Here is a 55,472-nt window from a genome sequence, read left to right as displayed (position 1 = left end):
TGTCGCATTTCGATCTGGCGGCGATGTCGCCGTTCGGCGCGGACCGGGTGCATATCGAGGCGGAGGCGGCCAAGCTGGCCTATGATGCGCGCAATCGGTTTCTGGCCGACGCGGATCATATGACCCGGCTGGATCACCTGCAAAGCCCCGAGACGGCGGCGCGTCTGGCGGCGTTGATCGACCCCAAACGGGTCATGACCGCCCCGGCGGCGCTGGCCGAAGAGGTCCACCGCGAGACGATCTATATCACCGTCGTGGACCGCGACCGGATGGCGGTGTCGTTGATCTATTCGATCTTCAACAGCTTTGGCTCGGGGATTGCGTCGGACAAATTCGGCATCCTGTTCCAGAACCGTGGCGCGGGCTTTACCCTGCAAGAGGGGCATCCGAACGAGATGGCCGGCGGCAAGCGACCGATGCATACGATCATCCCGGCGATCCTGATGGAAAAGGGACGCGTGGCCATGCCCTTTGGGGTCATGGGCGGGCAGTATCAGCCCAATGGGCACGCGCGGGTGCTGACCAATATGATCGACTATGGGATGGACCCGCAGGCGGCCCTCGATGCGCCGCGGAGTTTTGCCGACAAAGGCAAGCTGAGGCTGGAGCGGGGCTATGATGAGGCGGTCTTTGCCGCGCTGGCCGAGAGGGGGCATGAGATCGAGGTGCCCGGCGCGCCGATCGGGGGCGCTCAGGCGATCATGATCCATGAGAATGGCGTTCTTGAGGGGGCTTCGGACCCGCGCAAGGATGGCTGTGCGATCGGGTATTGAGAAGACGCCCCGGCACCTGTCCACGCGTGGACAGGTGCCGGGGCATGTAAATTCAATAGGTTACAGAGACGTTTTCACGAAGCGTTAGGAATTAAGGCGCAAGAGATGGACGCGAGGCCCCGGATCAAGTCCGGGGCTGCGTCGGTCTGTGAGAACGGGGTGACCTTGGCAAGATTGCCTGGACCGTCAGCAGGCGCTCAGTAGGAATACTGCGCGTAGATCTTGGTCAGGTCGCCGTTCCAGTCGCCGTGGTAATGCTCCAGAAGTTCGTCGGAGGGCACCTTGCCGCTGTCGACGCTTTCCTTCAGCGCGTTCAGGAAGTGGGTCTCATCCGGCACAAGGCCCCCTGCCCCCGGACGGGCGCGGGCGACAAGCCCGGCCTCGCAGATCGTCAGCACTTCGCGGGCGAGGTCGTGCATGTTGATCTTGCCCACCTGCGCCTGAAGCCCGTCGCGGGTGGCCGCAAGGCGCAGCGCCTCGCGGGTGTCTGCGTCCCAGCCCTTGGCCAGATCCCAGACCGCATCCAGCGCGGACTGGTCGTACATCAGGCCCACCCAGAACGCGGGCAGCGCGCAAAGCCGCCGCCACGGGCCGCCATCCGCGCCGCGCATCTCGATGTATTTCTTCATCCGGGCGTCGGGGAAAGCGGTGGTCAGGTGATCGGCCCAGTCGGACAGGGTGGGCGTTTCGCCGGGCAGCGCGGGCAGCTCGCCTTCCATGAAATCGCGGAACGACATGCCCAGCGCGTCGACATAGACCCCGTCGCGGTAGACAAAATACATCGGCACATCCAGCGCGTAGTCGACCCAGCGTTCGAACCCAAAGCCGTCTTCGAACACAAAGGGCAGCATCCCGGTGCGCGCATCGTCGAGCGTTTCCCAGATCTGCATCCGCTTGGATTTGACGCCGACCGGCTTGCCCTCAAAGAACGGTGAATTGGCGAACAGCGCGGTAGCCACGGGCGACAGGGCAAGGGCAACACGCATCTTTTGCACCATGTCCGCCTCTGACGCGAAATCGAGGTTCACCTGAACGGTGCAGGTGCGGCGCATCATTTCCTTGCCCGTGGTGCCCACCTTATCCATGTAGGCATCCATCAGCTTATACCGGCCTTTGGGCATCAGCGGCATCTGGTCATGGGTCCAGATCGGCGCGGCCCCCAGCCCGATAAAGCCGACGCCGATTTCGTCAGCGATATCCTTGACTTGCAGGAGGTGCTCATTCACCTCATCGCAGGTCTGGTGGATGGTTTCCAAAGGCGCGCCGGACAGTTCCAGCGCCCCACCGGGCTCCAGCGAGACATTTGCGCCGTCCTTGGTCAGGCCGATGATGTGGCCACCTTCGGAGACCGGATCCCAGCCGTGGCGGTCGCGCAGCCCCTCAAGCACCGCGCGGATGGATCGGTCGCCGTCATAGGGCAGCGGTTTCAGCGTGTCCTTGCAGTAGCCGAATTTCTCATGCTCGGTGCCGATGCGCCAATCTTCCTTGGGCTTGCATCCCGAGGCCAGATATTCGGCCAGTTGCTCTTGGGAAGTGATCGGCCCGCCGCCGGATTGAGGGATGGACATGTCTTGCTCCGGATCTGGTGGCCTTTGTGGCCTATTCTGTTGTCGCCATTCGGCCAGAGTGTCAATGCAGGCGACGCGCCGCGTCGCGCACAGAGGCCGCGCGCCAGATGACAACGATGTGCGCCGCGCGCTCTTGCATCTGGCGCAGCATGTGTTCGGTGCGGATGCCCGGCAGGGTGGCGAAAGCGTCAAAAAGCTGGTCCGCGCCGGTGGCGGTCAGCGGGATTTCAAGGCGCGGCTGGCCCGGAGCCATCAGCAGCCAGACCGGCGGTCTGGAGGTCGGGTCAAGGCTGAGCGCCTCCAGCGCGTCCAGATCGACGATGCCGCCAGAGAGTGGGCCGAAATAGCTGATCCGGCGTTCGACGATCTGCACAACCCCCGGCCCGCCATCGCCGGTGCGAAAGCGCGCCCGCTGAATGCCGGTGACGGTGAGGGCCAGGCCAATCGCGACCACAAGGTAGCCGATCCAGTGCAGCAGGCCGCCGCCGGTGAAGAAGGCCCAGTAAAGGCCCAGAACGATCACGGCGAGGCCAATCAGCGCCTCTTGCCAGCGCTTGATCGCGGCGGCGGCGGCGGGGCGGATCATTGCGCTATGCCAAGCTCTGAGAAACTGAAATGCACATGGTATTTCATCAATCGAAGATTCGGGATCGCCCGCGCCGCAGCAATTGTGCGTCTATCGAATTCATGCGCCACGATAATTCCGGCCACTGATCGCGCCGGCTCTTCTTCCAGCAAGTCTCCCATATAGCCAAGGATTTGCGCAATGACTCGCGGGTCAGTCTGTCCCGCTTTCAACTCGACTACGACAAAGTCCTTTGCTTCATTTTCGCAAAGAATATCGATGTAGCCAGAGGCAACGGACCGCTCCACACCGTCATCGACAATGCTCAGGTCTTTGCCTAGCGACAAAATATCCCGACGAAGCGCAGCTTGCATGTCCCTTTCCAATGCCAGTTTGTGGCGCTCAGGTTGGGCGGTAGCGACTCGATCAGAGAATTCGACTTCTGTGTCGCCTTCGTCGTCGAGAGGAACCCCGTCGGTTTCTTCCAGAAACCGGCCATATCGCAGCGCGGCATTTTTGTAAGAGGCCAGATTGTTCCTGATATTGCCATTGAATTGAATTCGAGACGGGTTGGGGCGACCAAGGCGTTCATCTTCGGTCGAGTAAGTGAGCTCTCGAATCACTTCCTCAAACGTGTTGGAAGCAATCAGATCGTCAATGGGACCATAGCATTTTTCAACCTTACCGACGCGATGCAATTGCGCGCCTCGGGTATTTTCAGCATACCCTTGACGCTCCATCCAGATTTCAAAGTCGTTGCGCATCAAGCACTCCTGTCATGCAAAACTAGTCGACATTTCCAAATCTTAGATGGTCCAACCAGTACATTCCGCCACTGTCCTCTGGCGGGGCGGATCATTGCCAGTCTCCAAGCGTGGTTTGCCAGATCGTCAGGGCGGCGACGGCGGCGGTGTCGGCACGCAGGATGCGCGGGCCAAGGGCGACCGGGTGGGCAAAGGGCAGCGCGTGCAGTTTGCTGCGTTCCGCGTCGGAAAACCCGCCCTCGGGGCCGATCAGGATGGCCCATGGGCCGGGGGTCTGCGGCAGGGTGGCGGGTTCGCCCGCGCGGCCCTCATCGCAGAACATCAACTGGCGGTCTGCGGGCCAGTCGGCCAGCAGGCGGTCTAGGCGGGTGAGGTCGGTGACTTCGGGGACGTAGGTCGCGCCGCATTGCTCTGCCGCCTCTGTCGCGTGGGCCTGAAGGCGGTCCTGCCGGATGCGTTCAGAGTTTGTAAAGGCGGTTTGGACCGGCAGGATGCGGCGCGCCCCCATCTCGACCGATTTTTCGACGATGAAATCGGTGCGCGCCTTTTTGATCGGAGCGAACAGCAGCCAGAGGTCAGGCGGCAGGGTTTGCGGCGCGGTCTGGGCGCGGCATTCCAGCGTGCCGCCGCGTTTTCCGGCCTCCGTCACCTCGGCCCGCCATTCGCCGTCTTGGCCGTTGAACAGCGCCACCTGCGCGCCGGTGGTCAGCCGCATCACGCCGAAGAGGTAATGCGCCTGCTCCCGCGACAGGCCGACCTGTTGTTCCTGCCCCAAGGGGTGCTCTACATAGAGGCGGATTTTTGGCGACTGCACTGTCATTGGGGGAACATATGTCCGGCACGCAAGAGAGACCAGAGGCCGAGGGTCAGGTTGCCGATGCCGTGCGCGGCAATTGGGTCGATCTGTATGCCCCCGCGTGGACGCGCCCCTATCTGCGGCTGAGCCGGGCGGACCGGCCGATTGGCACTTGGCTGCTGTTGCTGCCGTGCTGGTGGGGGTTGCTGTTGTCGATGATCCACGACGGGCAGGCGCGGTGGTTCGATCTGTGGATCTTTGCCGGGTGCGGGATTGGCGCGGTGCTGATGCGCGGCGCGGGCTGCACGTGGAACGACATCACCGACCGGGGGATTGACGGGTCTGTGGCGCGGACGGCCTCGCGGCCCATTCCGTCGGGGCAGGTGACGGTGAAACAGGCGCTGGGATGGGCGGTGGTGCAGGCGGTGGTCTCTTTCGGGATATTGATTACCTTTCCGCCCGCCGCCATCGCGCTGGGGGTGCTGAGCCTGCTGCCGGTGGCGGTCTATCCCTTTGCCAAGCGGTTCACGTGGTGGCCGCAGGTGTTTCTGGGCATCGCCTTCAACTGGGGCGCGCTGCTGGCGTGGACGGCGCACAGCGGGCGGCTGGAGTGGCCGGCGGTGCTGTTGTATCTGGCGGGCATGGCGTGGACGCTGTTTTATGACACGATCTATGCCCATCAGGACACCGAGGACGACGCGCTGATCGGGGTGAAATCCACCGCGCGGCTGTTTGGCGATGAGACCCCGAAGTGGCTGAAGCGATTCCTTGTGGCCTCGGTCGCGTTGATGGGTTTGGCGGTGGTCGCCGCCGCGCCGGACGGCAACCCGCTGGCGCTGATCCTGATGATCGCGGGGCCTTGGGCGATGGGCTGGCACATGGTCTGGCAGCTGGGCCGGGTCAAGCTGGACGACAACGACCGGTTGCTCAGTCTTTTCAGGTCGAACCGGGACGCGGGGCTGTTGCCTGTGCTGTTTTTCGCCATCGCCCTGATCGCCTGATTGCAGAGGCCCCCGCGCTTGCGTATCAGGAATTGAAATAACAAGGAAAACACAGCGCCCATGCGCCTCTCCTCGCTGTTTATCACGGGTGGTATCTTTCTCGCTGCGGGCGGATTGAGCCTTGTGACCGCCAACTTTGCCGCGCGCGCCGTTGAACGCGCCTCGTTGAGCGGCGTGCTTTCGGAACTGGATACCGATGGGCTGACCTGGGCGGAGGTCGATACCAACGGCTTGCAGGTCTTTCTGTTCGGGACCGCCCCGGACGAGGCGACCCGCTTTCAGGCGCTGAGCGCGGCGGGCCGGGTGGTGGACGCCAGCCGGGTGATCGATCAGATGCTGGTCGTGGAACCCGAAGACCATGCGCCGCCCAGCTTTACGGTGGAAATCCTGCGCAATGACGCGGGCGTCTCGGTGATCGGCCTTGTGCCCATGGACACCGACCGCGCCGCGCTGATGGCGCGGTTCAGCGATCTGGCCGACGGGGTCGAGGTCTCTGACCTGCTGGAAACCGCCGACTTCCCCGCCCCGGACGGCTGGAACGCGGCGCTGGACTATGCCGCGACCGCCCTGCGTGACCTGCCGCGGTCCAAGGTGTCGGTCGAGCCGGGCCGCGTGGCGATCAAGGCGATGACCGAAAGCCCCGAGGCGCGCGTCCGTCTGGAAACCGCGCTGACCCGGCGCAAACCGGAAAACATGCGCCTTGCGCTGGACCTGACCGCGCCGCGCCCGGTGATCTCTCCGTTTACGCTGCGCTTTGCCATTGACGACGGCGGCGCGCGGTTCGATGCCTGTTCCGCCGACACCGAAGAGGCGCGCGACCGGATCCTGCGCGCGGCGGGCAAGGTCGGGCTGGCGGGCAAGGCCACCTGCCGTCTGGGGCTGGGCGTGCCGTCGCGCCGCTGGGCCGATGCCGCCGAAATCTCGATCGCCAAACTGGCCGAACTGGGCGGCGGCACGCTGACCTTTTCCAACGCCGACATTTCGCTGGTGGCCCACGAGGGCACCAATCAGGCCCAGTTCGACCGCATCGTCGGGGAACTGGACGCCGCCCTGCCCGATCTGTTTGCCCTGAACGCGGTGTTGCCCAAGGCCCCCAAAGAGGCCCCCGAAGGCACCCCTGAATTTGTCGCCATCCTGAACCCCGAAGGCGGCGTGCAGCTGCGCGGGCGGCTGGGCTCGGAACAGGCGCGGTCGACGGCGGACAGCTATGCCCGCGCGCTGTTCAGTTCTGGCGCGGTCTATACCGCCGCGCGCGTGACCGACGGCATGCCCAGCGACTGGTCGGTGCGCACGCTGGCCGGGATGGAGGCGCTGGCGCTGCTGGCGCATGGCTCTGTCACCGTGACCCCGGACATGCTGACCATTTCTGGCAAGACCGGCAATGCCGACGCCAGCACCATGATCGCCGATCTGCTGGTGTCCAAACTGGGCGAATCCACCGCTTTTGACATCGACGTCGAATATGTCGAGGCGCTGGACCCGATCGCCGCCATCCCCACCCCCGAAGAATGTGAGGCGAAGATTGTCGAGATCATCGGCAACCGCAAGATCACCTTTGAACCGGGGTCGGCCAAGCTGGATGCCTCGGCCAACGGGTTGATGGACGAACTGGCCGATCTGCTGAAGCAGTGCGGCGACATACCCCTTGAGGTCGGCGGCCATACCGACAGTCAGGGCCGCGAGATCATGAACGAGGAACTGAGCCGCGACCGCGCGCAGGCGGTGCTGGATGCGCTGCGCGCCCGGCGGGTGCCGGTGCGGTCCTACTCTGTCAAAGGCTATGGCGAGGCGCTGCCCATCGCCGACAATGACACCGAGGAAGGCCGCGAAGCCAACCGCCGGATCGAATTCAAGCTCTTGAAACCCGTCGCAGAAGAAGGTGAAGAGGGCAAAGATCCGGGCGACTCGGATCCGGTGGCGGCGGATGCGGCCGATCCGGATGCGGCCAAACCCCCGGCGGGCGAAGGGACAGTGGATGAATAGAACCGAATTCATCGTGACAACCGCGATTATCCTGTTCGTCGCCTTCCTGTTGGGGTGGTTCGCGCATTGGCTGCTGCACCGGTTCAAGCGGGTCAGTCAGGCCGACATGGATCAGCTTGAAAAGATGAGCCAGGAACTGCACGAGGCCGAAGAGACCCGCGATCAGGCGATCACCTATCTGCAACAGCGCGAGGCGGAGCTGACGAACCAGCTTGCCCAGACCGAGGCAGAGCTGGCCGCCGCGATGGACGGGCTGCGCGAGGCGCGCTCTGACGCCGAGGAAATGCGCGTCTACGTCGAGCGAATGAATCAGGCCTGACGGGCCGCGCCCCGGCGCCCGCCTGTTACAATCCCGGCGCGCGCGCCTGTGCCGCTCTGTGGCGGCGGGCTTTCCAGTGGCGGCGGTATGTGGGATGACCGGGTCATCAGACGCGTGACGAGGACCGCCGCCATGACCCAGATCATCCAATCCCTTTCCGAGATTTCCGACCGCTACGAGGCGCTGTTCGTCGACCTGTGGGGCTGCGTTCATGACGGCATCCGGGCGATCCCCTCTGCGGTCGAGGCCTTGCAGGCGTATCGCGCGCGCGGCGGCTGTGTGGTGCTGGTGACAAATGCGCCGCGCTCTCGCCATGAGGTTGCCAAGCAGTTGGACCGCTTTGGCGTGCCGCAGGACGCGTGGGACGATATCGCCACCTCCGGCGACAGCGGGCGGGCGGCGATGTTTCGCGGCGCGGTCGGGTCCAAGGTCTGGTTCATGGGCCAGCCCTTTGACCACAGCTTTTTCGAGCCGCTCCACATCATCGAGAACCCGGTCCCGATCGAGCAGGTTCCGCTGGACGAGGCCGAGGGCATCATCTGTTGTGGCCCCTTTGATCCGCACGCCGATCCGGCGGTGAACCGGCCCGAGTTCCTCTATGCCAAGCAAAAGGGGCTGAAGCTGCTCTGCGCCAACCCCGATATTGTCGTGGACCGGGGCGAACGCCGTGAATGGTGCGCCGGGGCTTTGGCGAAGCTGTATACCGAAATGGGCGGCGAGAGCCTGTATTTCGGCAAGCCACATCCGCCGATCTATGACCTTGCCCGCCGCCGCCTGTCGGAGCATCGCAAGGGGGTGCAGGATGCCGGAATTCTGGCCATCGGCGACGGCGCACATACCGACATCGACGGCGCGATGGGAGAGGACATCGATTCCCTGTTCATCACCGGCGGATTGGCGCGGGCAGAGACCAAAACGTCGCAGCAACCCGATCCGGACGCGCTAAACGCCTATGTGGAAAAGGAAATGATCAACCCCAGCTATTCCATCGGCACCCTGCGCTAGATCAGTTTCCGCTTGCTTTTGCTGCGTCCGCAAAGTAATAAAATTACCGAAAGCGCCGTCATGGCGCGCGTTTATTACCTGGCGGTTTGCACATGGAGGGCCGGATGTTGGACAATATGCCTCGCGGCACGATCTGCATTGAGGACATCGAAATGGGGATGACCCGTTACCTGCGCAAACAGGTGACGGATCAGGACATCGAAATGTTCGCAGAGGTGTCGACCGACCGGAACCCGGTGCATCTGGACGATGACTATGCGCAGGACACCATCTTTGAGGGGCGGATTGCCCACGGGATGCTGACGGCGGGGCTGATTTCCGCGGTGATCGGCGAACAGCTTCCGGGGCATGGCACGGTCTACATGGGCCAGACGCTGAAGTTTCTTGGCCCGGTGCGCCCCGGCGACGTGGTCTATGCCGAGGTCAAGGTGGTCGATATCGACCATGCCAAGCGCCGCGTGACGCTGGAAACCCATTGCGCGGTGGACGGCAAGAAGGTCCTGATCGGCGAGGCCAAGGTGCTGGCCCCGTCGCGCAAGTTCGACTGAGGTCGGGAAAACCTTCTCTATCGCGCGGGCATGAATTCGCGGTAGCCTTGGGGGGAAACCCTTTTCCCCCGAGGTCCCATGTTGCGCATATTGCCCCTGATCCTTTTGGCCGCCGGCCCCGCTGCCGCCGCCTGCTCGTCTCCCGACACCACCTTTTTGTGGTGCCGCGTGGAGGGAAGCTCCAAACAGCTGGAGGTCTGCGCCGAACCTTATGGCGCGGTGTACCGCTTTGGTCCGCAGGGGCGGCCCGAACTGGAACTGGTCGAGCGCTACGATACGCTGGACTATCGCCCATGGCCCGGCGTCGGGCGCGACATCTGGGAAGAGGTCGCGTTTTACAACGGCGGCTATACCTATCTGGTGCACGGCGGGGTGGACCGGCAATATCAGGGCAACAATCTGGCGAACGCGATGTATGGCGGGGTGACCGTGTCCCAAGGCGGGCGTGAGATTGCCTCGCTGACCTGCAACCGGCCCGCCGTCGATTTCCCCTATTCCAACGGTTTGTCGGACGGCAAGGCCCGCGCCGGGCTGCGCTGGGAGCCGGGGGTTGGCTGGGTGTACTGAGCGGGGGATCAGGCGGTCAGCCGAAAGCCGTCGGGGATGGCGTCGCGCCCGTCCAGCAGCAGATCGGCCATGATCGCTGCCAGTTTTGGGGCCATGCCAAAGCCGATCTTGAAGCCGCCATTGAGGACGAAATGCCCGTCGCGGCCCGGCCATGCGCCCAGCAGCGGCGCGCGGGTCCGCGCACGCGGGCGCACCCCGGCCCAGTGGTCCAGCACCGCAGCACCGTGCAGCGCGGGGACGGCCGCATAGGCGCGCTCGACCAGCGCATCACATTGGTCGTCGGTGGTGTCGGGGGCGTCAAACTCGCGCTCGGAGGTCGATCCAACCGCCACGGTGCCATCCGCATGGGGCACGATGTGCAGCCCGTCCACAAACAGTTGCGGCGCGTCCGGGGCGGCAAAGCGCAACAGCGCCGCCTGCCCTTTCACCCCGTCACCGATCTTGCGCCCCAAGTCCTCTGACAAATCCAGCAACCCCTGCCAGCCCGTCGCCCAAACCACGGCACCGGCATCCGGGGCCTCTGTCACGATCTCCGCGCCGGACACCTCCAGCGCGGCGACCAGCGCATCGCAGGCGCGACGGGGACAGATGCGGGCGGTCAGGGTATCACGGATGAGATAGCCACTGGGGGACAAAGGCGCGAAACCGCCTGCGGCCTCTTGCGCGATCACCTCCCACACCGCCCTGCCCTGCCAGAGCGTTGCCGCCCCGGCGGCGCGGTCCCGCGCCAGTGTCAGCGCATGTTCATCGGCAACCGGCTGCAACCGCCCGGTGCGGGCGTAGCCCGCGCTGACGCCGCCGGTGCCCTGAACCTCTGCCCAAAAGGCTGCGGCCATCAGCAGGCTGTCCAGTTGGAACGCCTTTTTCTCATTCCAGTATTCCGGCACATGTGGGGCCAGCGCGCCGACGACGCCGCCAGACGATCCCGCCCCCGGCCCATAGGGGTCGACCACGCGCACCCGCGCACCGCGCCGCAGGCAGGCCCATGCCACCGACAGGCCAAAGATCCCCGCCCCGCGCACTGTCACGTCCACGCTTGCCATTGCCGCCACTCCTCGCCAGAACTCGGGGCCGTTGATAAGGAACAATGCGATGGCCGACCAGAGCGCAGAGCTGGACTGGCGGGACGGGACGCCGGTCTCGACCCGGTTCGATGACCCGTATTTCTCATTGGAGAACGGGCTGGCCGAGACGCGCCATGTGTTTCTGACCGGCAACGGGCTGCCAGAGCGGTATTGCGACGGGTTCCGGATTGCCGAACTGGGGTTTGGCACCGGGCTGAACCTGTTGGCGGCGCTGGATCTGTGGCGGCAGAGCGGCCAGACCGGCACGCTGCATTTCACCACGTTCGAGGCCTATCCGCTGACGCCCGAACAGATGATCCGCGCGCAAGAGGCGTTTCCCGCCCTTGGCCCTTTGGCGCAGGAATTGGCCCCGCATTGGGGGCAGCGCCGGTTTGCCCTGCCCGATCTGTCGTTCGAGATGATCGAGGGTGACGCGCGCGACACCCTGCCAGAGTGGACCGGCACGGTGGATGCATGGTTCCTTGACGGGTTTTCGCCCGCCAAAAATCCGGAACTGTGGAACGCCGACCTGATGGCGCAGGTTGCCCGCCACATGGCCCCCGGTGCCACGGCGGCGACCTATACGGCAGCGGGCCACGTGCGCCGCGCGCTGTCCGCCGCAGGGCTTGAGGTCACCCGCGTGCCGGGCTATGGCCGAAAGCGTCACATGACACTTGCCGCAAATCCGATGCCCGCCGCCTGACCCGCCGATGCGCGCGTTTGGCCGTCGGGCTCGACCCACCCAACAGAGAGCGCGCCTCATGGCAGAGCAAAATACCCGTCTTGGCATCTGGCTGATGGTCGCCACCACCTTTGTCTTTGCCTTGCAGGACGGCATCTCGCGCCATCTGGCGGCGGAATACAACACCATGATGGTGGTCATGGTGCGCTACTGGTTCTTTGCCGCCTTTGTGCTGGCGGTGGCGGCGCGCAAGTCGGGCGGGTTGCGGGCGGCGGCGCAAAGCGCGTTCCCGTGGTTGCAGGCATTTCGCGGCGCGCTGCTGGTGGTGGAAATCAACGTGATGGTGCTGGCCTTTGTCTTTCTGGGGCTGGTCGAAAGCCATGCGGTCTTTTCGGTCTATCCGCTGCTGGTGGCGGCGCTGTCGGGGCCGGTGCTGGGCGAGCATGTGGGCTGGCGGCGCTGGGTGGCCATCGGCATCGGCTTTGTCGGGGTGATCATCATTCTGCAACCCTCGGGCGGGGTGTTTTCGCCCTATGCGGCGATCCCGCTGCTGGCGGCCACGATGTTTGCGCTTTACGCGCTGTTGACGCGCTACGTGGCGCGGGCCGACAGCGCGACGACATCGTTTTTCTATACCGGCGTTGTCGGGGTGGTGGTGGCCACGGCGATCGGGGTCGGGTTCTGGGTGCCGATGAGCGGGCCGGACTGGCTGTGGATGGGGCTGCTGTGCATCACCGGGGCCAGCGGGCATTACCTGATGATCCGCTGCTTTGAGGTGGCCGAGGCCAGCGCGGTACAGCCCTTTGCCTATCTGCAACTGGTCTTTGCCAGCACCTTGGGCATCACGGTCTTTGGCGAAAGCATCCGCTGGAACGTGGGTCTGGGCGCGGGGCTGATCGTGGCGGCGGGGCTGTTTACCCTCTGGCGGGAACGGCAGGCGCGCGGCTGACCGCGCGCTTTACCGGACCGCCGATTGCAGCGTGTTGCCCACCAGTTCCTTGCTGAACGGCACCGGATGCGGCGGCTTGCCCAGCCGCGCGCGGTAGACCGGCAGGCTTTCGGTGACGCGCATCACGTAATTGCGGGTCTCGTCAAAGGGGATCATCTCGATCCAGTCGATGATGTCGATGTCGCCTTTGCGCGGGTCGCCAAAACGCTCCATCCAGCCCACCGGACGGCCCGGACCGGCGTTGTAGCCCGCCGACATCATCACCGCGTTGCCATCGAACCGCTCGGCCAGTCCGGCCAGATAGTTTGATCCCAGCCGCGCGTTATAGGCCGGATCGGTCAACAGGCGGTCAAGGTCGTATTCGATGCCCAACTGGCCGGAGACCAGCTTGGCCGTGCCGGGCATGAGTTGCATGTAGCCGCGCGCGCCCGCGCCGGAGATCACGCCGGGGTCAAATTCCGATTCGCGCCGGGCGATGGCCAGCACCAGTTCCTTGGGCACCGGGTATTCGGCCTCTGTCACCTGCGGGTCGAGCGCGTAATACGGCCCCGGCAGTTCGATGCCGAATTGCGCCGCGCGTTTGCCCAGCATGACCTGAATATGGGGGCGGCCCATCTCCATCAGCATGGTGCCCATCTGGCCCATGCCGGTGCGGTCCAGAGATTCGGCCAGATGCGTCAGAAAGCGTTCCCCAAGGCTGATCTCGCCAGCGGCGAGCAGCAGGATACCGGCCTCGAATACGCTGGATTTGGCGAAATCGGCGGTGCGCCAGTCGCCAAAGGGTTCCACTCCGGACAGGGACGGACTGGGCGGCAGGCCCGCGCGTTCGGCGGCCAACAGCCCGTAAAACGAGGTCTGGAACTGCGCGCCGTGGGTATAGGCCTCTTTCGCCTTGTCCGCCTGCCCGGCTGTCTCATAGGCGCGGCCCAGCCAATAACCCGCGCGCCCGACGGAAATCGGGGTCCAGACGGCCTCGCGGAAGTTCTCAAAATGGGCGATGGCCAAATCGGTGCGGTCCAGATAGCGCAGCGCGAGGAACCCGGCGATCCATTCCAGTTCGGCAAAGTCCGATCCCTCGACCAGCCAGTGGTGGGCGGCGATCTCATAGGCCTCGGCGTAGGCGCCGTCGCGCATCCGTTCGCGCGCCAGATCGACCCGTTCCGGGGCCCAGGCCCAGGGTTCGCCCAATGTCGCGCGGCTGGCGGATTGCTCGCGCAGCAGTTCGATGGCATCCGCCGTGCGCCGCTTGCGCACGCGCCAGAGGAAGCGTTCATAGGCGAGGCCGGGATGGTCGGCGAGTTCGGCGGGCACCTTGGCGATCAGTGTGTCCACGCCGGGGGCCGAGGTGCGCAGCGCGATGCGCGCCTGCGCCAGCGCCTGCCAGCCCTCATCCACAAGGTTCATCATCTGGCCTGCGTTGCTGCTCCACCCCTGCCAGAGCGCCATGTCCAGCCGCGCGGTGTGATGGTCGCGCAGGATGTCGCCCCAGTTCTCGATAAAGGCGCGCCGTTCGTCCGGGGTCATCGACAGGGTGCGCCATGCCAGCACGATATCGGCCTGCGCCGCGCCCTCGTCCCCGGCGGCCATATGCGCCCGCGCCATTGCCAGCGCGCCGCTGCCGGTGCGGGGCAGATCGCCGTCGAAAAAGGCGCGGATCGCCTCGACCGGGGCCTCTGACATGGTGGGCTCGGATTTCTCGCGCAGGTAATCCAGCCCCGGCCAGTCCGGGTGACGGGCCAGAAAATCCTGCACTTCGCGGGTGTCGCCCCGGCCCGCGCGCAGCGCGTGCCACAGGATCACGTCCACCGCCGCCTGCCCGTCGCCACGCGCCGCGATTCGGGCCGCGGCCCAGTTGCCTTCGCGCATCGACTGCATGGCTTTGGCCAAGCCAGCGCCGCGCTCCTGCGCCATGACGGGCAGAGCGGTGACAAGCAGCAACAACAGGGCAAGGAGACGTGACATCGACTTGCTTTTTCCGTGATGAAAAGGAATAGACGCTTCTTGCAGAGGATACGTCCGGTGCGGGGCCATGCAACTCACATAGTTGCGGGGTCGGCGGGTTTCCACCGCAACCCGCACCCGGCAACGAAAAACGAAAGGAGCGTGTCATGTTTAAAGGTTCAATGCCTGCCCTGGTCACGCCGTTCAAGGACGGCGCCGTGGATTTCGACACGCTCAAAAAGCTGGTCGAGTGGCACATCGCCGAAGGCTCTCACGGGCTGGTGCCGGTGGGGACCACGGGCGAAAGCCCCACCCTGACCCATACCGAACATGAGGCAGTTATCGCCTGCGTGGTCGAGGCCGTGGCAGGCCGCATTCCGGTGATCGCCGGGGCCGGGTCCAACAACACCGCCGAGGCGATCCGCTTCACCGAATACGCCGCGCGCGTCGGTGCCGATGGCGCGCTGGTCGTCACGCCCTATTACAACAAGCCGACGCAGGCCGGTCTGATCGCGCATTTCACCGCAGTCCACGACTGCGCCGACATTCCGATCATCATCTACAACATCCCCGGCCGGTCGGTGGTGGACATGCTGCCCGCCACCATGGGCGAGTTGGCCAAGCTGCCGCGTATTGTCGGCGTCAAGGACGCCACCGGCGATCTGGCGCGGGTCTGCATGCAGCGGATCACCTGCGGCACGGACTTTATCCAAGTTTCCGGTGAGGACGCCACCGCGCACGGGTTCAACGCGCAGGGCGGAATCGGCTGCATTTCCGTCACCGCAAACGTCGCGCCCAAGCTGTGCGCGCAACTGCAAGAGGCCTGCCTTGCGGGGGATTACGCCAAGGCGCTGGAAATTCAGGACAAGCTGATGCCGCTGCATCAGGCGATCTTTACCGAACCGGGTCTGGTGGGTGCAAAATACGGCATGGCGCGGCTGGGGATGTGTTCCGAAGATGTGCGCCTGCCGCTGCTGCCGCTGAGCGATGCGACCAAGGCCAAGATGGACGTGGCCCTGGTACATGCGGGGCTGATCAGCTGATACGAGCCCAATCGGGTTTCAGAGACAAGTCGGGCCGGAAACCGCTGAGGGTTCCGGCCCGTTTTCGTTGCAAGGCTCTGTCGGGCGGGGCTACTGGCCCACCGTCGCCTCCAGCCCCTCTGGCTGGCCGACAACCACAAACAGCAGTTCTTCGGGTTTCAGCAATTCGCCCGCCACCCGTTCCACATCTTCCAGCGTGACCGCCTCGATCTTGTCGTTGCGGGTGGTGATGTAGTCAGGCGTCAACCCGTCCATCTGCATCCCCACAAGGATCTGCGCAATCGGAGCGTTGCCGTCGAATCGCAGCGGATAGGCCCCGGTCAGATAGGTCTTGGCGCGGTCCAGTTCCTCTGGCGTGACGCCGTCGGAGGCCATCTTGGACCACTCGTCGCGGATCACCTCGACCGCCTCACCGATGCGGTCATTGGCCGAGGCGACGCGGCCAAGGATCAGTTCCGCATGTTCGCGCGGGGCGAGGTAGGAATAGACGCCATAGGTCAGGCCGCGCTTTTCGCGCACCTCATGCATCAGACGCGCCTCAAACCCGCCGCCGCCAAAGATCGTGTTCATCACATAGGCGGCGAAAAAGTCCGGGTCATCGCGTTTCATGCCCTTGTGCCCGAACATGGCCACCGATTGCGGCGTGTCAAAGGGCACCACGGTCACGCCAGCGGTGGTCTGGACGTCCACATCGGCAGGCTGCGGCGCGCCGGTTTCGGGCAGGCCGGCAAAGAGTTTGTCCAACAGAGCGCCAAGGTCTTCGGCGCTGATGTCCCCCGCCGCGCCGACATAGATGCGGTCCTGCGCAAGGGCATTGCGGTGGGCGGCGATCAGGTCAGCGCGGGTCAGCGCGGTGACGCTGTCGATGGTGCCGTTTTCGGTGGTGCCATAGGGGTGGTCGCCGAAAATCGCGCCGTAGAACGCCTTACCCACGATCTCATCCGGGTCGGTCTCATCCGAGCGCAGACCCGACAGCACCTGTTCGCGCACCCGTTCGATGGCGACCTCGTCAAAACTGGGGGCAACCAGCGAGGCGCGCAGCAGGTCGACCGCCTCATCCTGCGTTTCGGTCAGGAACTTGGCCGAGACGCGCACGGTGTCATCGCCCGCATCATAGCTGAACCGCGCGGCGATGCCGTCGCGGGCCTCGGCAAATTCGCGGGCATCCATGCCTTCGGCGCCTTCCTCCAGCAGACCCACCATGAGGTTGGTGGCCCCGCGCTTGCCCGGTTCGTCCAGCGAGGCCCCGCCCAGAAAGCGGATTTCAAGCGCCACAAAGGGGATCGAGGGTTCCTCGACCAGCCACGCCTTGAAGCCGCCGGGGCTGGTGACCTGTTGAATGTCAATCTCGGCATGGGCGGCGAAACCGCCACAGATCAGGCCAAAGGCCAGGACAAAACGGCGGATCATTGGGTCACCTCCTGCTGGGGGGTCTGTGCCTCGGGGCCCATCAGGTAGCCGGTCACCGATTTGCGGCGATCAAAGACCTGTTTGGCGGCGGCGATGATGTCGTCGCCTGTCACCGCTTGCAGCACCTCGGGCCAGTCCTGCACATCGTCGACGGTCAGACCGGTGGTCAGCGCGTTGCCATAGCGGCGCGCCACGCTGCCGGGATTGTCGAGCGCGTAGATATGAGAGGCTTTGATCTGGAACTTGATTCGCTCCAGCTGATCGGGGTCGACGCCGGTTTCGATAAGTTCGGCCAGCACCGCGTCCAGCGCCGCCTCTCCTTCTTCAAGGCTGACGCCCGGAGTCGGCACCATGACAAGGGTAAAGTTCGACACATCCATGGTGGTGTCGTCGTAATAGGCGTCGGTGTAGACGGCCTTGCGGCTTTCGAATTGCAGCTTTTGGGTCAGGACAGAGGTCTGGCCGCCCGCCAGCACCTGCGCCAGCATCGACAGCGCGGCGGCCTCTTCCTGCGCGCCGCTGACGCGGGCGGGGGCCAGATAGCTGCGGGTCAGATAGGGCTGCGAGACGCGTGCGTCCCGAAAGGTCATCCGCCGTTCGGACAGGTGGGTCGGCTCTGTCGGGCGGGCGCGCGGTTCCAGATCCGGGTTGGGCGGCAGCGGACCATAGTATTCCTCGGCCAGCGTGCGGACCTCATCCGGGGTCACGTCCCCGGCAACGATCAGGATGGCGTTGTTGGGCGCGTAATACTGGTGGTAGTAGGCCAGCGCATCGTCCAGATCGAGCTGTTCCATCTCATGCCGCCAGCCGATGATCGGGGTGCCGTAGGGATGGTTCAGGTACAGCGCCGCGTCCTTTTGTTCGCGGAACAGCGCGCCGGGGCTGTTTTCGACCCGCTGGTTGCGTTCCTCGATGATCACCTCGCGTTCGGTCAGGATATCGGCCTCTGACAGGCGGAGGTTGATCATGCGATCCGCCTCCATCTTCATCATCAGGCCCAGCCGGTCGGCGGCGATGCGCTGGTGATAGGCGGTGGTGTCATAGCTGGTGAACGCGTTGTCCGACCCGCCGTTGGCCGCCACCGTGGCGCTGAATTCGCCGGGTTTCAGCGTATCGGTGCCCTTGAACAGCAGGTGTTCGAGAAAGTGCGCCACGCCGGAGACGCCGGGTTCCTCGTCCGCCGATCCGGCGCGATACCAGACCATATGGGTGACAACCGGGGCGCGGTGATCCTCGATCACCACCACGTCCATGCCGTTGTCGAGGCCGAAGGTGGTCACCTTGCCCGCCTCCTGCGCGGAGGCGGTGAAACTCGACGTACAGGTCAGGGCGAGTGCGAATAACAGGGTCAGGGGGCGCATGCAGCATCCTCATGTTTTCCGGATGCTGCATTAAGTACGTGACGGGCCGCCGACTTCAAGCCGCTGTGACGCGGTCGTGACCGGGGCGGCCGGTCTGCGCGCGTTATTGCGGCGGCGGGGTCGGCGTCCTTGCCCCGGCGCGGCGGTAGATGTTGAGCCAGCGGTAGGCATCCAGCGTCTCACGCTTGTACGCCTTATAATAGTCGTCCTGCGGCACAATCGACCAGTTGAAGATCGACTTCGAGCGGCGGAACTTGGCGTCCGTCTGGGCCAGATCCTGACGCACGTTGGGGTCACGACCAAACCGGCTGGCGCGCTGGATCAGCGCGCTGTCCCCCGCTGGAACCCCCTCTCCCCGCGCGACAAGGCGCGATGGATTGCCCCCCAAAGCGGCGACAGCGTCGGCCTTGGGCGTCTGGTCTGTCCGGTTGCCCCCACCCGGCGTGGGCGGCGGCAGATCGGAATAGCTTTGCGGTTGCACCAGAGGCTTGTTCGGGACGATGGCAAACTCCTCGGGCTGCGGACTGTTCGTCCGCAGATCCCGCAGGGGTTTGTCACGATCGATAACCGCGCAAGAGGCGAGGCCCACCAGACCAATGATTGCAACAAGATGCGCCCGCCGCATCGCAGTCCTCCACTTGAGTTTCGCCAGACTTAAACCATCTCGCAACCCGCGTCACGGGGCCTTTTTGCGCGATGGAAACAGGATCAGCCCGAATGCGCCGACAAAGATCGCAATGTCCGCCACGTTGAAGGCATATGGGTTGTCGAAACCGCAGCAGGACATATTGAGAAAATCCGCCACCGCGCCATAGACCAGACGGTCGATGACATTGCCCAGCGCGCCGCCGATCAGAAAGCCCGCCGCAATCAGACCCATCCGCCCCGGCGGGTCGCGGCGCATCCAGACCAGCACAAACAACACGATGCCCAGCGCAACAGAGATCAGAATCCAGCGCGTTGCGGCGGCGTCCCCGGCAAAGAGGCCAAAGTTGACGCCATAGTTCCACGCCATGCGAAAGTTCAGGTAGGGCGGCAGCACCTCGATCGACAGCCGGTTGCCCAGCCCCATGCCATGCACAACCAGATATTTGGTCACCTGATCCAGCACAAAGACGGCCAGCGTCACCCAGAACACCAGCCGCAAGCCCCCCGTTTTTGCCGTTGCCTGTGCCAGAGCGTGTCTCCTGCGATGCCCGATTTCGACGCGGCAGACCTAGTGGCCAAAGCCCCTCGGCGCAAGCGGCTTTGGCCCCGGCATCGCCCGCCGCGACAAGGCCTTTCGAAAGGCCTTGGCAAGCGTTTTCAAAAACGCTTGGTCAAGCGGCTTGCAAGCCGCTTGGGAAAGCTCTGTCAGAGCGTTCCCAAGGCGCTTCGAAGCGCCTTTTCCCTCTTAGTGGCGGAAGTGGCGCATGCCGGTAAAGACCATCGCCAGACCGGCGGCGTCGGCGGCGGCAATGACCTCATCGTCGCGCATCGAGCCACCCGGCTGGATCACGCAGGTCGCGCCTGCGGCGGCGGCCTCCATCAACCCGTCGGGGAAGGGGAAAAACGCATCCGACGCCACGGCAGAGCCTTGGGTCAGCGGTGCCGGCAGGCCCAGCGCCTCGGCCATGCGCTCTGCTTTCTTCGCGGCGATCATCGCCGAATCAACACGGCTCATCTGTCCCGCGCCGACACCCACGGTCGCGCCGTCGCGCACGTAGACGATGGCGTTGGATTTGACGTGTTTGGCGACCTTCCATGCAAACAGCAGGTCCAACATCTGCGCCTCTGTCGGGGCGATTTTCGTCACCACCTTCAGGTCGTCCAGCGCCCGCGCGCCATTGTCACGGTCCTGCACCAAAAGCCCGCCAGAGACCTGTTTCCACGCCAGCCCCGCCTGTGCCGGGTTGGCAAGGCCGGGGGCTAGGATCAGGCGCAGGTTCTTTTTCTTGGCAAAGATGTCGCGCGCGTCCTGATGGATCGCGGGGGCAATCACCACCTCGGTAAAGATCTCGGCGATGGCCTCTGCCGTCTCACCGTCCAGCGCGCCGTTCAGCGCCACGATGCCGCCAAAGGCCGAGGTGCGGTCACAATCGAACGCCTTTTGATAGGCCTCCTTGATGGTGGCCCCCGTCGCCACGCCGCAGGGGTTGGCGTGTTTGATGATTGCACAGGCCGGACCATCGGCGGGCAGGAATTCCGACACCAGTTCAAACGCCGCGTCGGTGTCATTGATGTTGTTGTAGCTCAGTTCCTTGCCCTGAAGCTGTTCGGCGGTCGCCACGCCGGGACGGTTCGACCCATCGGTGTAGAAGGCGGCGTTCTGGTGCGGGTTTTCCCCATAGCGCAGCGGTTGCGCCAATGTTCCGGCAAAGACCCGGCGGCGCGGGGTTTCCTCACCGATGGCGGCAGCCATCCACGTGCTGACGGCGGCGTCATAGGCCCCGGTGCGGGCATAGGCGATCTGCGCCTGCCGCTTGCGGAACTCCATGCTGGTCAGACCGTCGTTGGCGTCCAGTTCCGCCAGCAGCGCGTCATAGTCCTGCACATCGACGATGGTGGTGACAAAGGCGTGATTCTTGGCCGCGGCGCGGATCATCGCCGGGCCGCCGATGTCGATGTTTTCGATCATCTCATCGTAGTCGGCCCCACGCGCCAGCGCCGCCTCGAACGGATACAGGTTCACCACCAGCAGGTCGATCGGCACGATGCCGTGTTCGGCCATCGAGGCGACGTGCATGCCGTTGTCGCGCAGCGCCAGCAGGCCGCCATGCACCTTGGGGTGCAATGTCTTGACCCGGCCATCCATCATCTCGGGGAAGCCGGTCAGGTCAGCCACATCGCGCACCTCCAGCCCCGCATCGCGCAGCGCCTTGGCCGATCCGCCGGTCGAGAGCAGTTCGATGCCCCGCGCGGCCAGCGCCTGCCCAAGTTCAATCAGGCCGGTCTTGTCGGATACGGAAAGCAGCGCGCGGCGCACGGGTTGCAGGTCGGACATGGATGTTCCTTCGGGTCTCAGTTGTCTTGGGCCAGAGACCGCTTACGCGGTCACATCCACCTCGTCGCGGACAAGGTCGCGAACGGCAAAGGCCGTCTCCTGCGCCTTGGCGAGTGACCAGCGGACGCGGGTCGCATACTGCATCGCGCGGCCGGATAAAACGACCTGCTTCGTCGCACGTGGCTGCAACCGGCCTTTTTCCAGATAAACCGACGGTTCCAGCGAGAGATCCACCGCCCCGTCAAAGCGGAACACCCAGATTTCGCCAGAACGCAGCGCCATCGACACGGCGGTGCCGCCCATATCCAGCGCCACATCGACCTCCGGGTGCAGGTGAAAGCGCACCTCATAGGGCAAGCCCGCCAGTTTCATCGAATCCATCGCCCGGTCGAACCGCTTTTTCGACGGCGCATCCAGCGCGACAAGGTAATCCTCACCCTTCAGTTCGCGCCCGTCCAGCGACAGTTCCAGACTGCGCGCATGGGTCAGCCCCTGCACGGTGACATAGCCGTCATGCCCGCCTTCGAACCGCAGGGTTTCGGGCAGGTGGCTCATCTGCACCGGCACATGGCGCGGCGCGTCCTCCAGCAACTCACGCCGGGTTTCGCCCAGCCAGCGCGGCGCGCCCAGCCGGGCCGAGGAATACCCTTGCAAGCACAGCGTGGAATGCGAGGGCGTGGCCCGGCCCGCGCGGCGCCAATCCTCGCCAAAGCCCCCGCCGGAGCCGCAGTTGACGATCAGCGGGCGGCGGCCCGAGGTCAGTTCAAACGCAAGAGTCGAGGCATGGGCATGGGCCGAGGCCGCCCCGCCGGGCGGCGGTGCCGCATCGACAATGATCGAGGTGCGCAGGGCCGACAGCCGGGCAAATCCCATGGCCAGCCCGTCCGCCTGCCGCTGCCGGTTGCCCGACGCGGCCAGCGCCCGGTCCAGCCGTCCCTCAAGGCCCCGGCCGCCACCATGAAACCGCGCCAGCCCGCCATCCGCATGGCGCAGGGTGCGCAGGGTCGGCGCGATGCGGCGAATGGCCTCCAGATGGCGCGGATCGGGGTCAAGGTCGGCCTCGTGCAGGGCCTGCTGCGCCCATGTCAGAAGGGTAAAGACCTCCAGCAATTCCTCGGGGTTGCGGGTGGGAATGCCGCCCTGCGCATCCACCTGCCGCGCGCAATCGCTGCCCAGCGCCTCTCGTGCCGGGGCCACATGCGCCTCCATCCCTTGCAGGGAAAGGCCCGCATACAGCAGCCCGGTCATCGCCTCGAAACGCGGCAATCCGGGGGCGGCCACATGGGCGCGCTTGGCCAGAAAGCGGGTCTGCGCGGCAAGGGCGGTGTAAAACGCCTCGCTGTCATCCGCCTTGCGGCCGCGCAGCAGGAACAGCGCGTGATGAATCCAGCGGATCACCCGACGCCCGGTCAGTTCCGGCGACCATCCCGGCCCCTTGCCCTTGCCATAGCGGCGAATCCACTCCCACAGCCACTCCTGCGCCAGTGCCCGCGCCTTGGGATCGCCCACGGCGGCCAGATCGTCCAGCCAGGCAAACCCCTGAATTTCCTCCCGAAAGGCCGCGTCCGGAGCTTCGATCGCCCACAGGGACCGGCCCTCGGCCTGCACCAGATGCCCGGCGAACATCAGGTTTCCGGCCAGCATCTGACGGCCACGGGCAAAAAACCCGACGGTGCGCGGTTCGGGTTGCGACACGAATCCCTCGGCTGGCCGCGCATGGGCTGCCATCCGTGCCTGCATACGGTTCATCAAACGCGCATGCGTGGTCCGCCAGTTTCGCGCCGTGGACATGTGCCGGTGCTCTGCGATTTGCCTCAAGGTCGCCCATTGCGGGCTTGTTGGGCGCAGGATAACCCGCCCACCGGGCGAAGTCATCAAAGAGTTACCCGCGCTGCAACAGCGCCATGTAAAACCCGTCGATGCCGCCGCGCTCCGCCCAGAAATCGGGCCTCAGGCGCAAACCGCCCTCGTCAGAGCGCCAGCTCTCCTCGATCCACGGGGCCTCTGCGCGCACGACACGCAGGCCGGGATGGCGCGCCAGCGCCTCGTCGATCTGGCATTCCCCCTCATCCGGGATCAGCGAGCAGGTGGCAAAGACCAGCCGCCCGCCGGGTTTCAGCAGGCTCAGCGCATGGTCCAGCATCGCGGCTTGCAACCCGATCAGATCGGCGATCCGCTCGCCCTCATGGGCAAAGGGCAGGTCCGGGTGGCGGCGGATCGTGCCCGTCGCCGAACAGGGCGCGTCCAGCAGGATGGCGTCATACTGCCCCTGATGGGTCAGCGCGTCCCCCGCCACAAGCGTCGCTGCCAGCCCGGTCCGGTCAAGGTTTTCCTGCACCCGCGCCAGCCGCGCCTCTGACAGGTCCAGCGCTGTCACGTCAGCCCCGGCTGCCGCAAGTTGCAGCGTCTTGCCGCCCGGAGCCGCACACATGTCCAGCACGTTTTGTCCCGCCACATCACCCAAAAGCTGCGCGGGCAAGGCGGCGGCGGCATCCTGCACCCACCAGTCGCCCGCCGCGAAACCGGGCAGCGCGCTCACCTGCCCGGCCTGACGCAACCGGACCGATCCGGTGGGCAGCGCCGCGCCCTCCAGCGCCGACAGATCCGCGCCGGGTTTCGGCGTCAGGTCCAGCGGCGCACCGTCAAAATGCGCGCGCTCCATCGCGGCGACCACCTCTGGCCCCCAGGCCGCCACCAGCGGCGCGCGCAGCCATTTCGGCAGGCGCGGCACCCGCAGCTTGCCCCAGGCCGCGACACCCTCACCGGCGATCTTGCGCAACACCGCATTCACCAAGCCGCGCGCGCCCTGCGTATGTTTGCCCGCAGCGGCAATATCGACACAATCGCTGACCACGCCATGCGCCGCGCCGCCCATGCACAGTTCGACCGTGCCCAGCCGCAGGATGTTCATGACACGCGGCGTCGGACGCTTGCGCAGATGCGGCTTCAACAGCCGGTCCGCCCGTTCCAGCCCGCGCAGCGTGTCGGCGGCAAGCCGCTGCGCCGCCGCCCGGTCCGCCGGGGCCAGCTTGTCCAGCCGGTCGGTCTCGCTCAGGGGGCGGCCCTGTTCCACAACCTGATCCAGCAGGTCGACGGCGGCAAGTCGGGCCGGGCTGGGCGATGCGGGCATGGGGATTCTCCGGTGAGGCGGGCTTGGGGGCGGGGTTGCCCCACGGACCGGCGGGCGTATATCAGGAGGCACAAGACGAGGAAAGCCCATGTCCAAGACGGATCGCCCAGACCACACTGATCTGCCCCCCGCCGCGCAACGCGCACTGGCCGAGGCCGCGGAACGCCGCGCCAAGGCCGAGGCGGAGGCAAACGCCCTGCCCAAGGAACTGGGCGGCCGCGACGGGCCGGAACCGGTGCGCTATGGCGACTGGGAGAAAAAGGGCCTCGCCATCGACTTCTGAACCGTCGCGCCCTCCGCCGTCTGTTTCGGCGCCGCCATCGCTTGCGCCGAAACAGACGGCGGAGGGCGCACATCAAGCGATGACGGCTCTGAGGCTTTTGCCTTTTGGTGAGCCAGAAGCGACCCCCACACCCCCCAGAATCGCACGCTACGCGCCCCCGCGGTCCGGGCAAAGCGCGCGGGTGGGCGGGTGGGGCAAACTTTGTCCGGAGCGCGGGGGCGCGTTACTTCAGCCCCAGCACATCCAGCATATCGTATTCGCCCGGCCCCTTGCCCTGCCCCCACAGCACCGCCTTCAGCGCGCCACGGGCAAACAAGGTCCGGTCGCTGGCGATATGTTTGAGCACAATGCGCTCCCCGGCGGCGGCAAAGATCACCTCATGTTCGCCGACGATGTCGCCGCCCCGAATCGCGTGGAACCCGATGTCACCGCGCTTGCGCGCCCCGGTGATCCCGTCGCGGCCCCGGTCCGACACATCCGCCAGCGCAACGCCCCGCCCTTCGGCGGCGGCCTCGCCCAGCATCAGCGCGGTGCCAGAGGGCGCGTCGACCTTCTGGTTGTGATGCGCCTCGACAATCTCGATGTCCCAATCCGAATCCAGCGCCGCCGCCACCTGCCGCGTCACGGTTGTCAGCAGGTTCACGCCGAGGCTCATGTTGCCTGCGCGCACGACCACCGAATGCCGCGCCGCCAGCGCGATCTTGTCCAGATCCGCATCGCTCAGCCCCGTTGTGCCGATCACATGCACCAGCCGCGCCTGCGCCGCCAGTTCGGCAAACCCCACGGTCGCGGCGGGCACGGTAAAATCGATCACCGCATGGGCGCGGGCAAAGGCCTCCAGCGGATCGTCAGAGACCATGACCCCCAGCGCCGCACCGCCCATGGCAAGGCCCAGATCCTGCCCGATCCACGGGTGACCCGCCCGTTCCAGCGCGCCGCAGAGGTGCAGCCGCTCATGCGCCATCACCTGCCGCGCCAGCATCTGCCCCATCCGGCCCGACACGCCGGTCACCACAACACCGTAATCCTCCATCGTCCCCGCTCCTTGCCGCGATCGTTGTGCCCCTGTTAGCCTCCCGCGCCGCCGAATGCACGCCCCCAGCGGACCGCTTGGCAAACCGCGATGGCGGGCTTAAGTCTGGGTCATGGCACGCAACAGATTCCAAGACGCCTCCGGGCCCAGCCAACGCCAGCTTCGGGTGGCAGAGCTGATCCGCCGCGCCCTCTCCGAGGTGCTGCAACGCGGTGAAATCCACGATCCGGACCTCAACCGGCTCTCGATCACCGTGGGTGAGGTGCGGGTGTCCCCCGACCTCAAGGTGGCGACCGCCTTTGTGGTGCCGCTGGGCGGTGAAAATCAGGACGACATGTTCGATCTGCTGGACCGCAACAAGGGTGAGTTGCGCCGCGCGGTCACCCGCAACATGACGCTGAAATACTCACCCGAGCTGCGCTTTCGGCTGGACGACACCTTTGACCGCCTCGACGAAACCCGCCGCCTGCTGGGCGACGAAGCCGTCAAGCGCGATCTCGACAGCTGACCGTCCCGATGCGCCATCTTCTTCCCGGCCTTGCCCTGATGATCGCCACGCTGGCCAGCGCCCCGCAGGCCGGTGCGGTGACCTGCGGGCCGCTCGAACATGATGGCAACCGCTATATCGTCTGCGAAGTGGACGCCGCCAGTGAGGACCTGCGGCTGTTCCGCTCGGACGACAACGGCACCCCCTTCGGCCATTTCAGCGTGCTGAAATCGGAACTCGCCCGCCAAGGGCAGGATCTGGTCTTTGCCATGAACGCGGGCATGTACCACGAGGACCGCTCGCCGGTCGGGCACTACATCGAGGACGGCCACGAGGAAATGCGCGTGATCTCCTCGCCCGGTCCCGGCAACTTCGGCCTGCTGCCGAACGGCATCTTCTGCATCGGCAAGGATTGGGCGCGGGTGATCGAAACCCGCGATTTCCTGTCCCGCCGCCCGGACTGCCGCTATGCCACCCAGTCGGGGCCGATGCTGGTGATCGACGGGGCGCTGCACCCGCGCTTTTTGCCCGACAGCACCTCGCGGTATATCCGCAATGGCGTCGGCACCTCCGCCGACGGGAGTCGGGTCTTTTTTGCGATCTCGCAGAACACCGTCACCTTCCACGAATTCGCCCGCCTTTTCCGCGACGCGCTCAAACTGCCCAACGCCTTGTTTCTGGACGGCAATATCTCGCGCCTCTACGCGCCGCAGGTGGGCCGCGCCGATCTGGGCCGTCGCATGGGGCCAATCGTGGCGGTCACGACGCCTGCCCAATAACCGGTCAGGCGGCCTATGCAGACAGGCTGGCCCGGAACGCCTCTGTTTCGGCAATAATATCCGCGCGGACAGCATCATCGACCCCCGCCCGCTGCGTCAGCCAAAGCGCCGCTTCCTCCAGACTTTCGGTGACAAAGTAATTGTCTTCCGGGCGCACGCCCTCCAGATCGGCCATGATGCCGAACATCCGCAGCATCCCGAAGCTGCCGCTGTCATCACACAGGCAGGCCATGAGATTGCCGGACCGGGCGATTCCGCCGCGCGCCCGATGACGAAAATAAGTGACGAACTCCGAGGTCGGAAGCAGCGCCAAACGCACCGTGCGGACATCCACCAGCACCGGCGAGGCCATGTCCGCGCCCGCGATCTCACCCGACCTTATCCGGTCCAGCGCCGCCGACGCCTCTACCATGGAAAAGGGATTGCTCACGCAGGCCAATGTAATGCGCCCGTCGCAAATCGCCTTCACATCGAACATGGCTGTCCCCTGATAATGGAATGCGGCAGGTATACCCCTATGCGGCAGGTATACGCCTTGACCTGACAGAGGTCGACCGCCCGCAGCCTTGCCTCTGCGGCCCGACAGGCTTACCTCCGTGCGGAACCGAACACACCAGAGGCCCCCATGACCGACACGCCCCAAGAGCTCGCCGCCGCCCTTCTTGACGCCGCCCGCAAGGCCGGGGCCGACGCGGCGGATGCCTTGGCGGTCGGGGCGACAGCCCAGTCGATCGACGTGCGCGGCGGCACGCTGGAACAGGCCGAGCGGTCAGAATCCCGCGACCTTGGGCTGCGGGTCTTTCTGGGCCAGCGCAGCGCCAGCATCTCCGGGTCCGACGTCCGCCCCGAGGCGATGGCCGAAATGGCGACCCGCGCGGTCGCCATGGCACGCGAAGCGCCCGAAGACCCCTACGTCGGCCTTGCCGATGCCGACCAACTGGCCACGGATCGCGACGCCGCGCGGCTGGACCTGTTCGATGCAACCGACGAACCGGCCCCGGCCGAACTGGAAGAAGACGCGCGCCGGGCCGAGGCCGCGGCGCTGGCGCAGGACGGCATCACCCGCATCGATTCCGCCGCCGCCCAGTATTCGTCGCAGCGCATCGCCCTTGCCGCGACCAATGGCTTTGCCGGCAGCTATGCCCGCACCTCGCGCAGCCTGTTCTGCGTCGCCATCGCCGGCGAGGGCCTGGGGATGGAGCGCGACTACGATGGCGACAGCCGCGTCTACCAGTCCGAGCTGCGCAGCGCCGAGGACATCGGCGAGACCGCCGCCGCCCGCGCACTGGAACGGCTCAACCCGCGCAAACCCAAGACCGGCGCCTACCCGGTCCTGTTCGACGAACGCATCTCGTCCTCGCTGATCGGCCATCTTGTCGCCGCCACCAATGGCGCGCAGGTGGCGCGGGGCCAGTCGTGGCTGCGCGACGCGCTGGGGGCGCAGGTGCTGCCCGAAGGTCTCAGCCTGATCGAAGACCCGCACCGCCCCCGCGTCAGCGGATCGCGCCTGTTCGACGCCGAGGGCCTGCCGACAACCCGCCGCGCCATGATCGACAACGGCGTGCTGACCGGCTGGACGCTGGACCTTGCCAATGCCCGCAAACTGGGGATGCAAAGCACCGCCAATGCCGCGCGCGGCATGGCCTCCGTCTCGCCCTCGGCGTGGAACCTTGCCCTGACCCAGGGCGACCAGAGCCGCGAAGACCTGATGCGCCAGATGGGCACCGGCCTGCTGGTGACCTCGATGATCGGGGCCACGATCAACCCCAACACCGGCGACTATTCACGCGGGGCCGCCGGGTTCTGGATCGAAAACGGCGAAGCGGTCTACCCGGTGTCGGGCGTGACCATCGCGGGCAACCTGCGCCAGATGCTGCGCAGCCTGATCCCCGCCAACGATGCGCGCCCGTGGCTCAGCCGGGTGGTGCCGTCGCTGCTTGTCGAAGGACTGACCCTTGCCGGCGAATGACCTTGCGCTTCTGATCGACGCGGCCCGGCAGGCGGGCGAGATCGCGCGCGGCTTTGTCGGCGGGCCGCTGGACGTGCAGTTCAAGGCCGCCGACGACAGCCCGGTGACCAAGGCCGACCTTGCGGTGAACACCCGGCTGGCGCAGGTGCTGCGCGACGCGCGGCCCCACTATGGCTGGCTCAGCGAGGAAACCCCGGATGACACCGCGCGGCTGGCCAGCAAACGGGTCTTCATTATCGATCCGATCGACGGCACGCGGTCCTTCATCGCGGGCGAAAAGACATGGGCGCACGCCTTGGCCGTGGTCGAGGATGGCCGGACCACCGCGGCGGTCGTCTACCTGCCGATGATGGACAAGCTCTATACCGCGAGCCTCGGCAAAGGCGCGCGCCTGAACGATGTGCCCATCGCCACCAGCGCGGTCAGCGCCCCGGATCAGGCGCAGGTGCTGGCCACCCGCGCCAGCCTCAAACCCGAGTGGTGGCCCGGTGGGCCGCCAGACATGCGCCGCAGCCACCGGCCGTCGCTGGCCTATCGCCAGAGCCTTGTGGCCGAGGGACGTTATGACGCCATGTTCACCTTTCGCCCGACATGGGAATGGGACATCGCCGCCGGCGCGCTGATCCTGTCAGAGGCCGGCGCCCGGATCACCGACCGGCGCGGCGCGGCCCTGCGGTTCAACGCGCCGCAACCGCAGGCCGACGGGTTGGTCGCCGCCAACCCGGCCCTGCACGGCGCGTTGCTGGCGCGGCTGACCTGAGGCATGCCACGCCGCCCCGTGTTTCTTCTGTCCGGAAATATTCCCGGGGGGCCGCCCGATCGGGCGGCGGGGGCAGCGCCCCCTCCCCGTCAGACCCGCACGCCCGGCCTCGCCTTGACCCCCCGCCCGTGTTCGCTAGGCTCGCGCGCAACGCCATAACCACAAGGATCACGCCCCATGCAACGCCTGCACCTCGTCTTCGGCGGCGAACTTGTCGACCCCACAAAAACCGTCTTCAAGGACGTGAACGACCTGCATGTCGTCGGCATCTTCCCCAACTACCAAGAGGCCTACAACGCGTGGAAGGCAGAGGCGCAGCGCACCGTCGACAACGCCCACATGCGCTATTTCATCGCCCATCTGCACCGGTTGCGCCAAGAGGCCGAAGAGGCATCGTCGACAGAGGAACTGGGCTGATCCCATGGTGCGCCGCGCGCTGAGCCTTTCGGCCTATCTCACCTATGCGCGCAGCGCCTCCGCGCCGGGGGAGGCCCCGGAGTGGCCGGACCGCCCCGCCGGGCCGCTGGTCTGGGGCTTTGCCGAGGACCCGGAACGGGGCCGGGCGCTTGCCAGCCTTGCCACCCGGCTGGTCTCTCAGCGCCCCGAGGTCGCGGTCTGGCTCAGCGGGCGGGTGCCGGAGCGACCGGGGATCACGACAACGGCGCTGCCGCGCGACCTTTCAGGGGACGACCTGCGCAACATCCGCCGGGTCAGCCCGGACGTGGCGCTCTGGGCCGGGCAGTCGCTGCGCCCCGGATTGCTCGCCGCCCTGTCGGACGCCGGTTGCCACCTGATCGCGCTCGATCTCCGGGACGCGCCCTTTCCCGCCGAGGCGCCGCGCTGGCTGCCGGACCCCGCCGCCGCGACACTGGCGCTGTTCGACAGTCTCTACACCACCGGCGCGGCCGCCAGCCGCCGCCTCCGCCGTCTGGGCGTCGAAGGTGAGCGCGTTCATGACGCGACCCCCTTTCTGGACACCGAGGCCCCGCTGGAGTGTCCCGACGGGCTGCATGAGGAAATCGCAGCACTGGTGGCGGGGCGTCCGATCTGGCTGGCCGCGCGGCTGCGCGCCGAAGAGGCCAGCGACATCCTGTATGCCCATCGTCAGGCCAGCCGCCTCGCCCACCGGATGCTGCTTATCCTGTCGCCCGCCGACGCCGAGGCCGCCAGGGGGATCGCCCGCATCCTGCGCAGCGAACAGATGCGCGTCTGCGACTGGGAAAACGGCGATATGCCGGACGAGAACACGCAGGTCCTGCTGGCGGGCGGCCCGCAGGAACTGGGCCTGTGGTACCGGCTTGCGCCGCTGGCCTTTCTGGGCGGATCGCTGGTGACCGGCTGCGGCGGCGAAGACCCGTTCGAGGCCGCCGCCCTTGGCGCCGCCATCCTGTACGGCCCCAACGTGGGCGCGCATCTGGGGGCCTATTCCCGCCTTGTCAGCGCCGGGGCCGCGCGGATCGTGCGCGACGCCGATTCGCTGGGCACCGCCGTGTCACACCTTGTCGCGCCCGATCAGGCCGCCACCATGGCGCACGCGGGGTGGGACGTCATTTCATCAAGCGCGCAACTGGTCGACCGCGTGCTGGCCGAGGTCTGTGACGTGCTCGACGACAGGGGCCTTGCCTGATGCGCCCGCCCCGATTCTGGCAGACCCCGCCGCAGGCCCCGGCGTGGCAGGCGCGCCTGCTGGCCCCGCTGGGCGCGCTGACCGCCCGCGCCACCGCCCGCCGGGTCGCCCGCCCGCCCCGCCTGCGCTGCGGCGTGCCAGTGATCTGCGTCGGCAATGTCAACGCGGGCGGCACCGGCAAGACGCCGACGGTGATCGCGCTGGTCCAGAGACTGCTTGCGCGCGGGCTGTCGCCGCATGTGGTGTCGCGCGGCTACGGCGGACGGCTTGACGGGCCGGTACAGGTTGCCCCCCGCAGCCATCTGGCGGACGACACCGGGGACGAGCCGCTGCTGCTTGCCGCCTTCTGTCCGGTCTGGGTCGCCAAGGACCGCGCGGCCGGAGCGCAGGCCGCAGAGGCGGCGGGCGCCGAGGTGATCCTGCTCGACGACGGGCACCAGAAACCCGACGTGGCCAAGGATCTGACCGTGCTCTGCGTCGACGCCGTCGCCGGCTTCGGCAACGGCCGCTGCCTGCCCGCCGGACCGCTGCGCGAACCGCTTGCCGCCGGGTTGGCCCGTGGCGACCTGCTGCTGTCCATCGGTCCGCGCGCCGCGCAAGAGCGTTTCGCCAAAGACTGGGGCGCGGATATCACGCTGCCGCATCTGACCGGGCATCTTGCGCCGTTGCCGACCGGCATGGACTGGAACGGCCTGCCAGCGCTGGCCTTTGCGGGCATCGGCCACCCGGAAAAGTTCTTTGCAACCCTGCGCGGGCTGGGGGCCGATATCCGCCGCGCCGAGGCGCTGGAGGATCACCAGCCCTTCACCCCCGCCCTGATCACCCGGCTGATGCGCGAGGCGCAGCTTTTGGGGGCGCAGCCTGTGACCACGGAAAAAGACGCGGTGCGCCTGCCGCCCGAGATGCGCCGCGAGGTGCTGACCCTGCCGGTGCGGCTGGAGATCGACAGCCCCGCGCCGCTGGACTCCGCGCTGGACCGTCTGCTGACGCCGGACAGATGACCCGCCCTGCGGGCAATCGCCCGGCCCCTGCGCGCTCTGGACGGCGCGCGCGGGTGGGTGGGTGGGGCCGCGTCGTGCAGGGGGCGCAGGGGCCGCCTATTCCGCCGCCAGTTGCTGCGGCTGGCGATCCCCCGGAGTCCCCAGTTCGGCCAGTTCCGCCACCACCCCGCGCAAAGCGGCGCGGACCTCGTCGAACCGCGCATTGGGGGTGATCGTCGCCTCGTCCATATACAGCGCACGGTCGATTTCCACCTGCACCGCGTGTTGCCGCCGCGACGGGCGTCCGTAATGCTGCGTGGTAAAGGCCCCTGCGAACGGCGCATTGCGCGCCACCACAAACCCGGCCCCGGCAAACGCCGCCTCGACCCGTTCGACAATCTCCGACCGGGCCGACGCGCCGAACCGGTCGCCGATCACCACTTCGGGCCGCTTGCCGCCGTGGCGCGCGGCCCCGTCCAGCGCCTCGTGCGGCATCGAATGACAGTCGATCAGAATCGCCTCGCCAAACCGGTCCCGCGCGGCGTCCAGCAAGGTCCGGAGCTGGTCGTGATACGGCTTCCAGATTCGCGTGATTCGGCGTTCGGCCTCCATCCGCGTCAGCTTGCCGCGATAAATCGCCCGGCCACCGGCCACCACGCGCGGCACCACGCCCAGACCGCTGGCGACCCGTGGGTTGTGTCCGGCGCGGCGCATGCCCTCGATCAGCGCGGGGTCCAGTTCTTCGGCTGCGCGGTTCAGGTCGACATAGGCCCGTGGCGCCCCCGCGCGCAGAAAAACCGCCCCGAACTGCGGCGCACAGTCGAAAAGCCGGTCGACATAGGCGTCTTCAGAGCTTCGGATGCTGTGTGCGTCCAGAATCGTGGTCTGTAGAAAGCTTTGCGGGTAGTCGCATCCAGAGTGCGGAGACGCGAAAACCACGCAGGATCTCTGCGGTTCGGGCATATGAAGGTGGTATGACGTCTCTGGCATCCGCGTTCCTCTTGGGGCGCAGGATAGACCGATTTCTGCGCTCTCCAAAAGCCCTTGATCCCCGCTGAGAAGGCATTTATAGACCCTCCACCGGCGCGCACCACCAGCGGCTTCGCCAGAGGCCAAAGAGGGTGTGCACGGACATATGGGTGATTAGCTCAGCGGTAGAGCACTTCGTTGACATCGAAGGGGTCACTGGTTCGATCCCAGTATCGCCCACCATGAATTCATGACCCGCTCTCCGGGGGGCTTGCCTCGCGGAGAATAGGGTATTGGCCACAACCAAAGGCGCTCGCGCGCCGCGACGATAGGAGAAGACCCATGAAGGTCGCCAATTCGCTCCGCTCGCTCAAGAAGCGCCACCGCGACTGCCGCGTTGTGCGCCGTAAGGGCCGTGTCTATGTGATCAACAAGACACAGCGGAGATTCAAGGCACGTCAGGGCTAAGCCCCGGAATCCTGCCTCAGATCGACACCAAGAAAACCCCCACGGGCCCTGCCTGCGGGGGTTTTTCTTTGGCCGCGCCTCAGTCGCCGCGACGTTGCGACATGTGGTTCAGCCGTGGCGGGCCGCTTTGCCCGTCGGGGGTATCATGCCGCCAAACCCGGTTGCCGTGTCCGGTTGTCGCGTCTGACCCCGATATCCGATTGCCGTGTCTGGTCCCGTTATCCGATCCCCCTGTACGGTGGGTTAAGCCGGGCACGTTGTCCGGCCGCGTTGTCCGCGCACGGTTCGGGCGACATTTCTGGCAACGTTTCGGGCGGCCCTGTCCCGTCGGTCTATGACGGTCATGGCCGGCCCAGGCCAGTCGCTCCGCAAACCGGCCGCGCGCCTGCCAAGGACACGGCGACGCCTCCCGCGACGCCTCGGCACAGGCCGCGCTGATCGCGGCTGGCCTGTCGTTCAGACCGGCGGCAAAGGCGGCTCACAAATGCTCCAGAACCCCTGAAGGGTGGACATCTTCTTGTTCATGTCCTCCCTGTTGTGCGGTTTGACAATGTAGCCATTCGCCCTTTGGCGATAGGCTTTCGCGATATCCTGCGAGCTGTCGGAGGTTGTGAACATAAAGACCACGCTGTCGGACGCAGCGCCGGTGGCCCGGAATTCTTTGAGGAATTCGTGGCCGTTCATCCGGGGCATATTGATATCGAGAAGCACAAAGAAAGGGCCGGACAATTCGCCGGAATTGATGATCTCCAGCGCTTCGACACCGTCTTCGGCCCGTGTCGTGACAGCGTTCGACGCGATTTTGGCCAAGGCGCGCTGGACCATCATTGCGTCGAGTGAATTGTCCTCCACAAGCAGGATATTCATTTGACGGGACATGTTATGCAACCCTCCCAAGTTCTTCCAAGCTTTCATTTTCGCGGCGCTTCGGCCAATAGAACGTGAATTCCGCCCCTTCACCTTCGGATGACGCCACCGAGATATCGAACCCGTGGCGCTGCACGGCCTTTTTGACAATCGCCAATCCGATTCCCGTGCTTTCCGGCTCATCCTTTTTGCGGAGGGTCTGAAACACCCCGAAGATCCTGTCGTGAAATTCCGGTGCGATCCCATTGCCATCGTCCTTGACGGACACCTTGATCCGGTCCCCAAGGTCTTCGATGGTCAGGTCAACCTGCGCCGCTCGGGGGTGCGGGTGGTATTTGAAGGCGTTTCCGATCAGGTTCTCCAGCACCCGGCGAAAGTTCTGGCTGTCGCAATCGATGATCTCGACTTCGGAGGTCAGGCGAATCTGGCAAGGCTCAACCTCAAAATCCGCGTGACAATCCTCGACAAACTTGCTGACCAGAACGCCGGACTCGGTCTCTGTTCCATAGTTCCCGACGCGGGAATAATCCATGATGCCTTTTGTGAGGTCGTTCATTCTGCTGACCCGATCCCGGATCATGTTGAACTGCATCTTGATCTCGGTGTGTTTTTCAACCGGGCCGATGACCTCTTCAAGATCCTCTTCGATCACATCCACAAGAAACCCGATCCCCCGGACCGGCGTCTTCAGGTCGTGGGACGCAATATAGACAAACTGTTCAATTTCACCGTTGGCGTGTTCAAGATGTTCGGTCTTGGCGCGCAATTCATTGGTAAGCTGGTGCGCATAGGCGTGCGCGCGACGATTGGAGCGCGCCAACAGCGCCAGCATCGAAATCACCAGAATCTCGATGATCAGCCCGCCCAGAAGGATCAGCGACGGCTGGTCAGATCTGTTCTGGAGGCGAAAGGCCTTGTTCGAACGGAGTTCGACCGACCAGATACGCCCATACATTTCCAGATCGACGGTTTCCTGAAACATCGGGTTTTCGTCATTCAGCGGATCGTCCGAACTGTGTTCGTCGTAGATCATTTCTTTGCCGTCCCGGATGCTGAACCGCACCTCGCGCAGGTCCTTGGACAGCAATCCTTCAACCAGTTTCCGGACTACGAAGGGCGCGTAGACAACGCCAATGAACCGCTCCCGGCGTTCCGTGACGGTGGCGGGCGGGCCGCCTTCGTAGAACGGGGTGTAAAACAGGAATCCGGGGGTGTGACCGCTGTCCTGCACCAGCACGATCGGACCGGTGATCTGCGCCACGCCCTTGTCCCGGCTGGCCAGCAGGCCGGTCCGTCGGTTTGTCTCATGCGCGACATCAAGCCCAATCGCCGCAGCATTGAGGTTTTCCGGTTCGATGTAGGTGATCGGCAGCAGGAAATCCTGAACATGCTCCGGGAAAATCGAAAATTCGCGCCGCTCCGTCGCTCTGGTGGACTGGAACTGCGAGAGATCGGCCCTGTCGACATAGTAGATGACGCCAATTCCGTTCACTCCGGGATATTTATCCTCGATATTCAGGGAGTTTGCGAAATTCCGCCATGCGCCACGCGAGATATCGCCATCGCTGGCGTCGATATAGGCGGCTCCGGATTGCAGCGCATCTTCGTACCGGGACATGCGGTCGACGATCAACCCGATGGTTCGATCCCTGGCCGCGGCGAACTGGTTTTCGATCTGCAAATCCACCTGATGCTTTGAATAAAGCCAGGCCCCTACCGTCATCGTCAGCGACAAAGCCACGATAACGATATGCAGAGCGGAAATGCCACCTCCGGACTGTTTCAAAGACTTCGCCACAAAAAACTCCTTCACCGCGCGACGTTTCAAGGGCTCGGTGAATTAATTTTCCTAGATACACCTTAACACGGAGTGAAGCAGGGCCCGGCAAGCTGCCCAAATCTTGAGTGAAAATCTGTTGGAAATTATCAAACATTCGCGAAAAATGCCGGACTCGGGCTTTGTGCGCGGACTTCGGGAAAGACACCGTCGTTCACGCCGTCCACAGCAGCGGGCGGCATCGCCCCGATGTCCAGCGGGCCCCAATGTCCTGCGGGGGCCGCCGGGGCGACGGCTGCCGCCCCGGTGCGCGATGTCAGCGGTCTATGCCGATGATACCGCCGGCGAGCAGGCGCACCATGGTCTGTTCGTCCAGATAGCCCGACACCCGCAGCCCGCGCGCATCCTGAAAACGGCGCAGCGCCGCGCGGGTGTTTTCATCGAACTGGCCGTCAACCTTGCCCGGCTTCATGCCCAGTTGCTCCAGCCGCCGCTCTGTCAGTTGGCGGGCGACGAAGTTCAGGTTCATCGCCTTTTCCTCGCGGCTGGCCTCTATCGAATTGCGCACCCTGTCCGCATCCAGTTGCAACTGCGAGATCCGCTGCTTGGCCTCTTCGCGGAACCCGCCGTTCGGCCAATCACGCAAATAGGCATTGTAGGCCGCGACAGAATTGGCCTGCGTGGCCTTGGTCCAGTCACGCCGGTCCTGACCCACCGCCTGTTCCGCGCGCTGCGCGTCGATTGCCTTCAGAACCGCGCGCGCCTCATCGGCGAACCGGCCTTCGGGGTATTTTTGCAGATACTCGCGAAAGCCCGCCTCTTCGCCCCGGTCCTCGACGCGCCGCCAAAAGACGCGCTCCTGACGCGCCCTTTCGGCCTGCTGGCGCTTTTCCTCTTCTTCCAGTTCGGCGGCGCGGCGCGTGGACTGCGCCTGCAACCGGGCGATCTGATCGCGGTCAAGATAGCTGCTGACCCGCAGGCCCGTCTCTTCCTGCCAGCGCCGGATCGCGCCCCGCGTGCCGTCGCCAAACACGCCGTCGATGCCGCGCGTGTCATGGCCCAGAATGGTCAGCGCGCGCTGGATGGCCCGGCGGTCGTTGCGGTCAAGCTCCAGATCCTCCTCGGCGCGACGCTCGCGGTAAAACGGTTCGGCGTTCAGCGCCGACAGCCGTTGCCGCGCCGCGTTCACATGCACGCCGCCGGGAAAGCCGTCGAGGTAGGTCTGATAGCCTTCCGCCGAATCGGCCTCTTGCGCCAGACGCCACGCAACATCGTCGGCGGCCCGGTTGGCAAAGGGATCGGGCAGCGGCGGGTCGATGGCACCGCGCGGCGGCGCCACATCCCCGGCGCGCACGATCACCTGACCTTGCGGGGCGTATCCCTCTATTTGCAGCTCATATTCGATGGCGGCCCGCCGCACGAAACGTCCCGTCCGGGCCATGTCCCGCGCCGCGTAGCGGGCCACGTCCATCGCCGGCCCCCGGATCACCGTCACCCCGTGCGGAATGTCCAACTCCCCCAGTCCGGCGTTCAGATACAGGCTCAGGTCCGGGTCCTCTCCGGTCTCGCCCAGCACAAGAAACGCCCGCCCCTGATGGGCCGACAGGATCGCCAGCGCCGCGTCCAGCGGAAAGCCCTGCATCAGAACCTCGGCCTCGTCGATCCGGCCATTTCCGGTCACCGGCAGCAGATAGCTGCCACCGGCGCTGTGCACAAAGGCCCCGGTCAGCAGAATCACCACCGGGCCGCCATCGTCGTCCAGCAGTTCGGCGAATTCGCCAAACGCCCGGCGCATGTCCGCCGCGTCGGCGTCCTGCACCAGCGTGACGTCGAACCCCTTGGCGTTCAGCGCGCTGGCCGCCTGAGCGACCCGCTGCGCGCCGAACAGCGTCTGCACGGCGGTGTAGCGGCTGTTGCCGATCACCAGCGCATCGCCGTTGGCCAGCGCGCTTGTCGCGCCAAGGACCGCGCCTGCCAAGGCCAATGCCAGAATCCGCATGAGCTTTCCTCCCCGTCGTCTGCTCCGGTACAAAGCCTACCGGGACGCCCCGACAGGGCAAGCGGCCAGCGCGGGGAAAATGGCGGGGTTTCGCCCAATCACCGCCAACAGGCCCCCGCGCGCGCGAATTCCTGCCGGTTGGACAAGGGCTTGCCCCGGATCAGTCGTATTTTCGCAGGTCCTCGATCACCAAACCGTCACGCGGCAGCGCCCCCGGCGGCACCAGTTCGACCTTGCCTTTCAGCTTCAGCACCTCGGCCACGCTGCCCTCAAAGGCCGACGCGTCGCCAGCTTCGGTCTCGATTCGCACCGTCATCATGTCCATTTCGCCCTCGCGGGTCGCCACGACACGCGCCCGCGTGATCTCATGGTGTTTCGCGACCAGTTGCGCGACCTGCTCGGGGCGCACGAACATGCCCTTGATCTTGGTCGTCTGGTCGGCGCGGCCCATCCATCCCTTGATCCGCGTGTTGGTCCGGCCGCAGGGGCTTTCCCCCGGCAGCACGGCGCTCAGATCGCCGGTGGCAAAGCGGATCAGCGGGTAATCGGGGTTGAGCGAGGTGACCACAACCTCTCCGACCTCGCCCTCGGCCACCGGGTCGCCGGTGCCGGGGGTGACGATCTCGACGATGACATGCTCATCAAGGATCATGCCCTCCATCGCCGGGGTCTCATAGGCGACGTTGCCCAGATCGGCGGTGGCGTAACATTGCAGGCACTGGATGCCGCGATCCGCGTAGAACTGCCGCAGCGACGGAAACAGCGCGCCGCCGCCAACCGCGGCCCGCGTGATCTTCAGCGACAGGCCTGCCTCATCCGCCTTTTCAAGGATCAGCTTGAGGTAGTCCGGAGTCCCGGCATAGGCCGTGGCACCGACGTCCATCGCCGCCCGCGCCTGCAATTCGGTCTGGCCGGTCCCGGCGGGCAGCACCATCGCCCCCACCGCCCGCGCGCCGGATTCAAAGATCATGCCCGCCGGGGTCAGGTGATAGCCGAAACAGTTCTGCACAATGTCCCCCGGCCCAATCCCGACCGCGTTCAGAAACCGCCCCATGCGCCACCAGTCATGGCTGGCGCCACCGGGTTCATAGATCGGCCCCGGACTCTGGAACACATGGGCGACATTTGACACCGGCAGCCCGCCAAACGGCGGCTGCGCCGCCTGCATCGCCACCAGATCCGATTTGCGCAGCACCGGCAGCGCCGCCAGCCCGGCCAGTGTCTCCAGCCGGTCGATGCCGTATTTGGCCAGTTGGGTGTTCACCGCCGCCAGTTGTGCCGCCTCGCGCGCGTCGCGGCTGCGTGTCTCCAGCGCGTCGAAATAGGTGCTCATCAAGCTCTCCTTCGCAATTCCGTCAGGACCGGACCGGGTGTCGGTCCCGGCCTGTGGATGTGTCGTGCCCCTGACTGCGCCGCGCGCAACCTCAGGGGCTTTGATCTGAAACAAGGTGCGCCGCCGGATCGCCCGGTAGGTTTCCGAAACCCGACGGCAGAGGAGGCCCGGCGATGGACCGTGAATTTGACGACCGCATTCAGTTTGACCAGGACCGGCAGGTGATGGAGGTGGATTTCTCCGATGTCACCTTCGACAGTTCCCAGACCGTCAACCGGGTCTACGACCGGATCGAGGACCGCATCGCCGCAACCGGCGAGGAACTCTGGTTTTTCCTCATCAACCTCAACGGCACCCGGATCGACAGCAGCGCATGGGTGGCCTATGCCCGCCGGGGCCGCGCGCTGAACCTTGCCCATTCCATGGGATCGGTCCGCTTTGATGCCTCGCCCGAAACCGCCGCCCAGATCGAACGCGCCGCCCGCACAGAGGCGTTTGACCCCAACCTGCTCACCTGTCGCGCCGACGCATTGGTCCGGATCGGCCAGATGCCCTCGCGTCGCCGGGGCCCCCGCGTCCAATACGATCCGAACTACGTCGAGGCGGATTTCTTTCACCGCATCGCCTTTGACGCGGACAGCCGCATCATGGAGGCGGATTTTTCGTGGTTCACCTTCCATCACGCGCGCGATGTGAACGATTTCTACGACCATATAGAGGCCCGCATCGCCGCCTCCGGCCATGACAAATGGTTCTTTCTGATCAACTACGAGGGCACCCAGATCCTGCCCGCCGCCTGGGTGCAATACGCGCATCGGGGCAAGACCCTGAACCTCGCGCATTCCCTTGGCTCCGTGCGCTTTGCGCCCGGCTCGGAAACGGAGGCCGACATCCGTCTGCGCGCCGAAAGTCAGGACTTTCGCCCCAACATTCGCAACACGCGGGCCGAAGCACTGGCGCGGATCGAAGAGATGCGGGGCGACCATGATCACCCGGCCACGGTCATCGGCGCGGTCAGCGCCTCGGCAGGCTGACCGCGGACCGCCGCGCCGGACGCCCGTTTGACCTGATCCGTTTGCACATCGGGCATGCCGTCACTCCGCAGGCCAGCGGAAGGGTTCAAGCACGTTGACCACATGGGTGGTCAGCAGGACAATTTCGCTGCCACCGATATTGCGCAACCCGCCATGCATCTCACCGGCTGAAAAGAACAAGACGTCGCCATCGGCATACTCGGCCTGCTGCCCGTCGGTCAGCAGGACGGTCCCGCCCTGCAACACCACCACATGTTCATCGCCCGGATGCATATGTTCAGAAACCGCGCCGCCCGGTTTGACCGTCACCCGCGCGATCACCACCTTCATGTCGGGGGCGTCGGACAGCGGCTGTTCCTGCAACACGTCGCGCAGGACCAGATCGCTGGCCAGCGCGGGCACCGCGGCCACGGCAGCCAAAGCGGCCAGACAGGCGACAAGGGCAAAGCGGATCATCACATCTTTCCTTTCGAAGTGGGGGCCTCGCAAATTGGGGCCTCTCGAACAGGGGGATTTTCGAACCGGGGGGCGCTGAAACCGGGCCGGTCTCAGGCCAGCCACCGCTTGCGGCGGCGATAGGACCGCACGTCGCGAAAGCTTTTGCGCCCTTCGTCGGACATGCCGAGGTAGAATTCCTTGACGTCCGGGTTCTCGCGCAGCTCAGCGGCGGGGCCCTCCATCACAACGCGCCCGTTTTCAAGAATATAGCCGCTGTGGGCATAGCGCAGCGCGACGTTGGTGTTCTGCTCTGCCAGCAGGAAGGAAACGCCTTCGTTCTCGTTCACCGACTTCACGATCTCAAAGATCTGTTCGACCAGTTGCGGTGCCAGCCCCATCGACGGCTCATCCAGCAACACGGTCTCGGGACGGCTCATCAATGCGCGGCCAATCGCCGTCATCTGCTGTTCCCCGCCCGAGGTATAGCCCGCCTGCGACTTGCGCCGTTCTTTCAGCCGCGGGAAATAATTGTAGACCATCTCCAGATCCGCCTCGACGGCCCCCTTGCCGTCCTTGCGCGTATAGGCCCCGGTCAGCAGGTTGTCCTCGACGGTCAGGTGTTCGAAACAATGGCGGCCTTCCATCACCTGAATGACGCCGCGCTTGACCAGCGCCGCGGGCTCCAGATCCTGCACCGCCTCGCCCTTGTAGACGATCGACCCTTTGGTGACCTCGCCGCGCTCAGAGTGCAGCAGGTTGGAGATCGCCTTGAGCGTCGTGGTCTTGCCCGCGCCGTTGCCGCCCAAAAGCGCGGTGATCCCGCCCTTCTTGACGGTCAGGCTCACGCCTTTCAGCACAAGGATGACGTGGTTGTAGATCACCTCGACGTTATTGACCTCAAGGAGCGTCTCGTCCGTTCGCGCCGCATCCAGCATCGACTTTTCCTCACACCGGGGCAATGCGCGCCCCTTGCAGCTTTTCTTGGTGAAAATACTCAAATGCCCCCGGCGGCGACCCGCGCCGCCGGGGGGTGGTCCGATCAGTTCTCGCAGGTGTCGTTCACCGGCCAAGGCGCATTGGCGTCGGCATAGTCCTTGGCGTTCTGCTGTGCCAAATCGGTGTAGGCGGCGACATTCGCCGTCAGGAGATCGCTGACCTTGACGAACTTCTCGCCGTCCCATTCCAGCATCCAGCCACCGGAATGACCGGTGTGGTTCGAACACGAGGTCGCAAAGGGCGGCAGCATGCCGGTCAGGCCCAGTTCGTCGATCCGGGCTTCGGTCATGTTGATGTTCTCCAGACCCCAGCGCAGTTGCTCGGCATTGATCTCGGCGGTGCCGTACTGGGCCTGCGCCACGCGGATGCCTTCGGCAAGAATGGCCGAGATGACGATGCCGCGCGAATAGAACACGCCTTTCATCTCGGTCTCATCGGTCTTGGACAGACCCGCGTCGATCACCAGCGACTGGATGTCCTTCATGACCGGCGCGTCCATGTTCGGGAACGACCAGCTGATCGACTTGTAGCCTTTGCCGTCCTGGCCGACGATGGCCAGATCCGCGTCATGCCCGGACCACCAGACACCAACCATGTTCTCCATCGGGAACTTGGTCTTGACGGCCTCGGTGATGGCGCCCGCGTTCATCGCGCCCCAGCCCCACATCACGACATAGTCGGGACGCATCCGGCGGATCTGCAACCACTGCGCCGACTGGTTCTGCATTTCCTTCAGGCCGACCGGGATCGGGTTCAGCTCAAAACCCTTTTCGGCGGCCAGCGCCTCAAGCACCGGCAGCGGCTCTTTGCCGTAGGGGTGATCGAGGTGCAGAAAGGCGATGGTCTTGCCGTCCAGCGATCCCATGCCTTCGAGATACTGGATGATCATGTCCGCCGCGTCCCAGTAGCCCGCCGGAGCGTTGTAGGACCACTGAAAGGTCTTGCCGTCCATCATCGGGCTAAAGCCATAGCCCGGCGCAAGGATCGGGATCATGTCGACGTTGGTCTTGGGCAGCACCTGAAGGGTGATACCGGTCGACCACGGCTGCGTCACGATCGCCTTGCCCTTGGTCTTTTCGTAACATTCCACGCCCTTTTCGGTGGAATAGCCGGTTTCGCACTCTTCGGCGTTGATCATGATGCCGCCGATGCCGCCGTCGCGGGCGTTCAGCATCGCCAGATAGTCGGCCTGACCGTTCATCAGCGGGATGCCGGTCGCGGCAAACGGCCCGGTCCGATAGGCAAGGTTCGGGGTATACAGTTCCTGCGCCTGCGCCGCCCCGGCGGTCAGCGCCGCCAGAACACCGGCAAAGGCCAGCTTGGTGAAATGTTTCATGTCTTTCCTCCCTTGGAATGTCTCATGTCACTGTCTGTCTAGGTCTTTTGTTGTTGGGCCTCTCCCCTCAGTAGGGGAACGGCCAGAGGATCAGTTTCTCACGCAGCAGACGCCAGAGCTGCGCCAGCCCATGCGGCTCGACAATCAGGAAAAACACGATCAACGAGCCGACGATCATGATGTTCAGATGTTCCACCATCGAGGATGAAATCGGTATGCCCAGCGTCTCGGGCAGCAGGTTCAGCACCACCGGCAGACCGACAATCAGGATCGCCCCCAGATAGTTGCCCATGATCGACCCCAGCCCGCCGATGATCGCGATGAACAGGATGCGGAACGACAGCGGAATGTCAAAGAGGTTCGGTTCCGCCGCCCCGCGCCACATGAACACGAACAGCGCGCCCGCCACCCCCACCACGTAGGACGAGATGGCAAAGGCCGTGAGTTTGGACCGCATCAGGTTGATGCCGATCAGTTCCGCCGCGATGTCCATGTCGCGCGTCGCCTTCCACGTGCGGCCCAGCGTGCCGCGCGTCAGGTTGATGCACAGCCAGGTCAGCAGGCAGACGATGAACAGCACCACGTAATACTGCACAATCGAATCCGCCTGCGGGCCGGACACGTACAGGCCAAAGATATCCAGGTTCGGCACCTGAATCGCGCCAGAGGCGTTGTAGTTGTACAGCCATGCCCATTTCTCGAACAGCCAGACCAGAAAGAACTGCGCCGCCAGCGTGGCAATCGCCAGATAGAACCCCTTGATCCGAAGCGACGGGATGCCGAACATCACCCCCACCCCGGCGCTGAAAAAGCCCGACAACAGGATCGCCACAATCGGGTTCATCCACGGCATCAGGGTGATCATCTTGTAGCAGGCATAGGCCCCGACCCCCATGAAGGCCGCCGTGCCCAGTGACAGCTGCCCGGCATAGCCGGTCAGGATGTTCAGGCCCAAGGCCGCCAGCGAGTAGATCAGGATCGGGATCAGCAGCGTCTGAAAGGTGAACTCGCTCGCCGTCAGCGGAAAGATCACCCAGACGAACAGCAGGATGATCCCCAGCAGCACGGCATCCTGCCGGACCGGGAACAGCGCCTGGTCGGCCCGATAACTCGTCTTGTACTGTCCTGCGGTGCGATAAAGCATCCGCTCCTCCCTTTTTCATCAACCGCGATCGACGCACGGTTCTTTTCGTCGCGCTGCCCTTGGGGGCCACATCGGTCCCCAAGGGCAGGAATTCATCTGCGCCGCCTCAGCGGTCCGCGTCCTCGTCGCGCCGCTTTGGCGCGCTTGCCCCCCACATCTGGGTCATCGCCTTCAACGTGGCCGTGGTCATGTCGACAGAGGCGCTCATCATCGCGTTCATCGCCTCCATCTGCGCCTTCAACAGCCCCTGCGCGATCTCCTGCGGGTCGGCGGGCTCTCCCAGCCCGTTGGCCCCGCGCGCCAGATCGGCAACCTCCGGGTCGCTGCGCTCCGCCCGCCGCGAGGGCGCGTCCTTTCCACGTGATCTGGTCATCTCAGCTCTCCAGTCCATCGTCGGTCTCAAAGCGCGGGCGGCTCCTTGTCGGCCTGGCATAGCCTGTCCGTTCGGAATACCGCACCAGCCAGAAATACGCCCAGATGCCCAGCGCACCGCCCGCCGCCGCCAGCAGCAGCGCGATTGTCATGCGGCCCTCGGCCTCGGGGTTGGCCGTCAGCGCCAGATAGCCAAAGGCCCAAAAGCCGGACCATGCGACGACGTTCAGAATGGCAATCAGTTTCGACATCTCGTTGCGTTCCTCGTGACACAGCCGGTCCGGGCTGTCGCAGGGCGGGGCCTCCCCCGCCGCTGTGGGTTGTGGCGGCGCGCCCCGCGCCGCCCTACACCCTTTCGATGATACGTTCCCCGAACAGACCCTGCGGACGGAACAGCAACACGATCAGCGCCAGCACAAAGGCAAACCACGTCTCGGTGTTGCCGCCCAGCAGCGGCTGCCCCCAGTAGATCTCGAACAGCTTTTCCAGAATGCCGATCATCAGCCCGCCGATGATCGCCCCGGTGATGCTTTCCAGCCCGCCCAGCATCAGCACCGGCAGCGCCTTGTAGGCGATCACCTCAAGCGCAAAGCTGACCCCGGCCCGCGCGCCCCAGGCAATGCCCGTGACCAGCGCGATGATGCCCGCGATGAACCAGACCAGCACCCAGATCGTCTGCAAGCTGATGCCCACCGACAGCGCCGCCTGATGGTCGTCGCCCAGCGCCCGGATCGCCCGGCCCATCTGCGTGTAGTTCAGAAAGGCCAGCAGCGCCCCCACCAACACCACCGCAACCGCAACCACCGTCATGTCGAGATGTTGCAGGATCAGCAGCCCGCCCCAAGGCTCCAGCACCGTGTCGCCGGTGGGAATGCCCAGTTCGGCGGAAATCATCTGCTTGTTCTCGCCGCCAAAGATGATCTCACCCAGACCGATCAGGAACAGCGTGATGCCGATGGTGGCCATGAACAGGATGATATCCGGCTGCCCCACCAAAGGCCGCAGCACGATCCGCTCGATGCTGACCGCCAGCACGAACATCACGCCCAGCGTCAGCACAACCGAAATCCACGCCGGAATGCCCATCGCGTGCAAGCCCACCAGCGTCAGCGCGGCGAACACCACCATGATGCCCTGCGCAAAGTTGAAGATGCGGCTGGAGCGGTAGATCAGCACAAAGCCCAGCGCGATCAGCGCATAGAGCACGCCCGACACCAGCCCCTCCCACAGCACCTGCAACAGGAAATCCGGCGCCGCGACCATGTCGACAAACGGCGCGACAAAGATTTGTTTCAGTAGATCCATGGTTCGCTGCCCTTCAGTTCATGCCGCACAGGTCGTGCGCATCGGTTGTGCATGCCGTGTGCATGGATTGTGCATCGCTGGTTTCCATCAGTGCGCCACCCCCAGATAGGCGTCGATCACGTCCTGATTGTTGCGCACCTCGTCGGGTGTGCCGTCGCCGATCTTCTTGCCGTAATCCATCACCACCACCCGGTCGGACAGATCCATGACCACGCCCATGTCGTGTTCGATCAGGCAGATGGTGGTGCCGAACTCGTCGTTCACATCCAGGATAAAGCGGCTCATGTCCTCTTTTTCCTCGACGTTCATGCCCGCCATCGGCTCATCCAGCAGCAGGATCGACGGCTCCGCCGCCAGCGCCCGCGCCAGTTCCACCCGCTTTTTCAACCCGTAGGGCAGCCGCCCGACCGGGGTTTTGCGGATCGCCTGAATCTCGAGAAAATCAATGACTTTCTCGACAATCTCGCGGTTCTCCATCTCTTCGTTGCGCGCCCGGCCCCACCACAGGGCCTGCGCCGGGATAGAGGCGCTCATATGCGTCAGACGGCCCGTCATGACGTTGTCCAGCACCGTCATCCCCTCGAACAGGGCAATGTTCTGGAACGTCCGCGCCACGCCCATGCGCGCCACCTCGTAGGGCTTCATCGGCGGGCGTTTTGCCCCCTTGTACCAGACCTCGCCCACAGTCGGCGTATAGAACCCCGAAATGACGTTCAGCATCGACGACTTGCCCGCGCCATTTGGCCCGATGATCGCCCGGATTTCCCCCTCATGAACGTCAAAGGAGATGTCGGATATCGCCGTAACCCCTCCGAACTTAAGGGTAATATTCTTCATCTCCATCAGCACGCCGCCAATCTGGCGTCCGTCCGCGGTGACGTATCCCTGCGAGTCCTTCACGCGACGTCCCCCAGCTTCTTCTTTGTCCAAATACCCATGCCGACCCCTGCCAAATCCACGCGATTTACGCTGAAACGCCCTGCGGGATGGTGGGCGGGGCGATACGCGCCGCAGGCGCGGGAGCGTCCGGCCATCATTCCGCCGCCACCTTGGCGGGCACAACCGGCACCACCTTGGCGTCGCGGATTTGCAGCGTCGCCTTGATCTTGCCCTTGCGGCCGTCCTCATAGGTGACTTCGGTCTCGGTATAGATCTCGTTCGATCCGTCGTACAACGCCCCCACAAGGTCGGCGAATTTCTCGCCGATGATCTTGCGGCGCACCTTGCGGGTGCGGGTCATCTCGCCATCGTCGGCGTCCAGTTCCTTGTGCAGGATCAGGAACCTGTGCACCTGACAGCCCGACAGCATGTCGTCCTGCGCCACGCTGGCGTTCACCTCTTCCACATGGGACTGCACCATCTCCAGCACGCGCGGATGCTGTGCAAGTTCCTGATAGCTGGCGTAGGCGATGTTGTTGCGTTCCGCCCAGTTGCCCACCGCCGTCAGGTCGATGTTGATAAAGGCGGTGCAGCGGTCGCGCCCGGCGCCAAACACCACGGCCTCCAGGATGTTGGCATAGAACTTCAGCTTGTTCTCGACGTATTTCGGCGCAAACAGCGCGCCGTCCGCCATCTGCCCCACGTCCTTGGCCCGGTCGATGATCCGCAGATGGCCGGTGCCTTCTTCGAAAAAGCCCGCGTCGCCGGTGGCGACCCAGCCTTCGGCATCCTTGGTGTCCGCCGTGCTCTCGGCGTTCTTGTAGTACTCCACAAAGGTGCCGGGCGAGCGGTAGAAGACCTCGCCGTTCTCGGCGATCTTGATCTCAACCCCCGGTGACGGCACCCCGACGGTGTCAGAGCGCACCTGCCCGTCCGGCTGCTGGGTGATGAACACGCTGGCCTCGGTCTGACCATAGAGCTGCTTCAGGTTGATCCCGAGCGAGCGGTAAAAATCGAAGATCTCCGGACCGATCGCCTCGCCCGCCGTATAACCCACCCGCACCTTGGAGAACCCAAGCGCGTTCTTGAGCGGGCCATAGACCATGAATTCGCCAAGTCTGTATTTGATCCGGTCGACCAGACCGACGCTTTCCCCGTCAAGGATCCTGGGGCCCACGTCGCGGGCATGATCCATGAAATAGCGGAAAATCTTGCGCTTCAGCTTGCCCGCGTCTTCCATGCGGATGGTGATGCTGGTCAGCTGCGTCTCGAACACCCGTGGCGGCGCAAAGTAATAGCTTGGCGCGATTTCCTTCAGATCGGTCATCATCGTCTCGGCCGATTCCGGGCAGTTCACGCAGAATCCGGTCCAATAGGCCTGACCGATCGAAAAGATGAAGTCGCCAACCCATGCCATTGGCAAATAGGCCAGAATCTCGTCGTCTTCGCGCAGATGATCAAAGTCGGACGTGTTCTTGGCCGTCTCGACGATGTTGCGGTTCGACAGCACCACGCCTTTGGGCTTGCCGGTGGTGCCGCTGGTATACAGCATCACGCAGGTGTCGTCGTATCCCAGAGAGTCACGCCGCCGCCGCAGCTCGGTGATGAACTCGTCGTAGGCGGCACGCCCCTGCTCCTGCACATGGCTGAACTGGTGCATGTGGCTGTGGTCGTACTTTCGCAGGCCGCGCGGATCGACATAGATCAGGTGTTCGAACTGGCGCAGACCGTCCTGCACCTCGATCACCTTGTCGGCCTGTTCCTGATCCGCGACGATGGCAAAGCGCGCACCGCAATGGTCCAGCACATATTCCATCTCTTCGGCGACCGCGTCCTGATACAGCGGCACCGGGATCGCGCCCACACTTTGCGCGGCGACCATCGACCAATACAGCGTGGGCCGGTTGCGCCCGATGATGGCAATGAAATCGCCTTCGTTGACGCCAAGGTTCAGCAGACCCAGCGCCAGCGCCTCGATTTCCTTTTCGGTCTCTGCCCAGCTCCAGCATTGCCAGATCCCGTATTCCTTTTCACGGTACGCGGGCGCCGCGCCGAACTGGGTGGCATTGCGATGCAACAGTGCCGGAACAGAGCGCAGACCCTCTACGCCCTCAGCCATATGTGCCAAGTCTTTTCCTCCCCATGCCGGTCCCCCGACATCCCTTGTGCCCGTCACGTCCGGGCCGACCGCTGTTTGCCGCGATTCTGACCCCATTTGGGCAAGGCGCAGCCTCGCGGTCAACTTTTTCCTGAGGTTTTCCGAATCCTTACGAATTGTAACAGATGCAAATAGTCCGGGCGGCCCGACCGGTGGTCCGGCCCCCTTTCCCCTGCCCTGCAACCTCCGCTAGATTGCCCGGCAGAGGAGATCCCATGACACCGAACGCCCTCACTCAGGCCGGGCTGAACCTGATCGGTCAGGCCCTGACCATCTACGACAGCGACCTGCGCCTTGCCGTTTGCAACGCACCCTTTGGCGAGATGTTCGACCTGCCCGACCGGCTCACCGCCCCCGGTGCCAGCTTTGAGGACACCATCCGCCATCTCGCGGAACGCGGTGAATACGGACCCGTCGGGGATCTGGAGACGTTTGTCCGCACCCGCGTCGAAATCGCCCGCGCGTTCGAGCCGCATTACATGGAACGCCCGCGCGCCAATGGCCGCATGATCAGCGTCGAGGGCGCGCCGCTGCCGCAGGGCGGCTGGGTCACGGTCTACACCGACATCACCGAAACCAAGACGCAGGAGCAGCTTTTGCGGACCCGCTCGGAATTGCTGAGCGAGGAGGTGCTGAAACGCTCCGAGGAACTGGCCCGGACCAACCGCCGCCTTGCCGCCGCCAACAAGGCGCTGGAAGAGGCGCGCCGCGTGCTGGCCGAGGCAGAGGCCCGCACCCGCACCACCACCGAAATGATGCCCGCCCATATCGCCCGCGTCGACGCCGACGGGCGCTATACCTTCTCCAACAACCGGTTGAGCGATGTGATGCCCGGTCGCCCCTCCACGATCCTTGGCCGACACATTGCCGACGCGCTGGGCCCGCAGGCCTTTGCCAGCGTGCGCCCGCATCTTCAGGCCGCCCGCGCCGGACGCCAGTCGGCCTTTGAATTCACCGACGAGATGTCCTCGCGCCGGATTCGCAGCGTCTTTACCCCCGACCCGCTGGAACCGGGCGTCTACATCATGACGCAGGACGTCACGCAGGAAACGCAGGCCCGCGCCGCCCTGCAACAGACCCGCCGCCGCGAGATTGCCGCCCAGTTGACCTCGGGCCTTGCGCATGACTTTTCCAACCTGCTGACGATCATCCTTGGCATGCAGTCGAAACTGCACCGGATGAGCCTTGGCCCAGAGGTCGAACCGCTGATCTCGGCCACGCTCTCGGCGGCGCAGCGCGGTGGGCGGCTGCTGGACCGGATCGCCAACATGACCAGCGCGCGCGGCTGGCGGCCCGCGCCGCTGTCCCTGCCCGCCTTCCTTGACGAATTGCGCACCCTCGCCACGCCCTCGCTGCCCGGTGGCATCACCATCACCATCGACGACGCCACCCAAGGCTGTGTCATGGCCGATGCCGGGCTGTTGCAAGACGCCTTGCTGAACCTGATCCTGAACGCCCGCGACGCCTGCGGAACATCCGGCAGCATCCACATCAACACCGCCGAAGTGCTGGACACATGGCTGGATATCTCCGTCGAGGACAGCGGCACGGGGTTTTCCGACGCCGCGCTGGAACACGGGGCAGAGCCGTTCTTTACCACCAAGGGCGGCGAGGGGTCGGGCCTTGGCCTTGCCATGGTCTACGACATGACCAAGCTGGCCGGGGGGACCATGCGCCTTGCCAATGGCCCTTCCGGCGCGCGGGTCTCCTTGCGCCTGCCGCTGCGGCGCGCGCGCCCCGCGCCGCTGCCCGACACCGGACTTGTCCTGCTGGTCGAGGACAGCGCCGACCTGCGCGAAACCATCCGCGAGATGCTGACCGCCATGGGGTTTTCCGTGGTCGAGGCCGTCTCGGTCGATGAGGCCTGCGCCCTTGCCGACGGCTTGCCTGATATCGCCCTGATCCTCAGCGATATCTCGCTGGAGGGCGACACACCGGGGTTGGCCCTCGCCGACCGCCTGCCGCATCTGCCGGTCCGCTTCATGACCTCGCTGCACGCCGACCACCCGTCTCACGTGCAGGCCAGCCATCGCGGCCCGGTCCTGCCCAAACCCTTCACCGCCGCAGACCTCGCCGCCTTTCTTGGACAACCGGCCCTTCCGGCGACCGCGCAATTCGGCTAACCCCATCCCATGACCAGCCCCCTTGTCACCATCCTCGACGACGAACCCGCCATCCGCGAGATGCTGGCAGAGGCCTTGGCAGAGGCCGGGTTCCGCACCCTCTCCTTTGGCCGCGCGACGGAATTCGAGGCCGCGCTGCGCCGCGCCACCCCCGATGTCTGCCTCGTCGATCTGGGACTGCCCGACCGCGACGGGCTGACACTGGTTCACCGACTGGCGCTGGAACAGGGCGCGACGGTCATCATCATCTCGGGCCGTGCGCAGGTGCAGGACCGGGTGACCGGGCTGGAACTGGGTGCGGATGACTACATCATCAAACCCTTCGATCCGGCAGAGGTGGTCGCCCGCATCCGCGCCCGCCTGCGCGGCCGCGCCCGCACCGCCACCTCGTCGGACACCGCGCGCTTCAACGGCTGGACCGCGCATTTCGACCGCTACATGCTGGAGGATGACACCGGGGCAGAGACCGCCTTCAGCCATGCCGAGGGCGAGGTGCTGCGGCTGTTTCTCGAAAGCCCCAAACGCCTGATCAGCCGCACCCACATGCAGGAAAGCCTTGGCGGGGCCGCCGGCGAAAGCTTTGACAGGGCGATGGATGTGCGCATCTCGCGCCTACGCACGAAACTGCGCGAAGACCCCAAGAACCCGCGCCTGATCAAGACGATCTACGGGGCCGGGTATATCTTTCTGGGCGATGTCGACTGGGGATGAGCCGCGCGGCTGTCACCCGGCCCAGCTATGGCCCGGCAAAGCTGTAACCGGCGGAAACACCCAGAATCTGATGCACAAAGGGCAGCACCGAAACCGCCACCACGCCGACAATCGCGCCAATCCCCAACCGGATCGGGGCGGCCCCCAGACTGGGACCGGCCAACCCCAAGAGCCCGCAAACGGTGGCATAGAAAACAAGTGAAATCGGGTCCATAGCTGCGCCTCCCTCCGGGTCAGCCTAACCCAGCCCCGGCATTGTGGGAACGGTGGAATTCACCACCCCGAGGCACCGCTCACTCTGCAATCCGCGCCACCGCTCATGCCCCAATCCGTGCCACCGCTCCGGCCAGCACCTTCAGCCCGGTCACCAGATCCGCCTCATCCGTATCCTCTGCGAAATCATGGCTGATCCCGCCAATGGACGGCACAAACAGCATCGCGGCGGGCATCATCCGCGCCACGTTCGACGCATCGTGCAGCGCACCCGAAGGCATGGCCCGCCAGCGCCCCGGCACCTCCGCCTCTGCCGCCTCCGCCAAGGCCGCGCGGAACCCCGCATCCATCGCCACCGGCGCAATCCCCAGCATCGGCCCGGAACTGACCTCCAGTCCGCGCGCGGCGGCCACCTCCTGCGCGGTCTCGCGAATGACCTCTTCCATCCGGTCCAGCCGCGCCACATCCCCGTCCCGCCATTGCATCGAAAACTTCACCTTGCCGGGCACGATGGAATGCGCGTTCGGGTGCAGGGTGACATGGCCAATGGTCCAGACCGTCGCCGGGGTCACGACATTCCGCAGCCGGTCGTTCAGCAGCGCGTTAAACGCGGACAAGGCCTGAAACGCATCCTTTCGCAGCGCCATCGGCGTGGTACCCGCATGGTTCTGCTGGCCCTCGAAGGTGATCACCATGTCGCGGATGCCGACAATCGCCTCGACCACGCCAACCGCCTCTCCCGAGGTATCCATCACCGGTCCCTGCTCGATATGCATCTCCAGAAACCCGGTGAACCGCGCCGGATCTACCCAATCGCCCAGCCGGTCGCCCATCGCCGCCCGCGCCTGCGGCAGCGTCACCCCCTGCGGATCGACCAGCCTGTCCAGCCTGTCGCGCGCCAATGCCCCGGACCACGCCGCACTGCCGGTGGTCACGCCAAACCGGCCCTCTTCATCCTGAAACGACACGCAGGACACCGGCGGCCCACCCGCCTCGCGCGCCGCGCGCGCCACCTCCAGCGCCGCGATCACCCCCAGGGCCCCGTCCAGCCAGCCGCCCTCGGGCTGGCTGTCCGAATGCGACCCCAACAGCAGCGACGGCCCCTCGCAAATCCCAAAGACCGAGCCCATCGGATCAACCTTTACCGACAAACCGGCGGCCTCCATCCGTCCCGCCAACCAGTCCCGCGCCGCAATATCCGCCTCCGAATAGGCCGGGCGCACCACCCCCTTGCCCACCCCCGAGGCGCCAAAGCCACGCAGATCGTGCAAATCTTGCAGAAAACGGTCCGGATCAACGGGAACAGTCATGCGCGCCTCCGACAGACATCGCCACGAGCACAGCCCCGCAGCTTCTTCTCTGCCAAAATACTCCCAATCCCGGCCCGAAACATCAAGCCGTCAGACCGGAACCGGGCACAACACCCGCCGCACCCGGCCCGAGGCGAAGGCCGCAGGCCACAGCCGAGACATACAGAGCGCGCCCTTGGGCGCGCCCCTTTGGATCACTCCGCCGCGACCGGGGCCGCACCGGCCTTTTCGACCCGCACCGCCGAATACTTGAACTCGGGGATCTTGCCGAAGGGGTCCAGCGCCGGGTTGGTCAGGATATTGGCCGCCGCCTCGACATAGGCGAAGGGCAGGAACACCATGTCCGGGGCCACCGCCCGGTCCGCCCGCGCCATCACCTCGATCGTGCCGCGCCGCGTGGTCAGCCGCACATGGCCGCCCGGCTTCACCCCCAACTTGCGCAGTGTCGACGGATGCAGCGAACAGTTCGCCTCCGGCTCCATCGCGTCCAGCACCGTTGCCCGGCGGGTCATCGACCCGGTGTGCCAGTGTTCCAACTGCCGCCCGGTGGTCAGGATCATCGGGAAACTGTCGTCCGGCATCTCGGCGGGGGGCGTCACCCGTGCGGGCGTGAACTTGGCCCGGCCCGCGCGTCGCGGGAAACCGTCGCCAAAGACCACCACCTGCCCCGGATCGTTCGGCCCCGTGCAGGGATAGGTGACGGCGGATTCCGTCTCCAGCCGTTTCCACGTGATGTGATGCAAGGATCGCATCGACATCTTCATCTCGTCAAAGACCTCGCGCGGATCGTCATAGTCCCAGTCCAGCCCGATCCGGCGCGCCAAATCGATGATGATTTCCCAATCCTCCCGCGCCTCTCCCGGCGGGTTCACCGCCTTGCGCGCCATCTGCACCTGACGGTTGGTATTGGTCACCGTGCCGGATTTCTCCGGCAGCGCCGAGGCGGGCAGGATCACGTCGGCGTAGTTGGCCGTCTCGGTCAGAAAAATGTCCTGCACCACCAGATGATCCAGCTTGGCCAGCGCCTTGCGGGCATGTTCCACGTCCGGATCGCTCATCGCCGGGTTTTCGCCCAGAACATACATCCCCTTGATCTCACCGCGATAGACGCGGTCCATGATCTCGACCACGGTCAGACCGGGGGCGGCCTGAATCTCGGTGCCGCGCCAGATGTGCTTGAACAACTCGCGGACCTCGCCGTCCGTCACCGACTGGTAGTCGGGCATCACCTGCGGGATCAGACCCGCGTCCGACGCGCCCTGCACGTTGTTCTGCCCACGCAGCGGGTGCAGGCCGGTGCCCGACCGCCCCACCTGTCCGCAAAGCAGCGCCAGCGAAATCAGGCAGCGCGAATTGTCGGTGCCGTGGATGTGCTGGCTGATCCCCATGCCCCAAAAGATCATCGCCCGCTGCGCCCCGGCATATTTGCGCGCGACGGTCCTGATCGTCTCGGCATCGACGCCGCAAAGCTCCGACATGCGCTCTGGCGTAAAGGCGCGGATGTGGTCGCGGAACTCGAAAAAGCCTTCGGTGAAGCCCTCGATATACTGCCGGTCGTACAGCTTTTCCTCGACGATCACGTTCATGATCGCGTTCAGCAGCGCCACGTCGGTGCCGGGGCGGAACTGCAACATATGCGCGGCATGCCGCTTCATCGCCGTGCCGCGCGG

The 55,472-nt window shown here is 65.2% G+C and carries 54 protein-coding genes and 1 tRNA gene (2 of these 55 running past the window's edge); 23 read left to right on the top strand and 32 right to left on the bottom strand.

Annotated elements, in window-relative coordinates:
* Positions 1 to 773, top strand: the 3' end of a protein-coding gene (locus ACN0S5_RS04265; RefSeq protein WP_417206272.1) for a gamma-glutamyltransferase family protein. Its footprint begins 805 nt before the window's first position; the window shows 773 of its 1,578 coding nt (coding positions 806-1,578); the start codon falls outside the window, past its left edge; it ends in the stop codon at positions 771 to 773.
* Positions 774 to 970: 197 nt separating this feature from the next.
* On the opposite strand, the gene ACN0S5_RS04260 is transcribed toward ACN0S5_RS04265, so the two are convergent.
* From ACN0S5_RS04260 to ACN0S5_RS04245, 4 genes are all read right to left on the bottom strand, one after another.
* Positions 971 to 2,341, bottom strand: a complete 1,371-nt coding sequence (locus ACN0S5_RS04260; protein ID WP_417206271.1) for a glutamate--cysteine ligase — start codon at positions 2,339 to 2,341, stop codon at positions 971 to 973.
* Positions 2,342 to 2,402: 61 nt separating this feature from the next.
* Positions 2,403 to 2,927, bottom strand: coding sequence for a hypothetical protein (locus tag ACN0S5_RS04255; RefSeq protein ID WP_417206269.1), 525 nt, complete (start codon positions 2,925 to 2,927; stop codon positions 2,403 to 2,405).
* A complete protein-coding gene (locus ACN0S5_RS04250) occupies positions 2,924 to 3,670 on the bottom strand; it encodes an endonuclease NucS domain-containing protein (RefSeq protein WP_417206267.1) in 747 nt (248 codons plus the stop codon). The genes ACN0S5_RS04255 and ACN0S5_RS04250 overlap by 4 nt, the downstream gene beginning before the upstream one ends.
* A 91-nt stretch (positions 3,671 to 3,761) precedes the next feature.
* Complete coding sequence (locus ACN0S5_RS04245; RefSeq protein ID WP_417206265.1) at positions 3,762 to 4,490, bottom strand: 16S rRNA (uracil(1498)-N(3))-methyltransferase; 729 nt, start codon at positions 4,488 to 4,490, stop codon at positions 3,762 to 3,764.
* A gap of 11 nt (positions 4,491 to 4,501) precedes the next feature.
* Here ACN0S5_RS04245 and ubiA point away from each other — a divergent pair, with 11 nt between their 5' ends.
* From ubiA to ACN0S5_RS04215, 6 genes are all read left to right on the top strand, one after another.
* The gene (gene ubiA / locus ACN0S5_RS04240) at positions 4,502 to 5,467 is read left to right on the top strand and encodes a 4-hydroxybenzoate octaprenyltransferase (protein ID WP_417206263.1); all 966 of its coding nucleotides are present in this window, start codon (positions 4,502 to 4,504) and stop codon (positions 5,465 to 5,467) included.
* Between the two features lie 60 nt (positions 5,468 to 5,527).
* Entirely contained in the window at positions 5,528 to 7,450 is a 1,923-nt protein-coding gene (locus ACN0S5_RS04235) for an OmpA family protein (RefSeq protein ID WP_417206262.1), read from the top strand.
* Positions 7,443 to 7,769 (top strand): hypothetical protein, encoded by a 327-nt coding sequence (locus ACN0S5_RS04230; protein WP_417206260.1) that lies wholly within the window; start codon positions 7,443 to 7,445, stop codon positions 7,767 to 7,769. Before ACN0S5_RS04235 ends, ACN0S5_RS04230 begins: the two co-directional genes overlap by 8 nt.
* Positions 7,770 to 7,901: 132 nt before the next feature.
* Positions 7,902 to 8,774 carry an HAD family hydrolase gene (locus ACN0S5_RS04225; RefSeq protein WP_417206259.1) on the top strand — a complete coding sequence of 291 codons (873 nt, stop codon included), beginning with the start codon at positions 7,902 to 7,904 and terminating at the stop codon, positions 8,772 to 8,774.
* Positions 8,775 to 8,878: 104 nt separating this feature from the next.
* A complete protein-coding gene (locus ACN0S5_RS04220) occupies positions 8,879 to 9,322 on the top strand; it encodes a MaoC family dehydratase (RefSeq protein ID WP_218450734.1) in 444 nt (147 codons plus the stop codon).
* Positions 9,323 to 9,400: 78 nt separating this feature from the next.
* Positions 9,401 to 9,889, top strand: coding sequence for a hypothetical protein (locus ACN0S5_RS04215; protein ID WP_417206257.1), 489 nt, complete (start codon positions 9,401 to 9,403; stop codon positions 9,887 to 9,889).
* An 8-nt stretch (positions 9,890 to 9,897) separates the two neighbouring features.
* On the opposite strand, the gene ACN0S5_RS04210 is transcribed toward ACN0S5_RS04215, so the two are convergent.
* Positions 9,898 to 10,932, bottom strand: coding sequence for an NAD(P)/FAD-dependent oxidoreductase (locus ACN0S5_RS04210; RefSeq protein ID WP_417206255.1), 1,035 nt, complete (start codon positions 10,930 to 10,932; stop codon positions 9,898 to 9,900).
* A 49-nt stretch (positions 10,933 to 10,981) separates the two neighbouring features.
* Here ACN0S5_RS04210 and mnmD point away from each other — a divergent pair, with 49 nt between their 5' ends.
* A complete protein-coding gene (gene mnmD / locus ACN0S5_RS04205) occupies positions 10,982 to 11,656 on the top strand; it encodes a tRNA (5-methylaminomethyl-2-thiouridine)(34)-methyltransferase MnmD (RefSeq protein ID WP_417206253.1) in 675 nt (224 codons plus the stop codon).
* 58 nt (positions 11,657 to 11,714) lie between these two features.
* Entirely contained in the window at positions 11,715 to 12,584 is an 870-nt protein-coding gene (locus ACN0S5_RS04200; protein WP_417206251.1) for a DMT family transporter, read from the top strand.
* A 9-nt stretch (positions 12,585 to 12,593) separates the two neighbouring features.
* Here ACN0S5_RS04200 and ACN0S5_RS04195 read toward each other — a convergent pair whose 3' ends face one another.
* Positions 12,594 to 14,546 (bottom strand): lytic transglycosylase domain-containing protein, encoded by a 1,953-nt coding sequence (locus ACN0S5_RS04195; protein ID WP_417206249.1) that lies wholly within the window; start codon positions 14,544 to 14,546, stop codon positions 12,594 to 12,596.
* A 146-nt stretch (positions 14,547 to 14,692) separates the two neighbouring features.
* Between ACN0S5_RS04195 and dapA the strand changes: the two genes are divergently transcribed.
* On the top strand, positions 14,693 to 15,568 hold the full coding sequence (gene dapA / locus ACN0S5_RS04190) for a 4-hydroxy-tetrahydrodipicolinate synthase (protein ID WP_417206247.1): 876 nt from the start codon (positions 14,693 to 14,695) through the stop codon (positions 15,566 to 15,568).
* A gap of 90 nt (positions 15,569 to 15,658) precedes the next feature.
* Here dapA and ACN0S5_RS04185 read toward each other — a convergent pair whose 3' ends face one another.
* The 7 genes from ACN0S5_RS04185 to ACN0S5_RS04155 form a co-directional block, all read right to left on the bottom strand.
* Complete coding sequence (locus ACN0S5_RS04185) at positions 15,659 to 16,978, bottom strand: M16 family metallopeptidase (protein WP_417206245.1); 1,320 nt, start codon at positions 16,976 to 16,978, stop codon at positions 15,659 to 15,661.
* On the bottom strand, positions 16,975 to 18,339 hold the full coding sequence (locus tag ACN0S5_RS04180) for a M16 family metallopeptidase (RefSeq protein ID WP_417206243.1): 1,365 nt from the start codon (positions 18,337 to 18,339) through the stop codon (positions 16,975 to 16,977). Before ACN0S5_RS04180 ends, ACN0S5_RS04185 begins: the two co-directional genes overlap by 4 nt.
* A gap of 103 nt (positions 18,340 to 18,442) precedes the next feature.
* The gene (locus ACN0S5_RS04175; RefSeq protein ID WP_417206241.1) at positions 18,443 to 18,964 is read right to left on the bottom strand and encodes a DUF3035 domain-containing protein; all 522 of its coding nucleotides are present in this window, start codon (positions 18,962 to 18,964) and stop codon (positions 18,443 to 18,445) included.
* Positions 18,965 to 19,015: 51 nt separating this feature from the next.
* Complete coding sequence (gene lspA, locus ACN0S5_RS04170) at positions 19,016 to 19,486, bottom strand: signal peptidase II (protein WP_417206240.1); 471 nt, start codon at positions 19,484 to 19,486, stop codon at positions 19,016 to 19,018.
* Positions 19,487 to 19,732: 246 nt separating this feature from the next.
* Positions 19,733 to 21,322: a bifunctional phosphoribosylaminoimidazolecarboxamide formyltransferase/IMP cyclohydrolase gene (gene purH, locus ACN0S5_RS04165; RefSeq protein WP_417206238.1), complete on the bottom strand. Its 1,590-nt coding sequence runs from the start codon at positions 21,320 to 21,322 to the stop codon at positions 19,733 to 19,735.
* A 42-nt stretch (positions 21,323 to 21,364) separates the two neighbouring features.
* Positions 21,365 to 23,113 carry a heparinase II/III family protein gene (locus ACN0S5_RS04160; RefSeq protein ID WP_417206237.1) on the bottom strand — a complete coding sequence of 583 codons (1,749 nt, stop codon included), beginning with the start codon at positions 23,111 to 23,113 and terminating at the stop codon, positions 21,365 to 21,367.
* 91 nt (positions 23,114 to 23,204) lie between these two features.
* Positions 23,205 to 24,452 (bottom strand): RsmB/NOP family class I SAM-dependent RNA methyltransferase, encoded by a 1,248-nt coding sequence (locus ACN0S5_RS04155; protein WP_417206235.1) that lies wholly within the window; start codon positions 24,450 to 24,452, stop codon positions 23,205 to 23,207.
* A gap of 88 nt (positions 24,453 to 24,540) precedes the next feature.
* Between ACN0S5_RS04155 and ACN0S5_RS04150 the strand changes: the two genes are divergently transcribed.
* Complete coding sequence (locus ACN0S5_RS04150; RefSeq protein ID WP_417206233.1) at positions 24,541 to 24,735, top strand: DUF1674 domain-containing protein; 195 nt, start codon at positions 24,541 to 24,543, stop codon at positions 24,733 to 24,735.
* 223 nt (positions 24,736 to 24,958) lie between these two features.
* Here the strand turns inward: ACN0S5_RS04150 and dapB are convergent, their stop codons facing one another.
* The gene (dapB, locus tag ACN0S5_RS04145; protein ID WP_417206231.1) at positions 24,959 to 25,768 is read right to left on the bottom strand and encodes a 4-hydroxy-tetrahydrodipicolinate reductase; all 810 of its coding nucleotides are present in this window, start codon (positions 25,766 to 25,768) and stop codon (positions 24,959 to 24,961) included.
* Positions 25,769 to 25,880: 112 nt separating this feature from the next.
* On the opposite strand from dapB, the gene rbfA reads away from it, so the two are divergent.
* Positions 25,881 to 26,276 (top strand): 30S ribosome-binding factor RbfA, encoded by a 396-nt coding sequence (gene rbfA / locus ACN0S5_RS04140; protein ID WP_417206229.1) that lies wholly within the window; start codon positions 25,881 to 25,883, stop codon positions 26,274 to 26,276.
* 8 nt (positions 26,277 to 26,284) lie between these two features.
* Complete coding sequence (locus tag ACN0S5_RS04135; RefSeq protein ID WP_417206227.1) at positions 26,285 to 27,034, top strand: phosphodiester glycosidase family protein; 750 nt, start codon at positions 26,285 to 26,287, stop codon at positions 27,032 to 27,034.
* 13 nt (positions 27,035 to 27,047) lie between these two features.
* On the opposite strand, the gene ACN0S5_RS04130 is transcribed toward ACN0S5_RS04135, so the two are convergent.
* Positions 27,048 to 27,512: a hypothetical protein gene (locus ACN0S5_RS04130; RefSeq protein ID WP_417206226.1), complete on the bottom strand. Its 465-nt coding sequence runs from the start codon at positions 27,510 to 27,512 to the stop codon at positions 27,048 to 27,050.
* Between the two features lie 147 nt (positions 27,513 to 27,659).
* Between ACN0S5_RS04130 and ACN0S5_RS04125 the strand changes: the two genes are divergently transcribed.
* The 5 genes from ACN0S5_RS04125 to lpxK all read left to right on the top strand — a co-directional run bounded on the left by ACN0S5_RS04125 (position 27,660) and on the right by lpxK (position 32,391).
* Complete coding sequence (locus ACN0S5_RS04125; RefSeq protein WP_417206224.1) at positions 27,660 to 29,003, top strand: TldD/PmbA family protein; 1,344 nt, start codon at positions 27,660 to 27,662, stop codon at positions 29,001 to 29,003.
* The gene (locus ACN0S5_RS04120) at positions 28,990 to 29,763 is read left to right on the top strand and encodes a 3'(2'),5'-bisphosphate nucleotidase CysQ (RefSeq protein ID WP_417206222.1); all 774 of its coding nucleotides are present in this window, start codon (positions 28,990 to 28,992) and stop codon (positions 29,761 to 29,763) included. The genes ACN0S5_RS04125 and ACN0S5_RS04120 overlap by 14 nt, the downstream gene beginning before the upstream one ends.
* A 177-nt stretch (positions 29,764 to 29,940) precedes the next feature.
* A complete protein-coding gene (locus tag ACN0S5_RS04115; RefSeq protein ID WP_417206220.1) occupies positions 29,941 to 30,180 on the top strand; it encodes a DUF4170 domain-containing protein in 240 nt (79 codons plus the stop codon).
* A 4-nt stretch (positions 30,181 to 30,184) separates the two neighbouring features.
* Positions 30,185 to 31,390: a 3-deoxy-D-manno-octulosonic acid transferase gene (locus tag ACN0S5_RS04110; protein WP_417206219.1), complete on the top strand. Its 1,206-nt coding sequence runs from the start codon at positions 30,185 to 30,187 to the stop codon at positions 31,388 to 31,390.
* Positions 31,390 to 32,391, top strand: coding sequence for a tetraacyldisaccharide 4'-kinase (gene lpxK, locus ACN0S5_RS04105; RefSeq protein WP_417206217.1), 1,002 nt, complete (start codon positions 31,390 to 31,392; stop codon positions 32,389 to 32,391). Before ACN0S5_RS04110 ends, lpxK begins: the two co-directional genes overlap by 1 nt.
* A 96-nt stretch (positions 32,392 to 32,487) precedes the next feature.
* On the opposite strand, the gene ACN0S5_RS04100 is transcribed toward lpxK, so the two are convergent.
* Positions 32,488 to 33,360 (bottom strand): N-formylglutamate amidohydrolase, encoded by an 873-nt coding sequence (locus tag ACN0S5_RS04100; RefSeq protein WP_417206215.1) that lies wholly within the window; start codon positions 33,358 to 33,360, stop codon positions 32,488 to 32,490.
* Positions 33,361 to 33,507: 147 nt separating this feature from the next.
* Between ACN0S5_RS04100 and ACN0S5_RS04095 the strand changes: the two genes are divergently transcribed.
* Together ACN0S5_RS04095 and ykgO are read left to right on the top strand one after the other, a co-directional pair.
* Positions 33,508 to 33,582, top strand: a tRNA-Val gene (locus tag ACN0S5_RS04095).
* A gap of 99 nt (positions 33,583 to 33,681) precedes the next feature.
* Complete coding sequence (gene ykgO, locus ACN0S5_RS04090; RefSeq protein WP_007792261.1) at positions 33,682 to 33,807, top strand: type B 50S ribosomal protein L36; 126 nt, start codon at positions 33,682 to 33,684, stop codon at positions 33,805 to 33,807.
* Between the two features lie 456 nt (positions 33,808 to 34,263).
* On the opposite strand, the gene ACN0S5_RS04085 is transcribed toward ykgO, so the two are convergent.
* From ACN0S5_RS04085 to ACN0S5_RS04070, 4 genes are all read right to left on the bottom strand, one after another.
* Positions 34,264 to 34,686 (bottom strand): response regulator, encoded by a 423-nt coding sequence (locus ACN0S5_RS04085; protein WP_417206212.1) that lies wholly within the window; start codon positions 34,684 to 34,686, stop codon positions 34,264 to 34,266.
* A 1-nt stretch (position 34,687) separates the two neighbouring features.
* The gene (locus tag ACN0S5_RS04080) at positions 34,688 to 36,472 is read right to left on the bottom strand and encodes a CHASE domain-containing protein (protein ID WP_417206210.1); all 1,785 of its coding nucleotides are present in this window, start codon (positions 36,470 to 36,472) and stop codon (positions 34,688 to 34,690) included.
* 295 nt (positions 36,473 to 36,767) lie between these two features.
* Entirely contained in the window at positions 36,768 to 38,450 is a 1,683-nt protein-coding gene (locus ACN0S5_RS04075; protein ID WP_417206208.1) for a peptidoglycan-binding protein, read from the bottom strand.
* Positions 38,451 to 38,610: 160 nt separating this feature from the next.
* Positions 38,611 to 39,783: a phenylacetate--CoA ligase family protein gene (locus tag ACN0S5_RS04070; RefSeq protein WP_417206206.1), complete on the bottom strand. Its 1,173-nt coding sequence runs from the start codon at positions 39,781 to 39,783 to the stop codon at positions 38,611 to 38,613.
* A 173-nt stretch (positions 39,784 to 39,956) separates the two neighbouring features.
* Here ACN0S5_RS04070 and ACN0S5_RS04065 point away from each other — a divergent pair, with 173 nt between their 5' ends.
* The gene (locus ACN0S5_RS04065; RefSeq protein ID WP_417206205.1) at positions 39,957 to 40,817 is read left to right on the top strand and encodes a hypothetical protein; all 861 of its coding nucleotides are present in this window, start codon (positions 39,957 to 39,959) and stop codon (positions 40,815 to 40,817) included.
* A gap of 60 nt (positions 40,818 to 40,877) precedes the next feature.
* On the opposite strand, the gene ACN0S5_RS04060 is transcribed toward ACN0S5_RS04065, so the two are convergent.
* The 9 genes from ACN0S5_RS04060 to ACN0S5_RS04020 form a co-directional block, all read right to left on the bottom strand.
* Positions 40,878 to 41,273, bottom strand: coding sequence for a cupin domain-containing protein (locus ACN0S5_RS04060; protein WP_417206203.1), 396 nt, complete (start codon positions 41,271 to 41,273; stop codon positions 40,878 to 40,880).
* Positions 41,274 to 41,365: 92 nt separating this feature from the next.
* A complete protein-coding gene (locus tag ACN0S5_RS04055; protein WP_417206201.1) occupies positions 41,366 to 42,190 on the bottom strand; it encodes an ABC transporter ATP-binding protein in 825 nt (274 codons plus the stop codon).
* Between the two features lie 104 nt (positions 42,191 to 42,294).
* Positions 42,295 to 43,587, bottom strand: coding sequence for an ABC transporter substrate-binding protein (locus ACN0S5_RS04050; protein WP_417206199.1), 1,293 nt, complete (start codon positions 43,585 to 43,587; stop codon positions 42,295 to 42,297).
* Between the two features lie 67 nt (positions 43,588 to 43,654).
* On the bottom strand, positions 43,655 to 44,731 hold the full coding sequence (locus tag ACN0S5_RS04045) for a branched-chain amino acid ABC transporter permease (RefSeq protein ID WP_417206198.1): 1,077 nt from the start codon (positions 44,729 to 44,731) through the stop codon (positions 43,655 to 43,657).
* 106 nt (positions 44,732 to 44,837) lie between these two features.
* Complete coding sequence (locus ACN0S5_RS04040) at positions 44,838 to 45,104, bottom strand: hypothetical protein (RefSeq protein WP_417206196.1); 267 nt, start codon at positions 45,102 to 45,104, stop codon at positions 44,838 to 44,840.
* Between the two features lies 1 nt (position 45,105).
* Complete coding sequence (locus tag ACN0S5_RS04035; RefSeq protein WP_417206194.1) at positions 45,106 to 45,354, bottom strand: hypothetical protein; 249 nt, start codon at positions 45,352 to 45,354, stop codon at positions 45,106 to 45,108.
* Between the two features lie 94 nt (positions 45,355 to 45,448).
* A complete protein-coding gene (locus tag ACN0S5_RS04030) occupies positions 45,449 to 46,408 on the bottom strand; it encodes a branched-chain amino acid ABC transporter permease (protein ID WP_417206192.1) in 960 nt (319 codons plus the stop codon).
* Positions 46,409 to 46,495: 87 nt separating this feature from the next.
* Positions 46,496 to 47,251, bottom strand: a complete 756-nt coding sequence (locus tag ACN0S5_RS04025; RefSeq protein WP_417206664.1) for an ABC transporter ATP-binding protein — start codon at positions 47,249 to 47,251, stop codon at positions 46,496 to 46,498.
* Positions 47,252 to 47,441: 190 nt separating this feature from the next.
* The gene (locus ACN0S5_RS04020; RefSeq protein ID WP_417206663.1) at positions 47,442 to 49,406 is read right to left on the bottom strand and encodes an AMP-binding protein; all 1,965 of its coding nucleotides are present in this window, start codon (positions 49,404 to 49,406) and stop codon (positions 47,442 to 47,444) included.
* A gap of 254 nt (positions 49,407 to 49,660) precedes the next feature.
* Between ACN0S5_RS04020 and ACN0S5_RS04015 the strand changes: the two genes are divergently transcribed.
* Positions 49,661 to 51,568: a PAS-domain containing protein gene (locus tag ACN0S5_RS04015; protein WP_417206190.1), complete on the top strand. Its 1,908-nt coding sequence runs from the start codon at positions 49,661 to 49,663 to the stop codon at positions 51,566 to 51,568.
* A 9-nt stretch (positions 51,569 to 51,577) separates the two neighbouring features.
* Positions 51,578 to 52,279 (top strand): response regulator, encoded by a 702-nt coding sequence (locus ACN0S5_RS04010; RefSeq protein WP_417206188.1) that lies wholly within the window; start codon positions 51,578 to 51,580, stop codon positions 52,277 to 52,279.
* Positions 52,280 to 52,304: 25 nt separating this feature from the next.
* On the opposite strand, the gene ACN0S5_RS04005 is transcribed toward ACN0S5_RS04010, so the two are convergent.
* The 3 genes from ACN0S5_RS04005 to fdhF form a co-directional block, all read right to left on the bottom strand.
* Positions 52,305 to 52,493, bottom strand: coding sequence for a hypothetical protein (locus tag ACN0S5_RS04005; RefSeq protein WP_417206186.1), 189 nt, complete (start codon positions 52,491 to 52,493; stop codon positions 52,305 to 52,307).
* A 103-nt stretch (positions 52,494 to 52,596) separates the two neighbouring features.
* Positions 52,597 to 53,802, bottom strand: a complete 1,206-nt coding sequence (locus tag ACN0S5_RS04000; RefSeq protein WP_417206184.1) for a Zn-dependent hydrolase — start codon at positions 53,800 to 53,802, stop codon at positions 52,597 to 52,599.
* Between the two features lie 194 nt (positions 53,803 to 53,996).
* Positions 53,997 to 55,472 carry the 3' portion of a formate dehydrogenase subunit alpha gene (gene fdhF, locus ACN0S5_RS03995; protein WP_417206182.1) on the bottom strand. The gene runs 1,308 nt beyond the window's last position, so the window shows 1,476 of its 2,784 coding nt (coding positions 1,309-2,784); the start codon falls outside the window, past its right edge; its stop codon occupies positions 53,997 to 53,999.

The organism is Antarctobacter sp. (genome assembly GCF_048262615.1).
Classification (GTDB): Bacteria; Pseudomonadota; Alphaproteobacteria; order Rhodobacterales; family Rhodobacteraceae; genus Antarctobacter.
Note: the sequence above shows the minus strand (reverse complement) of the source record. Positions and strands in the feature narration are given on the sequence as shown.

Coding starts and splice junctions, on each gene's coding strand:
- ACN0S5_RS04085 (WP_417206212.1), bottom strand. CDS start 34,686: ATGTCCCGTCAAATGAATATCCTGCTTGTGGAGGACAATTCACTCGAC.
- ACN0S5_RS04110 (WP_417206219.1), top strand. CDS start 30,185: ATGGTGCGCCGCGCGCTGAGCCTTTCGGCCTATCTCACCTATGCGCGC.
- ACN0S5_RS04175 (WP_417206241.1), bottom strand. CDS start 18,964: ATGCGGCGGGCGCATCTTGTTGCAATCATTGGTCTGGTGGGCCTCGCC.
- mnmD (WP_417206253.1), top strand. CDS start 10,982: ATGGCCGACCAGAGCGCAGAGCTGGACTGGCGGGACGGGACGCCGGTC.
- ACN0S5_RS04185 (WP_417206245.1), bottom strand. CDS start 16,978: ATGATCCGCCGTTTTGTCCTGGCCTTTGGCCTGATCTGTGGCGGTTTC.
- ACN0S5_RS04050 (WP_417206199.1), bottom strand. CDS start 43,587: ATGAAACATTTCACCAAGCTGGCCTTTGCCGGTGTTCTGGCGGCGCTG.
- rbfA (WP_417206229.1), top strand. CDS start 25,881: ATGGCACGCAACAGATTCCAAGACGCCTCCGGGCCCAGCCAACGCCAG.
- ACN0S5_RS04235 (WP_417206262.1), top strand. CDS start 5,528: ATGCGCCTCTCCTCGCTGTTTATCACGGGTGGTATCTTTCTCGCTGCG.
- ACN0S5_RS04075 (WP_417206208.1), bottom strand. CDS start 38,450: ATGCGGATTCTGGCATTGGCCTTGGCAGGCGCGGTCCTTGGCGCGACA.
- ACN0S5_RS04135 (WP_417206227.1), top strand. CDS start 26,285: ATGCGCCATCTTCTTCCCGGCCTTGCCCTGATGATCGCCACGCTGGCC.
- ACN0S5_RS04035 (WP_417206194.1), bottom strand. CDS start 45,354: ATGTCGAAACTGATTGCCATTCTGAACGTCGTCGCATGGTCCGGCTTT.
- ACN0S5_RS04040 (WP_417206196.1), bottom strand. CDS start 45,104: ATGACCAGATCACGTGGAAAGGACGCGCCCTCGCGGCGGGCGGAGCGC.
- ACN0S5_RS04125 (WP_417206224.1), top strand. CDS start 27,660: ATGACCGACACGCCCCAAGAGCTCGCCGCCGCCCTTCTTGACGCCGCC.
- ACN0S5_RS04025 (WP_417206664.1), bottom strand. CDS start 47,251: ATGGAGATGAAGAATATTACCCTTAAGTTCGGAGGGGTTACGGCGATA.
- lpxK (WP_417206217.1), top strand. CDS start 31,390: ATGCGCCCGCCCCGATTCTGGCAGACCCCGCCGCAGGCCCCGGCGTGG.
- ACN0S5_RS04045 (WP_417206198.1), bottom strand. CDS start 44,731: ATGCTTTATCGCACCGCAGGACAGTACAAGACGAGTTATCGGGCCGAC.
- ykgO (WP_007792261.1), top strand. CDS start 33,682: ATGAAGGTCGCCAATTCGCTCCGCTCGCTCAAGAAGCGCCACCGCGAC.
- ACN0S5_RS04245 (WP_417206265.1), bottom strand. CDS start 4,490: ATGACAGTGCAGTCGCCAAAAATCCGCCTCTATGTAGAGCACCCCTTG.
- ACN0S5_RS04030 (WP_417206192.1), bottom strand. CDS start 46,408: ATGGATCTACTGAAACAAATCTTTGTCGCGCCGTTTGTCGACATGGTC.
- ACN0S5_RS04010 (WP_417206188.1), top strand. CDS start 51,578: ATGACCAGCCCCCTTGTCACCATCCTCGACGACGAACCCGCCATCCGC.
- ACN0S5_RS04220 (WP_218450734.1), top strand. CDS start 8,879: ATGTTGGACAATATGCCTCGCGGCACGATCTGCATTGAGGACATCGAA.
- ACN0S5_RS04180 (WP_417206243.1), bottom strand. CDS start 18,339: ATGCGCCCCCTGACCCTGTTATTCGCACTCGCCCTGACCTGTACGTCG.
- ACN0S5_RS04230 (WP_417206260.1), top strand. CDS start 7,443: ATGAATAGAACCGAATTCATCGTGACAACCGCGATTATCCTGTTCGTC.
- ACN0S5_RS04255 (WP_417206269.1), bottom strand. CDS start 2,927: ATGATCCGCCCCGCCGCCGCCGCCGCGATCAAGCGCTGGCAAGAGGCG.
- ACN0S5_RS04020 (WP_417206663.1), bottom strand. CDS start 49,406: ATGGCTGAGGGCGTAGAGGGTCTGCGCTCTGTTCCGGCACTGTTGCAT.
- ACN0S5_RS04195 (WP_417206249.1), bottom strand. CDS start 14,546: ATGTCACGTCTCCTTGCCCTGTTGTTGCTGCTTGTCACCGCTCTGCCC.
- ACN0S5_RS04115 (WP_417206220.1), top strand. CDS start 29,941: ATGCAACGCCTGCACCTCGTCTTCGGCGGCGAACTTGTCGACCCCACA.
- dapA (WP_417206247.1), top strand. CDS start 14,693: ATGTTTAAAGGTTCAATGCCTGCCCTGGTCACGCCGTTCAAGGACGGC.
- ubiA (WP_417206263.1), top strand. CDS start 4,502: ATGTCCGGCACGCAAGAGAGACCAGAGGCCGAGGGTCAGGTTGCCGAT.
- ACN0S5_RS04215 (WP_417206257.1), top strand. CDS start 9,401: ATGTTGCGCATATTGCCCCTGATCCTTTTGGCCGCCGGCCCCGCTGCC.
- ACN0S5_RS04100 (WP_417206215.1), bottom strand. CDS start 33,360: ATGCCAGAGACGTCATACCACCTTCATATGCCCGAACCGCAGAGATCC.
- ACN0S5_RS04000 (WP_417206184.1), bottom strand. CDS start 53,802: ATGACTGTTCCCGTTGATCCGGACCGTTTTCTGCAAGATTTGCACGAT.
- ACN0S5_RS04060 (WP_417206203.1), bottom strand. CDS start 41,273: ATGATCCGCTTTGCCCTTGTCGCCTGTCTGGCCGCTTTGGCTGCCGTG.
- ACN0S5_RS04130 (WP_417206226.1), bottom strand. CDS start 27,512: ATGTTCGATGTGAAGGCGATTTGCGACGGGCGCATTACATTGGCCTGC.
- ACN0S5_RS04210 (WP_417206255.1), bottom strand. CDS start 10,932: ATGGCAAGCGTGGACGTGACAGTGCGCGGGGCGGGGATCTTTGGCCTG.
- ACN0S5_RS04065 (WP_417206205.1), top strand. CDS start 39,957: ATGGACCGTGAATTTGACGACCGCATTCAGTTTGACCAGGACCGGCAG.
- purH (WP_417206238.1), bottom strand. CDS start 21,322: ATGTCCGACCTGCAACCCGTGCGCCGCGCGCTGCTTTCCGTATCCGAC.
- ACN0S5_RS04015 (WP_417206190.1), top strand. CDS start 49,661: ATGACACCGAACGCCCTCACTCAGGCCGGGCTGAACCTGATCGGTCAG.
- ACN0S5_RS04150 (WP_417206233.1), top strand. CDS start 24,541: ATGTCCAAGACGGATCGCCCAGACCACACTGATCTGCCCCCCGCCGCG.
- ACN0S5_RS04160 (WP_417206237.1), bottom strand. CDS start 23,113: ATGTCCACGGCGCGAAACTGGCGGACCACGCATGCGCGTTTGATGAAC.
- ACN0S5_RS04250 (WP_417206267.1), bottom strand. CDS start 3,670: ATGCGCAACGACTTTGAAATCTGGATGGAGCGTCAAGGGTATGCTGAA.
- ACN0S5_RS04200 (WP_417206251.1), top strand. CDS start 11,715: ATGGCAGAGCAAAATACCCGTCTTGGCATCTGGCTGATGGTCGCCACC.
- ACN0S5_RS04070 (WP_417206206.1), bottom strand. CDS start 39,783: ATGAGCACCTATTTCGACGCGCTGGAGACACGCAGCCGCGACGCGCGC.
- ACN0S5_RS04055 (WP_417206201.1), bottom strand. CDS start 42,190: ATGCTGGATGCGGCGCGAACGGACGAGACGCTCCTTGAGGTCAATAAC.
- dapB (WP_417206231.1), bottom strand. CDS start 25,768: ATGGAGGATTACGGTGTTGTGGTGACCGGCGTGTCGGGCCGGATGGGG.
- ACN0S5_RS04155 (WP_417206235.1), bottom strand. CDS start 24,452: ATGCCCGCATCGCCCAGCCCGGCCCGACTTGCCGCCGTCGACCTGCTG.
- ACN0S5_RS04005 (WP_417206186.1), bottom strand. CDS start 52,493: ATGGACCCGATTTCACTTGTTTTCTATGCCACCGTTTGCGGGCTCTTG.
- ACN0S5_RS04260 (WP_417206271.1), bottom strand. CDS start 2,341: ATGTCCATCCCTCAATCCGGCGGCGGGCCGATCACTTCCCAAGAGCAA.
- ACN0S5_RS04225 (WP_417206259.1), top strand. CDS start 7,902: ATGACCCAGATCATCCAATCCCTTTCCGAGATTTCCGACCGCTACGAG.